General features: G+C 72.6%; 43 protein-coding genes (1 of these 43 running past the window's edge). 31 read left to right on the forward strand and 12 right to left on the reverse strand.

From position 1 onward, the window contains the following. Positions 1–85 precede the first annotated feature (85 nt). A complete protein-coding gene (locus tag ABZZ38_RS22795) occupies positions 86–385 on the reverse strand; it encodes an antitoxin (protein WP_356742869.1) in 300 nt (99 codons plus the stop codon). Between the two features lie 49 nt (positions 386–434). After that, the gene (locus tag ABZZ38_RS22800) at positions 435–719 is read right to left on the reverse strand and encodes a hypothetical protein (protein ID WP_356742871.1); all 285 of its coding nucleotides are present in this window, start codon (positions 717–719) and stop codon (positions 435–437) included. 183 nt (positions 720–902) lie between these two features. On the opposite strand from ABZZ38_RS22800, the gene miaA reads away from it, so the two are divergent. The 6 genes from miaA to hflX all read left to right on the forward strand — a co-directional run bounded on the left by miaA (position 903) and on the right by hflX (position 9,641). Beyond that, complete coding sequence (gene miaA / locus ABZZ38_RS22805; protein ID WP_356742873.1) at positions 903–1,841, forward strand: tRNA (adenosine(37)-N6)-dimethylallyltransferase MiaA; 939 nt, start codon at positions 903–905, stop codon at positions 1,839–1,841. 107 nt (positions 1,842–1,948) lie between these two features. Next, positions 1,949–2,491 carry a hypothetical protein gene (locus ABZZ38_RS22810; protein WP_356742875.1) on the forward strand — a complete coding sequence of 181 codons (543 nt, stop codon included), beginning with the start codon at positions 1,949–1,951 and terminating at the stop codon, positions 2,489–2,491. Positions 2,492–2,946: 455 nt separating this feature from the next. Beyond that, the gene (gene dapF / locus ABZZ38_RS22815) at positions 2,947–3,813 is read left to right on the forward strand and encodes a diaminopimelate epimerase (RefSeq protein WP_356742877.1); all 867 of its coding nucleotides are present in this window, start codon (positions 2,947–2,949) and stop codon (positions 3,811–3,813) included. Between the two features lie 155 nt (positions 3,814–3,968). Beyond that, positions 3,969–6,290 (forward strand): HD domain-containing protein, encoded by a 2,322-nt coding sequence (locus ABZZ38_RS22820; RefSeq protein ID WP_356742880.1) that lies wholly within the window; start codon positions 3,969–3,971, stop codon positions 6,288–6,290. 205 nt (positions 6,291–6,495) lie between these two features. Further along, positions 6,496–7,980, forward strand: coding sequence for a M1 family metallopeptidase (locus ABZZ38_RS22825; protein WP_356742969.1), 1,485 nt, complete (start codon positions 6,496–6,498; stop codon positions 7,978–7,980). A gap of 155 nt (positions 7,981–8,135) precedes the next feature. Then, complete coding sequence (hflX, locus tag ABZZ38_RS22830) at positions 8,136–9,641, forward strand: GTPase HflX (RefSeq protein WP_356742885.1); 1,506 nt, start codon at positions 8,136–8,138, stop codon at positions 9,639–9,641. A gap of 104 nt (positions 9,642–9,745) precedes the next feature. On the opposite strand, the gene ABZZ38_RS22835 is transcribed toward hflX, so the two are convergent. Beyond that, positions 9,746–10,924, reverse strand: coding sequence for a hypothetical protein (locus ABZZ38_RS22835; RefSeq protein WP_356742889.1), 1,179 nt, complete (start codon positions 10,922–10,924; stop codon positions 9,746–9,748). A gap of 205 nt (positions 10,925–11,129) precedes the next feature. Next, on the reverse strand, positions 11,130–12,305 hold the full coding sequence (locus tag ABZZ38_RS22840; RefSeq protein WP_356742893.1) for a hypothetical protein: 1,176 nt from the start codon (positions 12,303–12,305) through the stop codon (positions 11,130–11,132). Positions 12,306–12,586: 281 nt separating this feature from the next. On the opposite strand from ABZZ38_RS22840, the gene ABZZ38_RS22845 reads away from it, so the two are divergent. The 5 genes from ABZZ38_RS22845 (at position 12,587) to ABZZ38_RS22865 (ending at position 20,756) form a co-directional block, all read left to right on the forward strand. Continuing rightward, on the forward strand, positions 12,587–13,972 hold the full coding sequence (locus ABZZ38_RS22845) for a diaminobutyrate--2-oxoglutarate transaminase family protein (protein WP_356742971.1): 1,386 nt from the start codon (positions 12,587–12,589) through the stop codon (positions 13,970–13,972). 31 nt (positions 13,973–14,003) lie between these two features. Beyond that, entirely contained in the window at positions 14,004–16,019 is a 2,016-nt protein-coding gene (locus tag ABZZ38_RS22850; protein ID WP_356742895.1) for an IucA/IucC family protein, read from the forward strand. Between the two features lie 105 nt (positions 16,020–16,124). Beyond that, entirely contained in the window at positions 16,125–16,799 is a 675-nt protein-coding gene (locus ABZZ38_RS22855) for a GNAT family N-acetyltransferase (protein ID WP_356742973.1), read from the forward strand. Between the two features lie 62 nt (positions 16,800–16,861). After that, positions 16,862–18,676: an IucA/IucC family siderophore biosynthesis protein gene (locus ABZZ38_RS22860; protein WP_356742898.1), complete on the forward strand. Its 1,815-nt coding sequence runs from the start codon at positions 16,862–16,864 to the stop codon at positions 18,674–18,676. Positions 18,677–18,785: 109 nt separating this feature from the next. Then, a complete protein-coding gene (locus tag ABZZ38_RS22865) occupies positions 18,786–20,756 on the forward strand; it encodes an ATP-dependent DNA helicase (RefSeq protein WP_356742900.1) in 1,971 nt (656 codons plus the stop codon). A 152-nt stretch (positions 20,757–20,908) separates the two neighbouring features. On the opposite strand, the gene lexA is transcribed toward ABZZ38_RS22865, so the two are convergent. Beyond that, positions 20,909–21,694 carry a transcriptional repressor LexA gene (gene lexA, locus ABZZ38_RS22870; RefSeq protein ID WP_356742902.1) on the reverse strand — a complete coding sequence of 262 codons (786 nt, stop codon included), beginning with the start codon at positions 21,692–21,694 and terminating at the stop codon, positions 20,909–20,911. An 818-nt stretch (positions 21,695–22,512) separates the two neighbouring features. Here lexA and nrdR point away from each other — a divergent pair. Beyond that, positions 22,513–23,025, forward strand: coding sequence for a transcriptional regulator NrdR (gene nrdR, locus ABZZ38_RS22875; RefSeq protein WP_356742904.1), 513 nt, complete (start codon positions 22,513–22,515; stop codon positions 23,023–23,025). Positions 23,026–23,175: 150 nt separating this feature from the next. Continuing rightward, positions 23,176–26,073 carry a vitamin B12-dependent ribonucleotide reductase gene (locus tag ABZZ38_RS22880; protein WP_356742906.1) on the forward strand — a complete coding sequence of 966 codons (2,898 nt, stop codon included), beginning with the start codon at positions 23,176–23,178 and terminating at the stop codon, positions 26,071–26,073. A 145-nt stretch (positions 26,074–26,218) separates the two neighbouring features. On the opposite strand, the gene ABZZ38_RS22885 is transcribed toward ABZZ38_RS22880, so the two are convergent. After that, on the reverse strand, positions 26,219–26,749 hold the full coding sequence (locus tag ABZZ38_RS22885; protein WP_356742908.1) for a TerD family protein: 531 nt from the start codon (positions 26,747–26,749) through the stop codon (positions 26,219–26,221). A 289-nt stretch (positions 26,750–27,038) separates the two neighbouring features. Here ABZZ38_RS22885 and ABZZ38_RS22890 point away from each other — a divergent pair, with 289 nt between their 5' ends. The 6 genes from ABZZ38_RS22890 to ABZZ38_RS22915 all read left to right on the forward strand — a co-directional run bounded on the left by ABZZ38_RS22890 (position 27,039) and on the right by ABZZ38_RS22915 (position 33,346). Continuing rightward, entirely contained in the window at positions 27,039–27,644 is a 606-nt protein-coding gene (locus tag ABZZ38_RS22890) for a YdbC family protein (protein ID WP_356742910.1), read from the forward strand. A gap of 134 nt (positions 27,645–27,778) precedes the next feature. After that, positions 27,779–28,438 (forward strand): histidine phosphatase family protein, encoded by a 660-nt coding sequence (locus ABZZ38_RS22895; RefSeq protein WP_356742912.1) that lies wholly within the window; start codon positions 27,779–27,781, stop codon positions 28,436–28,438. A gap of 12 nt (positions 28,439–28,450) precedes the next feature. Next, positions 28,451–29,380: an ADP-ribosylglycohydrolase family protein gene (locus ABZZ38_RS22900; RefSeq protein WP_356742914.1), complete on the forward strand. Its 930-nt coding sequence runs from the start codon at positions 28,451–28,453 to the stop codon at positions 29,378–29,380. Between the two features lie 511 nt (positions 29,381–29,891). Further along, positions 29,892–31,430, forward strand: a complete 1,539-nt coding sequence (locus tag ABZZ38_RS22905; RefSeq protein ID WP_356742975.1) for a DUF4173 domain-containing protein — start codon at positions 29,892–29,894, stop codon at positions 31,428–31,430. A 439-nt stretch (positions 31,431–31,869) separates the two neighbouring features. Continuing rightward, a complete protein-coding gene (locus ABZZ38_RS22910) occupies positions 31,870–32,580 on the forward strand; it encodes a ribonuclease HII (RefSeq protein WP_356742916.1) in 711 nt (236 codons plus the stop codon). Positions 32,581–32,671: 91 nt separating this feature from the next. Next, positions 32,672–33,346 carry a hypothetical protein gene (locus tag ABZZ38_RS22915; protein WP_356742918.1) on the forward strand — a complete coding sequence of 225 codons (675 nt, stop codon included), beginning with the start codon at positions 32,672–32,674 and terminating at the stop codon, positions 33,344–33,346. Between the two features lie 238 nt (positions 33,347–33,584). Here ABZZ38_RS22915 and ABZZ38_RS22920 read toward each other — a convergent pair whose 3' ends face one another. Both ABZZ38_RS22920 and ABZZ38_RS22925 read right to left on the reverse strand, forming a co-directional pair. Further along, complete coding sequence (locus ABZZ38_RS22920; RefSeq protein WP_356742920.1) at positions 33,585–34,214, reverse strand: hypothetical protein; 630 nt, start codon at positions 34,212–34,214, stop codon at positions 33,585–33,587. A 228-nt stretch (positions 34,215–34,442) separates the two neighbouring features. After that, a complete protein-coding gene (locus ABZZ38_RS22925) occupies positions 34,443–36,623 on the reverse strand; it encodes a RecQ family ATP-dependent DNA helicase (RefSeq protein ID WP_356742922.1) in 2,181 nt (726 codons plus the stop codon). Between the two features lie 311 nt (positions 36,624–36,934). Between ABZZ38_RS22925 and ABZZ38_RS22930 the strand changes: the two genes are divergently transcribed. From ABZZ38_RS22930 to ABZZ38_RS22960, 7 genes are all read left to right on the forward strand, one after another. Next, a complete protein-coding gene (locus ABZZ38_RS22930; protein WP_356742924.1) occupies positions 36,935–38,296 on the forward strand; it encodes a DUF4192 domain-containing protein in 1,362 nt (453 codons plus the stop codon). Between the two features lie 115 nt (positions 38,297–38,411). Next, on the forward strand, positions 38,412–40,532 hold the full coding sequence (locus ABZZ38_RS22935) for a glycogen debranching N-terminal domain-containing protein (protein WP_356742926.1): 2,121 nt from the start codon (positions 38,412–38,414) through the stop codon (positions 40,530–40,532). 72 nt (positions 40,533–40,604) lie between these two features. After that, positions 40,605–41,372 (forward strand): NUDIX domain-containing protein, encoded by a 768-nt coding sequence (locus tag ABZZ38_RS22940; RefSeq protein WP_356742928.1) that lies wholly within the window; start codon positions 40,605–40,607, stop codon positions 41,370–41,372. Positions 41,373–41,480: 108 nt separating this feature from the next. Further along, the gene (locus ABZZ38_RS22945) at positions 41,481–43,340 is read left to right on the forward strand and encodes an ABC transporter ATP-binding protein (protein WP_356742930.1); all 1,860 of its coding nucleotides are present in this window, start codon (positions 41,481–41,483) and stop codon (positions 43,338–43,340) included. 106 nt (positions 43,341–43,446) lie between these two features. Then, positions 43,447–44,388, forward strand: a complete 942-nt coding sequence (locus ABZZ38_RS22950) for a FadR/GntR family transcriptional regulator (protein WP_356742932.1) — start codon at positions 43,447–43,449, stop codon at positions 44,386–44,388. 486 nt (positions 44,389–44,874) lie between these two features. Then, positions 44,875–46,425, forward strand: a complete 1,551-nt coding sequence (locus ABZZ38_RS22955; RefSeq protein WP_356742934.1) for an RNA polymerase sigma factor — start codon at positions 44,875–44,877, stop codon at positions 46,423–46,425. Between the two features lie 196 nt (positions 46,426–46,621). Beyond that, complete coding sequence (locus ABZZ38_RS22960; RefSeq protein ID WP_356742936.1) at positions 46,622–47,407, forward strand: serine protease; 786 nt, start codon at positions 46,622–46,624, stop codon at positions 47,405–47,407. A gap of 369 nt (positions 47,408–47,776) precedes the next feature. On the opposite strand, the gene ABZZ38_RS22965 is transcribed toward ABZZ38_RS22960, so the two are convergent. Then, positions 47,777–48,004, reverse strand: coding sequence for a hypothetical protein (locus ABZZ38_RS22965; protein WP_356742938.1), 228 nt, complete (start codon positions 48,002–48,004; stop codon positions 47,777–47,779). Positions 48,005–48,447: 443 nt separating this feature from the next. Here ABZZ38_RS22965 and ABZZ38_RS22970 point away from each other — a divergent pair, with 443 nt between their 5' ends. From ABZZ38_RS22970 to ABZZ38_RS22980, 3 genes are all read left to right on the forward strand, one after another. Beyond that, positions 48,448–50,565 carry a DNA topoisomerase IV subunit B gene (locus ABZZ38_RS22970; RefSeq protein ID WP_356742940.1) on the forward strand — a complete coding sequence of 706 codons (2,118 nt, stop codon included), beginning with the start codon at positions 48,448–48,450 and terminating at the stop codon, positions 50,563–50,565. Between the two features lie 134 nt (positions 50,566–50,699). Next, positions 50,700–51,161 carry a DUF485 domain-containing protein gene (locus ABZZ38_RS22975; protein WP_356742942.1) on the forward strand — a complete coding sequence of 154 codons (462 nt, stop codon included), beginning with the start codon at positions 50,700–50,702 and terminating at the stop codon, positions 51,159–51,161. After that, positions 51,158–52,783 (forward strand): cation acetate symporter, encoded by a 1,626-nt coding sequence (locus tag ABZZ38_RS22980; protein WP_356742944.1) that lies wholly within the window; start codon positions 51,158–51,160, stop codon positions 52,781–52,783. Before ABZZ38_RS22975 ends, ABZZ38_RS22980 begins: the two co-directional genes overlap by 4 nt. 33 nt (positions 52,784–52,816) lie before the next feature. Here the strand turns inward: ABZZ38_RS22980 and ABZZ38_RS22985 are convergent, their stop codons facing one another. The 3 genes from ABZZ38_RS22985 to ABZZ38_RS22995 form a co-directional block, all read right to left on the reverse strand. Beyond that, positions 52,817–53,023 carry a hypothetical protein gene (locus ABZZ38_RS22985; protein WP_356742946.1) on the reverse strand — a complete coding sequence of 69 codons (207 nt, stop codon included), beginning with the start codon at positions 53,021–53,023 and terminating at the stop codon, positions 52,817–52,819. Between the two features lie 63 nt (positions 53,024–53,086). After that, positions 53,087–53,767, reverse strand: a complete 681-nt coding sequence (locus ABZZ38_RS22990; RefSeq protein ID WP_356742949.1) for a response regulator — start codon at positions 53,765–53,767, stop codon at positions 53,087–53,089. Then, positions 53,764–55,491, reverse strand: a complete 1,728-nt coding sequence (locus ABZZ38_RS22995; protein ID WP_356742953.1) for a sensor histidine kinase — start codon at positions 55,489–55,491, stop codon at positions 53,764–53,766. The genes ABZZ38_RS22990 and ABZZ38_RS22995 overlap by 4 nt, the downstream gene beginning before the upstream one ends. 235 nt (positions 55,492–55,726) lie before the next feature. On the opposite strand from ABZZ38_RS22995, the gene ABZZ38_RS23000 reads away from it, so the two are divergent. Continuing rightward, positions 55,727–56,845, forward strand: a complete 1,119-nt coding sequence (locus ABZZ38_RS23000; protein ID WP_356742956.1) for a GTP-binding protein — start codon at positions 55,727–55,729, stop codon at positions 56,843–56,845. 10 nt (positions 56,846–56,855) lie between these two features. Then, positions 56,856–57,671: the 5' portion of a DUF1266 domain-containing protein gene (locus tag ABZZ38_RS23005; RefSeq protein ID WP_356742960.1), read on the forward strand. The gene runs 342 nt beyond the window's last position; only the first 816 of its 1,158 coding nucleotides appear in the window; the start codon lies at positions 56,856–56,858; the stop codon falls past the right edge of the window.

The following is a 57,671-nucleotide window of genomic DNA, read 5'->3' on the forward strand; positions in this document are numbered from 1 at the left end:
GGCCGCGAAGCCATCATCGTGCTTCGCGGCCGTCCGCCGTTGCGCTCTCTGCGCGGTACCGCGCTTGTGCCGACTGAGGCCGAGGTCAGGAGACCGGCGGGGTCGGCGGGCCGGGCTGGGCCGGTGGGGGGCCCGGTGGGCCCGGCTGGGCAGGCGGCGGCGCGCCGCCACCGTCGTCCTTGTGGGCGATCCGGCCCAGCGCGTCCTTGGCCTTGCCCGTACCGGACTGGATCCTGTCGCTGTACTTGCCCTTGGTCCTCCGGTCGACCATCTGTGCGGCCTTGTCGAGCCCGTGGTCGATCTTCCCCTCGTGCTGCTGCGCGAGACCGGAGACCTTCTCCCTGGCAGGGCCGAGTCTGGCCTTCAACTGATCCAGGAAGCCCATGGGTCACCTTCCCTCGGAGATGCCGTCGTGGATGCCGTCGTAAGCGGGGCTACTTACGCGCGCCTTCACCGGCCTCGTTGTCCGCCGCCTCCTCGGCGGACTGCTGCTTCGGGATCTCCACCTCGGCAGCCCCGGCCTCCGGCCCCTCCGCGGCCTCGGCCGGCTCCGATTCCTTCGCCCCCGAGGCCGCTGCCTCCGGGGTGTCGGTCTGCGGGGTCCCGGTCTCCTCCGCCGCGGGCTCCGCGTCCGCCGTCAGGGGAGAGGCCGACGTCTCCTCGGCCGATGCCGCGGCAGACTCCTTGCCCTTTCGGCGAAACCGTGCAAAAACGCCCATATCTACTCCATAGCGTACTCGTGTGGGCGAAATTCCGCGCCGTCCGGAGCGTCCCATTGCGTCGCCCGGTGGAGCCGGTTCTGCAAACCGGCGGTCGGAACCTCGCAACAGGCAACGACCCCGATCCCGGGTCGTCACGTAACTCGTTCGGGGACGGGCCACCAGGTTTGCGAGACTGGGGCGGTGAGAAGCGCAGCTCCCGCCCCGCGGGTCATCGCCGTCGTCGGTCCCACCGCGGCCGGAAAGTCCGATCTGGGTGTCTTCCTCGCCCGGCAACTCGGCGGCGAGGTCGTCAACGCCGATTCCATGCAGCTCTACCGGGGGATGGACATCGGAACCGCCAAACTGACGCCCGAGGAACGGGGCGGCGTCCCGCACCACCTCCTCGACATCTGGGACGTGACGGAGACGGCCAGCGTCGCCGAGTACCAAAAGCTCGCCCGCGCGGAGATCGACCGGCTGCTCGCCGAAGGCCGTACGCCCGTCCTCGTCGGCGGATCCGGCCTGTACGTGCGCGGCGCCATCGACGCCCTCGAATTCCCCGGCACCGACCCGGCCATCCGCGCCCGCCTCGAAACCGAACTCGAAGAGCACGGCTCCGGAGTCCTGCACGCCCGCCTGGCCGCCGCCGACCCGGACGCCGCGCGCGCCATCCTGCCGAGCAACGGCCGCCGCATCGTCCGCGCCCTGGAGGTCATCGAGATCACGGGCAAGCCCTTCACCGCCAACCTTCCCGGCCCCGACTCGGTCTACGACACCGTCCAGATCGGCGTCGACGTCGAGCGGCCGGAACTCGACGACCGGATCACGGTGCGCGTGGACCGCATGTGGCAGGCCGGGCTCGTCGACGAGGTGCGGGCGCTGGAGGAGCGCGGGCTGCGCGAGGGCCGCACCGCCTCCCGCGCGCTCGGCTACCAGCAGGTGCTGGCCGCCCTCGCGGGGGAGTGCACCGAGGAGGAGGCGCGCGCCGAGACCGTACGCGCCACCAAGCGTTTCGCGCGCCGCCAGGACTCCTGGTTCCGCCGTGATCCGCGCGTCCACTGGCTCAGCGGCGCCGCCGCCAACCGCCCGGAACTGCCGCGGCAGGCGCTGTCGTTGGTCGAACGAGCGGTTACAGCCTGATCACGTGATGGCATCGGGACGCCCTGCCCGTCATTCCGGCGGCCGGGGCCGTGCCATCATCGAGCATCGATCGACCAGTGGAGTCCGAGTTGGGAGGGCGCGTGGCGATGGAGGCCGGCCCTCGCGACAGAGAACAGTACGAAGCACCGGACGACATGGCACCGGATGGCACGGGACCCGGTGGCACGGGACCTGATGGCACGGGGTCGGGTGCGGCCCCGGCGCGGAGCGACGCGCGCGTGGCCGACGTGCCGGGCCTGAGTCCGGACGGCCCCGAGCTGAACGAGGACGGGGTCCAGGAGATCGCCCCGAACGAGGTCGAGGTCGAACTGCGTCCGCAGCGCAAGCTGCGCATCTGGCAGCTCGCCCCCATCGTGGGTCTCGGCGTGATCGGCTCCCTGATGTTCGGCTTCCCCCTCGCCTTCGGCTCGGGTGACGGCGGTGCGGTCCTCGCCATGCTCGGCCTGCTGCTCTGCGGCTGCGCCGCGGGGTGGGGCATGATGGCGGCGCGCCGTGTCGGGTACACCTGGCCGGGCCTGCCGGCCCGCGGCTCCGGCGAACGCCCCGACTGGCGCGTGATCGCCCTGTACGTCGCCGGGGTGGCCGTCCTCGTCGCCCTGGCGGTCTGGCGGGTCGCCCGCCTCCGCTGAGGCCACCGTCCTCCACGTCCGCATCCGCCTTCGCCGCCCAGCCTCGCCGGGGGCCCCGCGCCCCGGGGAGCGCACCCAGGGCCCGAAGTTCCGGCCCCGCGCGCCCCGGAGGGTCCGGCCTCCGCGAGGCCCGGGGCCCGCGCCACCCGTCCCCGGAGGATCCGGCCCCCTGTGCGACCCCGCCGCTCAGGAGGCCAGCCGACCCCCGTGAAGAATCCCGGGACCCAGAGGTCCGGCCCCGCGCGACCCGGCACCCGGAACGTCGGACTCCGCGAGGCCCGGCGCCCGCGCGACCCGGCGCCCGCGCCACCCGGCACCCGCGCCACCCGGCGCCCCGCGCCATCGCTCTCCCTCCCCCCCGGGGCGAGTCGACCCCTGAAAGCGCCCGGGACGCCGGGCGCGCAGGTCGTCCCCGGCCCCGCTCGGTGGCGTACCCCACCCGTACGATTGGTGCCGTGACCACCGCACCGATCGTCTTCCTCAAGGGCCACGGCACCGAGAACGACTTCGTCATCGTGCCCGACCCGGACAACGCCATCGACCTGCCCGCGTCCGCGGTCGCCCGGATCTGCGACCGCCGGGCCGGCATCGGCGGCGACGGGCTGCTGCACGCCGTCCGGTCCGCCGCCCACCCCGAGGCGCGGGACATGGCCTCCGAGGCCGAGTGGTTCATGGACTACCGCAACGCCGACGGCTCGGTCGCCGAGATGTGCGGCAACGGCGTCCGCGTCTTCGCCCGGTACCTCCAGCACGCCGGCCATGTCACGGCCGGTGACGTCGCCGTCGCCACGCGCGACGGCGTCAAGCGCGTCCACCTCGCCAAGAACGGCGACGTCACCGTCGCCATGGGCCGCGCCCGGCTGCCCGAGGAGGGGGTCACGGTCACCGTCGGCGGTCGCAGCTGGCCCGCGCGGAACGTCAACATGGGCAATCCGCACGCCGTGGCCTTCGTCGAGGACCTGGCGCACGCCGGGGACCTGCTGAGCGAGCCGCCGTACGCCCCCGCCGCCGTCTATCCGGAGGGCGTGAACATCGAGTTCGTCGCCGACCGCGGCGTTCGCCACGTGGCCATGCGCGTCCATGAGCGCGGCGCCGCCGAGACCCGCTCGTGCGGCACGGGCGCGTGCGCGGTGGCCGTCGCGGCGGCCCGGCGGGACGGCGCGGACCCGGCGGCGACAGGCACGCCCGTGACGTACACCGTGGACGTCCTCGGCGGCACCCTCGTGATCACCGAGCACCCGGACGGCGAGATCGAGATGACCGGCCCGGCCGTGATCGTCGCCGAGGGACGTATCGACCCGGCATGGGTCGCCGCGGGCTGAAACGGTAACCGGCCGTAGCTTCGCTCGAATGGGTGATTGAGTTCACGCTGAGCGAGAGCTGGTCAGCGCTCCGTGGTGGGGTCGGTAGCATCAAGCACCGGCCCCGCGGGCACACCGTGCCCGTCCACCGCCGGTCGACCGCCGGAGGTGCCCCCATGAGCGCAGAGGCCACCAACCCAGCGCCCAGCCCCCGGCGCGGCCGCCCGAGGATCGATCTCCGGAGGCTCGGCCGCGCCGCACTGCTGGGTCCCGCGACCCGGGACCGGCTGCCCGACGCCATCAGCCACGTCGCCGACGCCCACCGCGCCCACCATCCCGACGCGGACCTGACCGTGCTGCACCGGGCGTACGTACTCGCCGAGGCCTCGCACCGCGGTCAGTTCCGCAAGAGCGGCGAGCCGTACATCACGCACCCGCTCGCCGTCACGCTGATCCTCGCCGAACTGGGCGCCGAGACCACGACCCTGACCGCGTCCCTCCTCCACGACACCGTCGAGGACACGGATGTGACGCTCGATCAGGTCCGGGAGGAGTTCGGTGACGAGGTCTGTTACCTGGTCGACGGCGTGACGAAACTGGAGAAGGTCGACTACGGCGCCGCCGCGGAGCCCGAGACCTTCCGCAAAATGCTCGTCGCCACCGGCAACGACGTGCGCGTCATGTCCATCAAACTCGCCGACCGGCTGCACAACATGCGCACCCTCGGCGTCATGCGCCCGGAGAAACAGGCGCGGATCGCCAAGGTCACCCGCGACGTCCTCATCCCGCTCGCCGAACGGCTCGGCGTGCAGGCGCTCAAGACCGAGCTGGAGGACCTGGTCTTCGCCATCCTCCACCCCGCCGAGTACGAGAACACCCGCGCCCTCATCGCCGATCACGCCGCCGCGGGACAGGACACCCTCGCCGCCATCGCCGACGACGTCCGGGCCGTACTGCGCGAAGCCCGCATCACCGCCGAAGTCCTCATCAGGCCCCGCCACTTCGTCTCCGTGCACCGGGTCAGGCTCAAGCGCGGCGAACTGCGCGGCACCGACTACGGACGGCTGCTCGTGCTGGTCGGCGAGGACGCCGACTGCTACGGGGTGCTTGGCGAGCTGCACACCTGCTTCACGCCCGTGATCTCCGAGTTCAAGGACTTCATCGCGGCGCCCAAGTTCAACCTCTACCAGTCGCTGCACACGGCCGTGGCCGCACCCGACGGCGCGGTCGCCGAAGTCCTCATCCGTACGCACCGGATGCACAAGGTCGCCGAGGCGGGCGTCGTCGCCCTGGGCAACCCGTACGCCTCACCGCCGGAAGGCGCCTCACCGGCCCAGGCCACCTCACCGGCCGATGCCGCCCCACCGCTCAAGTCCGCACCACCGGCCGAGGGCGCCTCACCGGCCGACGGGGAGCCGGGCGCCCCCGCCGAGGACGGCGAGCGCGTCGACCCGACGCGGCCGGGCTGGCTGTCGCGGCTGCTGGAGTGGCAGCAGTCCGCCCCCGACCCCGACACCTTCTGGACCTCGCTCCGCGCCGACCTGGCGCAGGACGGTGAGATCACCGTGTTCCGCTCCGACGGCGGCACCCTCGCGCTGCCGGGCGGGGCGACCTGCGTGGACGCCGCGTACGCGCAGTACGGCGAGGCGGCCCACGCGTGCGTGGGCGCGCGGGTCAACGGCCGCCTGGCCTCGCTCGGTACGGTGCTGAACGACGGCGACACCGTGCAACTGCTGCTCGCCGAGGGCTCCGCCGTCCCGCCGGACGCCTCCCAGGACAGTGCCCAGGACAGCGCCGCGGGCCCCTCGCCCGACTGGCTGGAGCACGCCCGCACCCCGGCCGCGCGGATCGCCATCGCCGGCTGGCTGGCGGCGCACCCGGAGGGCGCGAAGGCCCCGGCCGCCACCTCCGGCCCGCCGTCCGCGGCATCCCGGGCCGGGCGCCGGTCCACGCCCCTCTGCGCACCGCCCGCCGGGGAGGTCCCCCCGCCCGCCACCCGCCGAGCCCCGCGCCCCGCCCCCGACCCCGCGCGGTACGACGACGCCTCGAACGCCTTCGTCGTCGACCTCCCCGACGCGCCCGTCCGCCTGGCCCGCTGCTGCACCCCCGTACCGCCCGACGCGGTCACCGGCTTCGCGGTACGCGGCGGGCACGTCACCGTCCACCGCGTCGAGTGCTCCGCCGTACGCCGCATGCAGGCCCTCGGGCGGGCGCCCGTGACCGTCCGCTGGGGCGGCGCGGCCGAGTGCCGGGTCACCCTGGTCGCCGAGGCGTTCGGGCGGCCCCGGCTGCTCGCCGACCTCACCGAGGCCATCGCCACGGCGGGCGCCGCGATCGTCTCGGCCACCGTCGAACCGCCCAGCGAGCAGCGCGTCCGGCACACCTACACGCTCCAGCTCCCGGACGCGGCCCAGCTCCCCGCCCTGATGCGTGCGATGCGCGACGTGGCGGGCGTGTACGACGTCAGTCGCGCCCAGCGCCCGGCGCGCGCCCGCTGAGCGCAGGCGCGCGACGCCGTTCGGGTGCGTAGGGCGTGCGCCGGGCGCGCGCCGTCGCGGCCCGGGGACGGCGCGCTGGTAGCGGTTGGCCATGGTCCTCACACCTGAAGCGTCCCGATCCTCCGAACCGTCCCGATCCTCCCGCCCGTCCCGATCCTCCCGGCGCCTGCGGGCAGCCCTGGTGACCCTGGCGTCGGCGGGCCTGATGGCCGCCGCCGTGCCCTCGCCCCAGCCGCTCGGCATCGGCGACACGCTCTTCCCCCACCTCGGGAACCCCGGCTACGACGTCCTCGCGTACGACATCTCGTTCACCTACCACGGTGACAACACCAAGCCGCTGGACGCCGTCACCAGGATCGACGCCCGGGTGACCGAGCGACTGGAGCGGGTCAACCTCGACTTCACACACGGCACCGTCCGGGCCGTCCGGGTCAACGGGCTGCCCGCCGAGTTCGCGAGCAGCGGCGAGGACCTCGTCATCGAACCGGCCGAGCCGGTCGACGAGGGAGCCCCGCTGTCCATCTCCGTCGCCCACACCAGTGACCCGAGCGGCCCCGAGGCGGCGGGTGGCTGGGTCCGCACCGCCGACGGACTGGCGATGGCCAACCAGGCCGACGCCGCCCACCGGGTCTTCCCCGGCAACGACCATCCGGCGGACAAGGCGTACTTCACCTTCCGTATCACCGCGCCCAAGGAGCTGACGGCCGTCGCCAACGGGCGCCGGGTCGCACGGGCCACGCTGGGCGAGAACCGGACGTGGCTGTACCGGACCGCCCAGCCCATGGCGACCGAGCTGGCCCAGGTCTCCATCGGCCGCTCCACCGTCGTCGAACGCACCGGCCCGCACGGCCTGCCCCTGCGGGACGTCGTGCCGACCGCCGACGCGCAGCTACTGGAGCCCTGGCTGGAGAGGACACCGGGCCACCTGGAGTGGATGGAACGGCAGGTCGGTCGCTACCCCTTCGAGACGTACGGGCTGCTCCTGGCCGACGCCCACACCGGCTTCGCGCTGGAGACCCAGACACTCTCCCTCTTCGAGCGCTCCATGTTCACCAACGGTGACTTCCCGAAGTGGTACATCGACTCGGTGATGGTCCACGAGCTGGCCCACCACTGGTTCGGCAACAGCGTCTCGCCCCGTACCTGGTCCGACCTCTGGCTCAACGAGGGGCACGCCACCTGGTACGAGGCCCTGTACGCCGAGGAGACCGCCAAGCAGCCGCTGGAGCAGCGGATGCGGAACGCCTACACGGCGTCCGACGGCTGGCGGGCGGCGGGCGGACCTCCGGCGGCCCCGAAGCCGCCGGCGCCCGGTCAGAAGATCAGCCTGTTCCGGCCGGTCGTCTACGACGGCAGCGCCCTGGTGCTGTACGCGCTGCGGCAGGAGATCGGCAAGGACGCCTTCCAGCGGCTGGAACGGCGCTGGGTGACGGAGCACGCGCACGGGACGGCGAGCACGGCGGACTTCGTCGCCCTCGCGTCCGAGGTCGCCGGTCGCGACCTGAGCACCTTCCTGCGCGGCTGGCTGTACGGCGAGAAGACCCCGGCCATGCCGGGCCACCCGGACTGGCGGAGCAAGGCCCCGGCGAAGACCCCCGCGAAGACCCCGGCCGAGGCACGGACGAAGGCACTGACGACGTCCCCGGCCAAGGCCCCGAAGGAGGCCATGGACGCGGCGGTGAAGCGCTGAAATCCACGTGACGGGTCCGGCGGGACCGTGCGACCATCACCATGTCGGCGGCGCTGCCGGGCCTGGCTTGCTTGCCGGGATCCGATCCGGGAATGATCCGGCTGAGTCACGCGTTGTGACTGACGAACCGAGAATCTCAACGACGTAAGGATCCAATGACCTCCTCCTCTTCCCCTTCCCAGGACGCACAGAGCTTCGCGGACACCACCCGCACCGAGAGCCTTCGGGCCGATGCCCTGATGGAAGAGGACGTCGCCTGGAGCCACGAGATCGACGGAGAGCGTGACGGCGACCAGTTCGACCGCTCCGAGCGAGCGGCGCTGCGGCGTGTGGCGGGCCTCTCCACCGAGCTTGAGGACGTCACCGAGGTCGAGTACCGGCAGCTGCGCCTGGAGCGTGTGGTGCTGGTCGGCGTGTGGACCTCGGGGACCGTGCAGGACGCGGAGAACTCCCTCGCGGAGCTGGCGGCCCTCGCCGAGACGGCGGGTGCCCTCGTGCTCGACGGAGTGATCCAGCGCCGCGACAAGCCGGACCCGGCCACCTACATCGGTTCGGGCAAGGCGAACGAGCTCCGTGACATCGTGCTCGAAACCGGAGCCGACACCGTCGTCTGCGACGGTGAGCTCAGCCCCGGCCAGCTGATCCACCTCGAGGACGTCGTCAAGGTCAAGGTGGTCGACCGGACCGCCCTGATCCTCGACATCTTCGCCCAGCACGCCAAGTCCCGAGAGGGCAAGGCGCAGGTCTCCCTGGCGCAGATGCAGTACATGCTCCCTCGGCTGCGCGGCTGGGGTCAGTCGCTGTCCCGGCAGATGGGTGGCGGTGGCTCCGGTTCCTCGGGTGGCGGTATGGCCACGCGTGGTCCCGGTGAGACGAAGATCGAGACGGACCGGCGCCGCATCCGCGAGAAGATGGCGAAGATGCGCCGGGAGATCGCGGAGATGAAGACCGGCCGCGAGATCAAGCGCCAGGAGCGCCGGCGCAACAAGGTCCCGTCCGTCGCCATCGCCGGATACACCAACGCGGGCAAGTCCTCGCTGCTCAACCGTCTGACGGGCGCGGGCGTGCTGGTGGAGAACGCCCTGTTCGCCACCCTCGACCCGACCGTGCGCCGGGCCGAGACGCCGAGCGGCCGCCTGTACACGCTGGCGGACACCGTCGGGTTCGTACGGCACCTGCCGCACCACCTCGTCGAGGCGTTCCGCTCCACCATGGAGGAGGTCGGCGACTCCGACCTGATCCTGCACGTGGTGGACGGTTCGCACCCGGCGCCGGAGGAGCAGCTGGCCGCCGTGCGCGAGGTCATCCGTGACGTCGGCGCGACGGACGTGCCCGAGATCGTGGTGATCAACAAGGCGGACGCCGCCGACCCGGTCGTACTGCAGCGGCTGCTGCGCATCGAGCGCCACTCGATCGCGGTGTCGGCGCGGACCGGCAAGGGCATCGACGAGCTGCTCGCGCTGATCGACGCCGAGCTGCCGCGCCCGCGGGTCGAGATCGAGGCGCTCGTGCCGTACACCGAGGGCGGGCTGGTCTCGCGGGTGCACGCCGAGGGCGAGGTGATCTCCGAGGAGCACACCCCGGAGGGCACGCTCCTCAAGGGGCGGGTGCACGAGGAGCTGGCCTCCTCGCTGGCGCCGTACGTCCCGGCGGCACACTGACCCAGCGGCCGTACCCGCGCGGGAACACGCCGAAGGCCCGCCCCCTCTCCGCGAGGGGGCGGGCCTTCGCCGTTCCGATGGCCGCGCGGTGCGGGCCACCGGCCCTACCGGCCTGCGAACTTGTCGCTCATCATCGTGTAGATGTCCTGCGCGCCCTTGTCGAGGCGCGGACCCGCGAGCCAGCCGGCCGTGACCGGGCCGATGGACGTGTTCGACACGAGCGCCAGCTTGCCGCCCGGCATCTGGCGGAACCAGCCGCCGCCGGAGGAACCTCCGGTCATGGTGCAGCCGATCCGCCACATCGTGGGCGTACCGGGGCTGAGGGAGAGCCGGCCCGGGCGGTCGACGCACTTGTGCATCAGCGCGCCGTCGTACGGGGGAGCGGCCGGGTAGCCCCAGGCGCCCATCGAGGGGACAGCGGCGGCCTGCGGCGCCTGGAAGTCGATGTCGAGGGCGACGCCGACGGTCTCCTCCAGCGACTTGGTGCCGTTCTCGGGCTTCACGTGCATCACGGCGTAGTCGTACGGGGCGCCACCGCCGCCGGTCGGACCGCCCTGCGAGATCCACTCCCCGGAGGTCGCCACCCAGTCCGCCCAGTACACGCCGTACGGGGCGATCTCCCGCGGCTGCGCGTTCCGCAGCCGCGCCGGGGACTTGCCCAGGTCGTTGTAGGCCGGGACGAAGGCGATGTTGCGGTACCAGCCGCCCGCCCGACCGGCGTGGACGCAGTGACCCGCGGTCCACACCAGGTTGGACTTGCCCGGGTTCTTCGGGTCCTTGACCACGGTGGCGGAGCAGACCATCGAGCCCTGGGGGGAGTCGAAGAACACCTTGCCGACCGGCGCGGCGTTCTGGTGGTACGGCTTCTTCTCCGGCTCGGCCCGGACCGGGCGCGGCTCCGGGTCGGTGACGCCCTGGTCGCCCGCGATGTCACCGGCGGCCATCGTCTTCCTCGGGGAGGTGGCGGACCGCATCCGCTCGGGCTTCCACAGCCCCTCGATCACCGGGTTGACGAAGTCCTTCGCCTCACGCAGCCAGGTGTCCTTGTCCCAGTTCTTCCACTCGCCGTTCTTCCACTTCTCCGGGTCGACACCGTGCTCCTTGAGCTTGTCGGCCAGGTCCGCGGGCATCCCGGCCCCGCCCTGCCCGCCCTGCCCCACCGAGGGGCCCGCGTTGGCCGGCTTGTCGACCGGCGCGTCCTGGCCGGGGCCGCAGGCCGTGGCCGACAGCGAGAGGGCCACGGCCAAGCCGGTGAGGGCCAGCGGCGGACGTATGGATCGCATGAGAAAGACTCCCCCTGAAACGCGGCCGAACGCCGCGTATTGCCATGAACGTGTCACGCAAAGGGGCGGTCTTCCGGGACCGCCCGCGTGAGGATGTGCCTTACTTTATGCAGGTGGTGCCGGGGGACCTCGCCACCCGGCACCACCTGCACGGACTCTCCACGAGAGGCACCAGGCGCCTCCCGGCCCGTGCCACGGACACGGCCTAACGGCCGGCGAACTTCTTGCTGACCTCTTCGTACACGCCCTTCGCCTCGGCGCCGAGGCGCGGTCCCGCAAGCCAGCCGGCCGTGACCGGGCCGATGGAGGTGTTGGAGACCAGGGCGGGCTTGCCGTCCCGGCCCTTCGCGACCCAGCCGCCGCCGGACGAACCGCCGGTCATGGTGCAGCCGATGCGGTGCATCGTCGGCTGACCGGCCTCGATGGACAGCCGTCCCGGCCTGTCCTCGCACTGGAACATCTTCTCGCCGTCGAACGGCGGCGCCGCGGGGTAGCCGGTCGCCGTCATGCTCGCGATCTTCTGCGTGGCCGGCGCTTCGAACTCCACCGGCAGCGCCGAACCGACCGTCTCCTCCAGCGACTTGCCGTTGCCGCCCTTCTCCGGGGTCACGTGGATCACCGCGAAGTCGTACGGAGCGCCCTGGCCGCCCGTCGTGGCGCCCTGCGCGATCCACTGCTCCGAGGTCTGCGCCCAGTCGCCCCACCACACACCGTAGGGAGCGATCTCCTCGCGGGACGCCTTCTCCAGCTCGGCGGTCGACTTGGCGCCGTTGTTGTACGACGGCACGAAGGCGATGTTGCGGTACCAGCCGCCGTTCTTGCCGGCGTGGACGCAGTGGCCCGCCGTCCACACCAGGTTGGACTTGCCCGGGTTCGCCGGGTCCTTGACCACGGTCGCCGAGCACACCATCGAGCCCTGGGGGCCGTCGAAGAGGACCTTGCCGGCCTCCGGAGCGCCGGAGTGGTACGGGGCCTTCACAGCCTGCGCGTCGACCGGCTCGGGCGTCGGGTCCGTGACGCCCGCGTCACCGGAGATGTCCCCGTCCTCGACCGGCCGCTGCGGCTCCTCCGCCTCGCGCATCCGGTCCGGGTCCCACAGGTCCTCGATGATCGGGTTGACGAAGTCCTTGGCCTCACGCAGCCAGGTGTCCTTGTCCCAGTTCTTCCACTCGCCGTTCTTCCACTTGTCCAGATCTATCCCGTGCTCCTTGAGCCGGTCCTTGAGGTCGTCCGGGATGGTGATCTTCCCGTCCGAGGCCTGGCCGGCTGAAGCGGTGGGCTCGCCGCCCGCGTTGTCCTCGGTCGGCCCGCAGGCAGTGGCCGTCAGCGCCAGCGCGGCGGCGACGGAGGCTGCGGCGAGCAGCGGACGAATGGGTCGCATGTCGTGATCCCCCTGGGACTTCCTCATCAAGCACTTCTTCAACTGGGCACCGGAGTGCGGCCCCCCACTATGCCGGTGCCGTTGGGGACGGCGCGCGGCAGGTCCACGGTTCCGCCGCGCGAAGGATCTGAGGGAATGACCGTGATCCCGGACAGCGGCCGTCGTTGGTACGGACGGGGGACAGGCAACCATGACAGCCGGGAGGACCCGAAAACGTGTCCGTGACCGAACCAGCCACGGTGGCGCCGCCCACCGCGCACCCCGTGAACCCGGCGCACCCCCTGAACCCCGCCCCGAACCCGGCGAACCCCGCACACGAAGGCATCCTGCGCCGCCAGGCGCTGCGGGAGTCGGCGGCCCGTACCTACGCGCGGTCCCTGCCCATCGTCCCGGTACGGGCCAGGGGGCTGACCATCGAGGGGGCGGACGGGCGGCGCTATCTGGACTGCCTCTCCGGAGCGGGGACGCTGGCACTGGGGCACAACCACCCCGTGGTTCTGGAGGCCATCAAAAAGGTCCTCGACTCCGGAGCGCCGCTGCACGTCCTGGACCTCGCCACCCCGGTCAAGGACGCCTTCACCACCGAGCTGTTCGCGACGCTTCCCCGCGAACTCGCCGACGACGCACGCGTCCAGTTCTGCGGCCCGGCCGGCACGGACGCGGTCGAGGCCGCGCTGAAACTGGTCCGCACGGCGACCGGGCGCGACGGCCTCCTCGCGTTCACCGGCGCCTACCACGGCATGACGGCGGGAGCGCTGGCCGTCTCCGGCGGGGCCACGGACGTGCGGGTCACCCGCCTGCCCTACCCGCACGACTACCGCTGCCCCTTCGGCGTCGGCGGCGAGCGCGGCGCCGAACTGGCCGCCCACTGGACGCGGCACCTGCTGGACGATCCCAAGAGCGGTGTGCCCGCCCCCGCCGGGATGATCCTCGAACCGGTGCAGGGCGAGGGCGGTGTCATCCCCGCCCCCGACGCCTGGCTGCGCCGCATGCGGAAGATCACCGCCGACCGTTCCATTCCGCTCATCGCCGACGAGGTACAGACGGGCGTGGGCCGCACCGGAGCGTTCTGGGCGGTCGACCACAGCGGTGTCGTCCCGGACGTGATGGTGCTGTCCAAGGCCATCGGCGGCTCCCTCCCCCTCGCCGTGATCGTCTACAGGTCGGCGCTCGACGCCTGGCAGCCCGGCGCCCACGCGGGCACCTTCCGCGGCAACCAGCTCGCCATGGCGGCGGGCGCGGCCACCCTCGCCTTCGTACGCGAGAACAGGCTCGCCGAGCGGGCGGCGACCCTCGGCGCCCGCATGCTCTCCCAACTGCGGGGGCTGGCCGCGAGCCACCCCTGCGTCGGCGACGTACGCGGCCGGGGCCTGATGATCGGCGTCGAGCTCGTCGACCCGGACACCACGGCCGACGGCCCCGACAGCCCCGACGACAGCGCCCCTCCGCCCGCCCCGTCCCTCGCCTCCGCCGTCCAGCGGGAGTGCCTCCACCGCGGGCTCATCGTCGAGCTCGGCGGCCGGCACGCCGCCGTCGTACGCCTCCTGCCACCCCTGACCCTCACCGACGAGCAGGCCGCGGCGGTCCTCGACCGCTTCGCCGACGCCCTCACCGCCGCCGAACGCTCCTGGCGGCACCACGGGAACGACACAGGACCGTCCTGCTGACCCCGACCCCCCTCATCAGAAAGCCCCCGCCGTGAACCCCACTCCCGCGCCCGGAACAGCCGACGCCGACGGCAGCCCCACCGCCCCCCACCGAGGACCGCACCCGCCGGACCCCGGTCCCCTCACGGTCGAGCCGACGACGGTGCCGCGCCAGCAGGCGGGGGTGTACGCCGAGCGACACACATCCGCCTCGGCGGGGGGCACCGACCACCTCGACGACCCCGACCCCCACCGCGCGGCGGACGCGGCGACCATGGAGAACCTGCTCCGCTGCTGGGTACGGGAGAAGAACCTGACCGAGCCGGCCGGGCCACTGCTGCGCATCCCGCTCGACGCCAGCGGGACCGCCCTGGTCGTCCCCGTGCACTACTGGTCGTCCACCGGCTGGCACCGCTTCGGACCGCCCGCCCTCGAAACCGCGCCACGCGGCGCCCCACCCGCCGACGCCGTGACGGTCGCCGCGCTTCTCAGCCGCGAAACCGACCGCGCCGGGGCCGAGGCCGGGAACCCGGACCGCGCCCCGGACCGTACCCCGGGCCCCGGGCAGGGCCAGGACCAGGGTCCGCACCGTACCCGCGCGGCCCACACCCCCGACGACCGCGAACCCACCTCCCGCGAAGGCGCCGACCTCGTGGCCAGGGTCGCCGACTCCGCGCGCCGCACGGCCGAGTTCATCGCCCACCGGCGCCGACAGCCCACCCCCGCCCCCGAGGCGGACCTCTTCCTCACCGCCGAACAGTCCCTCCTGCTCGGGCACCCGCTCCACCCGACACCCAAGAGCCGCGAGGGGCTCACCGACGCCGAGGCCCGCCTGTACGCACCCGAGCTGTACGGCTCCTTCCCCCTCCACTGGATGGCCGTCGACCGCTCCGTCCTGGCCACCGACTCCGCCTGGACCGAACAGGGCCGGCCCCTGGCCGCCGAGCAACTCACCGCCCGCCTCGCCGGCGGCCTCCCGCTCCCCGACGGCACGGTCGCGCTGCCCCTGCACCCCTGGCAGGCCCGCGACGTACAGCACCGTCCCCAGGTCATCGAGCTGATGACCGCCGGCCTCGTTCACGACCTCGGCCTGCACGGCGCCCCCTGGCACCCCACCTCCTCCGTCCGCACCGTCCACCGCCCCGGCGTCCCCGCCATGCTCAAGCTGTCCCTCGGCGTCCGCATCACCAACTCCCGCCGCGAGAACCTCCGCAAGGAGCTGCACCGGGGCGTGGAGGTACACCGCCTGCTGCGCACCGGGCTCGCCGGGCAGTGGCGGTCCGCGCACCCCTGTTTCGACATCATCCGGGACCCGGCGTGGCTCGCCGTCGACGACCCCTCCGGCGCACCCGTCCCCGGGCTCGACGTGATGCTGCGGCACAACCCCTTCGGCCCCGGCGACGACGCCGTCTGCATCGCTAGCCTCACCACGCCGCGCCCCTGGCCCGGCAGCACGCGGATGCGGTCCCGCCTCGCCGTCACCGTGTCCCGGCTCGCCGCCCGCACCGGCAGGCCCACGGGCGCCGTCGCCGCCGAGTGGTTCCTGCGCTACCTCGACCACGTCGTCCGCCCCGTGCTCTGGCTGGACGGCACGGCCGGCGTCGCCCTGGAGGCCCACCAGCAGAACACCCTGGTGATCCTCGACCCGGAAGGCTGGCCCGTCGGCGGCCGCTACCGCGACAACCAGGGCTACTACTTCCGCGAGTCCCACCGCGCCGCGCTGGAGCAGCGGCTCCCCGGCATCGGCACGCACAGCGACACCTTCGTCCCGGACGCCGTCACCGACGAGCGGTTCGCCTACTACCTCGGCATCAACAACGTCCTCGGCCTGATCGGGGCCTTCGGCGCCCAGCACCTCGCCGACGAACGCCTCCTCCTCGCCGCCCTGCGCCAATTCCTCTGTTCCGCCACCGCGCTCGGCTCACCCCTGCCGAGCCGGCTCCTCGAGAGCCCGACCCTGCGCTGCAAGGCCAACCTGCTCACCCGGCTGCACGGCCTCGACGAGCTCGTCGGCCCCGTCGACACCCAGTCCGTCTACGTCACCATCACCAACCCCCTGCACCTCTGAAGCACCGCGCCACCCCAACCGCCGAGAGGAGAGCGACCCGTGCCTCCCACCGATGCGAGCACCGGCACCGGAGTCAGCACCCACACCACCCATGCCGGCGCGGGCATGGAGGACACCCTGGACATGCGACTGCGCGACGAGCTCCTCGCCCTGCTGGGCGCCGATGAGCTGACGCCCACGGACCAGCCGCCCGACCCCACCGCCGACGGCGATCTCCTCGACGGGGTCGCCGAATGGGGCGCTGCCACCACTCCGGCCGGCGCCTTCCGGCTCGTCCCGGTACGCCTCGCGCGCGACCTTCCGCTGATCACCCGGTGGATGAACGATCCCGCTGTCGCCGCCTTCTGGGAACTGGACGGCCCCGAAGCCGTCACCGAGGCGCATCTGCGCGCCCAGCTCGACGGCGACGGACGCAGCGTGCCCTGCCTGGGCGTCCTCAACGGCGCGCCCATGAGCTACTTCGAGATCTACCGCGCCGACCTCGACCCGCTGGCCCGGCACTACCCCGCCCGCCCGCACGACACCGGCGTCCATCTCCTCATCGGCGCCGTCGCCGACCGTGGCCGCGGCATCGGCGCCACCCTCCTGCGAGCCGTCGCCGATCTCGTCATCGACCACCGACCCGCCTGCACGCGCGTCATCGCGGAACCCGACCTGCGCAACACCCCGTCCATCTCGGCGTTCATGACCGCCGGCTTCCGCTTCTCCGCGGAACTCGACCTCCCGGACAAACGAGCCGCCCTCATGGTCCGCGACCGAGCCCTGCGACACCTGCTGTGATCACGCACTTCTCCATATCCCCACCACCACGCCCGCATCGGTCCCACCACCGAGGAGTCCCCGTGCCGAAGTCCCCTGCCGCCCCCGACTCCGCGGACCCGCCCGCCCCGTCCTCGACGACCCCGGTCGTCCCGCCCGAGCTGACCGCGCAGGCATGGGACCGGGCCTCACGCCGCCTCCTCGCGAAGATGATCGGCGAGTTCGCGTACGAGGAGATCATCGAACCGATCGCGCGGAGCGGCGCCGACGACGCGTACCGGCTGCGGCTCGACGACGGCTCCACGCTCGCCTTCACCGCGCGGCGCACCGCGTACGGCAGCTGGCGCGTCGCATCCGACTCGGTGACCCGCGACGGACAGCCCTTCACCGACCCCCTCGGCTTTCTCGCCCTCGCCCGCGGCCTGCTCGCCCTCGACGGCGCCACCCTCGGCCACCTGGTCCGCGAGCTGACCACCACGCTCGCCGCCGACACCCGGCTCGACCACACCGCGCTCACCGCGGACCGGCTCGCCGACCTCGGTTACGCGGAACTGGAAGGCCACCAGACCGGCCACCCGTGGATCGTCCTCAACAAAGGGCGCATCGGATTCTCCGCCACCGACGCGGTGCGATGGGCGCCCGAAGCGCGCAGACCGGCCCGCCTGCCCTGGATCGCCGTCAGCACCGAGCTCGCCGCCTACCGCGGAGTCACCGGGCTCCAGCGCCCCGAGCAGCTCTACGCCCGCGAGCTCGACCCCGCCGTACTCGACTCCTTCTCCGCCGCGCTCCGTGCCCGCGGCCTCGACCCCGCCGCGTACCTCCTGCTGCCCGTCCACCCCTGGCAGTGGGACGAAGTACTGCTGCCCCTCTACGCGCCGGCGATCGCCCGCGACCTCATCGTGCCCCTCGGCACGGACCACGATTTGCGGCTGCCGCAGCAGTCCGTCCGCACGTTCCTCAACACCAGCCGCCCCGACCGTCACACGGTCAAGCTGCCGCTCTCCGTCCTCAACACCCTCGTCTGGCGCGGCCTGCCGACCGCGCGCACCCTCGCCGCTCCGGCGGTCACCGCCTGGGTCCACGGGCTGCGCGACACCGACCCGTACCTCCGCGACGAATGCGGTGTGATCCTCCTCGGCGAGGTCGCCTCGATCGCCGTCGAGCACCCCCTCTACGACCACCTCCCGGAGGTCCCGTACCAGTACAAGGAGCTCCTCGGCGCCATCTGGCGCGAACCGCTGCGCCTGCCGCCCGGTGAACGCGCCCGCACCCTGGCGTCCCTGCTGCACATCGACCCCCACGGCCGCGCCTTCACCGCCGAACTGGTGGAGCGCTCCGGGCTCGCGCCCGCCGTCTGGCTCCAGCGGCTCTTCACCGCGCTGCTGCCGCCCCTGCTGCACTTCCTCCACCGCTACGGCACCGTGTTCTCCCCGCACGGCGAGAACGCCGTCGTCGTCTTCGACGACCACGACGTGCCCGTACGGCTCGCGATCAAGGACTTCGTGGACGACATCAACGTCAGCGCGCAACCCCTGCCGGAGCACGACACGATGCCCGACGACGTACGCGCGACCCTCCTCACCGAGGAGCCCGGCTTCCTGACGCAGTTCATCCACTCCGGTCTCTTCGTCGGGGTCTTCCGTTACCTCGCGCCGCTGTGCGAGGAGCAACTGAACGTCCCGGAGCGGGACTTCTGGTCACTCGTCCGGGCGGAAATCCTGCGGTACCAGGGGCGCTTCCCGGAACTCAAGGACCGCTTCGAGCTCTTCGACCTGCTCACGCCGCGCATCGAGAGGCTGTGCCTCAACCGCAACCGGCTGCATCTGGACGGTTACCGAGACCGCCCCGAGCGCCCGCACGCGGCGGTCCACGGCACCGTCCCCAATCCACTGGCGTGATCACCGGGGCCGGGAAGGCCGGGGCGGCCCGGGTGAGGCGGGCGAGCGGTCCATTCGTGATGATCACCGCGGTCGGGTTGTCAGTGCCGCACCGTAGGGTGGACGGGCTATGACGAAGCCATCCCTCCCCGATCTCCTCCACGCCGCCGTCACCGCCGTCGGCGGCGTGGAACGGCCAGGCCAGGTCACCATGGCCGAGGCCGTCGCCCAGGCCATCGACGACGGCTCCCACCTGCTCGTCCAGGCCGGCACCGGCACCGGCAAGTCCCTCGGCTACCTGGTGCCCGCGCTGGCGCACGGGGACCGGGTCGTGGTCGCCACCGCCACCCTGGCGCTCCAGCGGCAGCTGGTCGAGCGCGACCTGCCGCGGACCGTCGACGCGCTGCACCCGCAGCTGCGCCGGCGCCCGGAGTTCGCCATGCTCAAGGGCCGGTCGAACTATCTGTGCCTGCACCGGCTGCACGAAGGCGTCCCGCAGGACGACGAGGACGGCCTCTTCGACGCCTTCGAGAGCGCGGCGCCCAGCAGCAAGCTGGGCAAGGACCTGCTCCGGCTGCGCGACTGGTCCGACGAGACGGAGACCGGCGACCGGGACGACCTGACGCCAGGCGTCTCCGACCGTGCCTGGGCGCAGATCTCGGTCTCGTCCCGGGAGTGCCTGGGCGCGTCGAAGTGCGCGTACGGCGCGGAGTGCTTCGCCGAGGCCGCGCGCGAGCGCGCCAAGCTGGCCGACGTCGTCGTCACCAATCACGCGCTGCTCGCCATCGACGCGATCGAAGGCGCCCCCGTGCTCCCGCAGCACGAGGTGCTGATCGTCGACGAGGCGCACGAACTGGTCTCCCGGGTCACCGGTGTCGCCACCGGCGAGCTCACGCCCGGCCAGGTCAACCGCGCCGTGCGGCGGGCCGCGAAGCTGGTCGACGAAAAGGTCGCCGATCAGCTCCAGACCGCCGCGGAAGGCTTCGAGCGGTTGATGGAGCTCGCGCTGCCGGGGCGTCTGGAGGAGATCCCGGAGGACCTGGGGTACGCCCTGATGGCGCTGCGCGACGCGGCGAGGGCGGTCATCTCGGCGCTGGGCTCGACGCGGGACAAGTCGGTCCAGGACGAGGACGCGGTCCGCAAACAGGCCCTCGCCGCCGTCGAGACCGTCCACGGTGTCGCCGAGCGGATCACCCAGGGCTCGGAGTACGACGTCATCTGGTACGAGCGCCACGACCGCTTCGGCGCGTCCTTGCGCGTGGCCCCGCTCTCCGTCTCCGGGCTGCTGCGCGAGAAGCTGTTCGCCGACCGGTCGGTCGTCCTCACCTCCGCCACCCTCAAGCTGGGCGGCGACTTCAACGGGGTGGGCGCCTCGCTCGGCCTTGCCCCCGAGGGCACCGAGGGCGAGGACGTACCGGTCTGGAAGGGCATCGACGTCGGCTCGCCCTTCGACTACCCCAAGCAGGGCATCCTCTATGTCGCGCGGCATCTATCGCCTCCGGGGCGGGAGGGCAGCCGTACGGACATGATGGACGAGCTCGCCGAGCTGGTGGAGGCCGCCGGCGGCCGTACGCTCGGGCTGTTCTCCTCCATGCGCGCGGCCCAGGCCGCGGCCGAGGAGTTGCGCGGCAGGCTCGACCAGCCGATCCTCCTCCAGGGCGAGGACACGCTCGGCGAGCTGATCAAGAAGTTCGCGGGGGACCCGGAGACCTGTCTTTTCGGCACGCTGTCCCTGTGGCAGGGCGTCGATGTGCCCGGGCCCAACTGTCAGCTGGTGGTCATGGACCGCATTCCGTTCCCGCGCCCGGACGATCCGCTGATGAGCGCCCGCCAGAAGGCGGTGGAGGAAGCCGGGGGCAATGGCTTCATGGCGGTGGCCGCGACCCATGCCGCGCTGCTCATGGCGCAGGGAGCGGGGCGCCTCGTGCGCGCGACGGGGGACCGGGGTGTGGTGGCGGTGCTCGACCCGCGTCTCGCCAACGCCCGGTACGGCAGCTATCTGCGGGCGTCCATGCCGGACTTCTGGTACACCACGGACCGTAATCAGGTGCGGCGCTCGCTCGCGGCGATCGACGCGACGGCGAAGGCGGACGGCTCATAGCGTCCACGCGTGCGGGTGCGCCCGCACCCCGCGCCCGTCGGCGCGACGGCGGCGGGGCGTGCAGGCGTACGGCCCGCTCAGAGCAGGGCATAGCAGGACCCCGGGACCGGCGCAGTGGGTCCCGGGGTCGCCCAGGGAGCGGCGGGGAGGTGTCAGACCCGCCGCAGGACCGCCACCACCTTGCCGAGGATCGTGGCCTCGTCACCGGGGATCGGCTGGTATGCGGCATTGTGCGGGAGCAGCCACACGTGGCCGTCCTCCCGCTTGAAGCGCTTGACGGTGGCCTCGCCGTCCAGCATGGCGGCCACGATGTCGCCGTTCTCCGCGACCGGCTGGCGGCGCACCGTCACCCAGTCGCCGTCGCAGATCGCGGCCTCGATCATCGAGTCACCGACGACCTTCAGGACGAAGAGCTCTCCGTCACCGACGAGCTGGCGGGGGAGGGGGAACACGTCCTCGACCGACTCCTCGGCCAGGATCGGCCCACCGGCCGCGATCCGGCCGACCAGCGGGACGTACGACGCGGCGGGCTTGCCCGTGGTGTCGGTCGGCTGGCTGCTGGGCTGGTCGGATCCCCGGACTTCGTAGGCCCTCGGCCGGTGCGGGTCCCTGCGCAGGAATCCCTTGCGCTCCAGCGCCATCAGCTGATGGGCCACGGAAGAGGTGCTGGACAGTCCGACCGCTTGGCCGATCTCGCGCATCGACGGCGGATAGCCCCGCCGCTGCACCGAGTCGCGGATGACCTCGATGACCCGCCGCTGCCGGTCCGTGAGTCCGGAGCTGTCCGCCCGGATGCCGGGAGGTCGTCCCGGCAGGGAGCGCGCGGGCTTGGGCCCCTCCCCGGTCATGGTTGCTTCATTGATGGCGTGCACCGGCTCGAGGCGGCTCTGGGAGCGGTCCCGGGCTGCGATGGCGGCACTGTCTGCGGTGGTGGTCACGTCGGCCCCTCTCGAATGTTCTCCCTAGCCGGACAACGGTAGTAGCTTTCGAAAGGTTGCGCCAAACACACGTTCGAGTGAAAATTCGCGGAATGGCTTACGTGTACGTGTGACTAGGTGTATGTGCGACCTCTCGGGGACCCCGCCGCGGTGGCGACCGGGGTCTTCACGCTAACCTCCACCGCCGCCGCCCGGTGGGGCGGGGGGTGCGTAGCCCAGTCTGTCACCCGGCGAGTCCGTCACCCGGCGACCCGGGATCGGGAGGAGCTGTGCCCGTCCCGTAGGCTCGGGCCGCCGCCGATACCCCCCTCGTGTCCGGTCCGCCCGGACCGCGTCCCGCGCGGGCCGTAGCGGTCCGCGGCGCTTGCGGTACGGCTCCGTTCCACTGAGCTGTTCCGTGGCGTGTCGCGCCGGCGCCGATCGCACGCCGACCCGGACGGGCGATCCGGTGCGCGCCCCCGTCGGTGCCCGCCCGTACCGGCACCTGTGGAGGCGCCGGCCCGGACACCGTGGGTCCCCCGCGGGCCGCGACGCGGTCCCCGCCGGGTCGGATCCGGACTCCCTCCGCAGGCCGTCCGGCTCCACGCGGGCCCTGTGCCTGCGACGTGTGCGCTGCGTGTCCGAGCCGCGACACGCGCGATGTGCCGAATGGTCGGGCAGACCCCAGATCTAGTGGTTGGATGGCGTCGGCCGCCCAGAAGTTGTGGTCCCCCGGTCCGCCGGGGGTGCGGCCATCGCCTATGCTTGGGGCTGCTTCGAGGGGCCTGACCGGCCCTGGCGAGGCTATTCAGTCGTGCTGTGAAGGAGGGTTGGGAGCCATGCACTGCCCCTTCTGCAGGCACCCCGACAGCCGCGTCGTCGACAGTCGCACCACCGACGACGGGACGTCCATCAGGCGCCGTCGCCAGTGCCCCGACTGCTCCCGCCGTTTCACCACGGTGGAGACCTGCTCGCTCATGGTGATCAAGCGCAGTGGGGTCACGGAACCCTTCAGCCGCACCAAGGTCATCAACGGCGTGCGCAAGGCGTGCCAGGGGCGGCCGGTCACCGAGGACGCCCTCGCCCAGCTCGGCCAGCGGGTCGAGGAGGCGGTGCGTGCCACGGGCAGCGCGGAACTGACCACGCATGACGTCGGACTGGCCATACTCGGCCCGCTGCGGGAGCTCGACCTCGTCGCGTACCTGCGCTTCGCGTCCGTGTACCGGGCGTTCGACTCACTCGAAGACTTCGAGGCCGCCATCGCGGAGCTCCGCGAGCGGCGGCCACACGCGGAGGGGCACGGGCCCGGGGCGTCCCCCGGGGTCCCGGTGCCTGCCGCCGCCGCCGACTGATCGCCCCGACCGGCGATCGGCCGCGAAGCGGCTGGAGCGGCTATGGACCTGTCGCGGGCACTGTGCGTGGTGCTCGTGGCAACAGACAGAGACGGTGCCCCGGGAAGATCTGGGCACTACAGGGTGTTTTGCCCGTATATGGGAGGCGGCATGACAGAGACGACGAGCGGCCCGGCACGAGGGGCCCGCGCCAAGGGGGCCAGGGCGAACAAGGGCCTGCGCATCGAGCGCATCCACACGACCCCGGGCGTGCACCCGTACGACGAGGTCGTCTGGGAGCGTCGTGACGTCGTCATGACGAACTGGCGCGACGGCTCGGTCAACTTCGAGCAGCGTGGCGTCGAGTTCCCCGACTTCTGGTCGGTGAACGCGGTCAACATCGTCACCAGCAAGTACTTCCGCGGAGCCGTCGGCACCCCGCAGCGCGAAACCGGTCTGAGGCAGCTGATCGACCGCATCGTGAAGACGTACCGGAAGGCCGGCGAGGAGTACAACTACTTCGCCTCGCCCGCCGACGCGGAGATCTTCGAGCACGAACTGGCCTACGCCCTCCTGCATCAGATCTTCAGCTTCAACTCGCCGGTGTGGTTCAACGTCGGCACGCCGCAGCCGCAGCAGGTCTCCGCGTGCTTCATCCTGTCCGTCGACGACTCCATGGAGTCGATCCTCGACTGGTACAAGGAAGAGGGAATGATCTTCAAGGGCGGCTCCGGCGCCGGCCTGAACCTCTCCCGCATCCGCTCCTCCAAGGAGCTCCTCTCCTCCGGCGGCAACGCCTCCGGCCCCGTCTCCTTCATGCGCGGCGCCGACGCCTCCGCGGGAACGATCAAGTCCGGTGGCGCCACCCGCCGTGCCGCCAAGATGGTCATCCTCGACGTCGACCACCCCGACATCGAGGACTTCATCCAGACCAAGGTCAAGGAAGAGGAGAAGATCCGCGCCCTGCGCGACGCGGGCTTCGACATGGACCTGGGCGGCGACGACATCACGTCCGTCCAGTACCAGAACGCCAACAACTCGGTCCGCGTGAACGACGAGTTCATGAAGGCCGTGGAGTCGGGCGGCAAGTTCGGCCTGCGCGCCCGTATGACCGGTGAGGTCATCGAGGAGGTCGAGGCCAAGTCGCTCTTCCGCAAGATGGCCGAGGCCGCCTGGGCCTGCGCCGACCCCGGCATCCAGTACGACGACACGATCAACCACTGGCACACGTGCCCGGAGTCCGGCCGCATCAACGGCTCGAACCCGTGCAGCGAGTACATGCACCTGGACAACACCTCGTGCAACCTGGCCTCGCTGAACCTGATGAAGTTCCTCAAGGACGACGGCAAGGGCAACCAGTCCTTCGAGTCCGAGCGCTTCGCCAAGGTCGTCGAGCTCGTCATCACCGCGATGGACATCTCGATCTGCTTCGCGGACTTCCCGACCCAGAAGATCGGCGAGAACACCCGCGCCTTCCGCCAGCTCGGCATCGGTTACGCCAACCTCGGCGCTCTGCTGATGGCCACGGGCCACGCGTACGACTCCGACGGCGGCCGGGCGCTGGCCGGTTCCATCACGTCGCTCATGACGGCCACCTCGTACCGCCGCTCCGCCGAGCTGGCCGCGGTCGTCGGCCCGTACGACGGCTACGCCCTCAACGCCGAGCCGCACAAGCGCGTCATGAGGCAGCACTCCGACGCCAACGCCAAGGCCGTCCGCGTGGACGACCTGGACACGCCGATCTGGGCCGCCGCCACGGAGGCCTGGCAGGACGTGCTCCGGCTCGGCGAGAAGAACGGTTTCCGTAACTCCCAGGCGTCCGTCATCGCCCCGACCGGCACCATCGGTCTCGCGATGTCCTGCGACACCACCGGACTGGAGCCCGACCTCGCCCTGGTCAAGTTCAAGAAGCTGGTCGGCGGCGGCTCGATGCAGATCGTCAACGGCACCGTGCCGCAGGCGCTGCGCCGCCTTGGTTACCAGGAGGAGCAGATCGAGGCGATCGTCGCCCACATCGCCGAGCACGGCAATGTGATCGACGCGCCCGGCCTCAAGCAGGAGCACTACGAGGTCTTCGACTGCGCCATGGGCGAGCGCTCCATCTCCGCGATGGGCCACGTGCGCATGATGGCCGCGATCCAGCCGTGGATCTCCGGCGCCCTGTCCAAGACGGTCAACCTGCCGGAGACGGCGACCGTCGAGGACGTCGAAGAGGTCTACTTCGAGGCGTGGAAGATGGGCGTCAAGGCGCTCGCGATCTACCGCGACAACTGCAAGGTCGGCCAGCCCCTCTCCGCCAAGAAGAAGGAGAAGGAGAAGGCCGAGATCACCGAGAAGGCCGAGGAGACGATCCGTACCGCGGTCGAGAAGGTGGTCGAGTACCGCCCGGTCCGCAAGCGCCTCCCCAAGGGCCGTCCCGGCATCACCACGTCCTTCACGGTGGGTGGCGCCGAGGGGTACATGACCGCCAATTCCTACCCGGACGACGGTCTCGGCGAGGTTTTCCTGAAGATGTCCAAGCAGGGTTCGACGCTCGCGGGCATGATGGACGCCTTCTCCATCGCCGTCTCGGTCGGTCTGCAGTACGGCGTTCCGCTGGAGACGTACGTCTCGAAGTTCACCAACATGCGCTTCGAGCCGGCCGGCATGACGGACGACCCGGACGTGCGGATGGCGCAGTCGATCGTCGACTACATCTTCCGCCGCCTCGCGCTGGACTTCCTCCCCTTCGAGACCCGCTCGGCGCTCGGCATCCACTCGGCCGAGGAGCGTCAGCGCCACCTGGAGACCGGCTCCTACGAGCAGTCCGTCGACGATGTCGACGTGGACGTCGAGGGCCTCGCCCAGTCCGCCCCGCGCCAGCAGGAGACGCCGAAGGCGGTGTCCGCCCCCACCGAGCAGGCGGAGATCCCGGCTCCGAAGCAGGCGCACACCTCGGCGGAGCTCGTCGAGATGCAGCTGGGCATCAGCGCGGACGCGCCGCTGTGCTTCTCCTGCGGCACCAAGATGCAGCGGGCCGGCTCCTGCTACATCTGCGAGGGCTGCGGCTCGACCAGCGGCTGCAGCTGAAACCGGGCGGAAGCGCGGCGGACGCGACATCCGGCGTAGCCCGCACGGGTAGCTGACCACCAGCTCACGAGGAAGGGGACCGGCCGAAGGCCGGTCCCCTTCTTCGTGCCCGCTTCGGCGCGTTTCGCAGGGCGCGTCAAAGGGGTCAGGCCTGTGGGGCGCCCATCAGTTCGGTGAAGGACTGCGGATCGGCGTCGAACCCACGGACGGCCCGGTGGCACTCCCACCCGCCCGTACCGTCGCGGAGGAACTCCACGACGGTCACGGCGGTGGCATCGCCGAGGCCGGTGAAGTCGTAACTCTCCAGCTCCCGGTAGCCCTCCTTCACGACGGCCATCGCGTGGTCGATGTCGGAGAACGTCCTCCGCCCGCCGCCCTGCTGTATGGCCACGCCCACGACCACGCGCGCGTACTCCGGCGCCAGGCGGTTCAGCTCCAGGGTCATGGCCTCGTCCGAGCCGAAGCCCTGGCCGGTGCGGCTCTCCCGGTGGAGGGTGATGGTCCCGTCCGGCGAACGGCTGCCGAAGTGCACCAGGTACACGGGGGTGCCATGGGGGTCGTCGGCTCGGTAGACGGCGGCGATGATGTCGAGATCGTGGTCCGGGGCGCCGGCGGGGCTCGGATCCCACTTGAGTGTCACCTCGACTTTGCCGACCCCCTTGTTGGCACTGCTCACGGGATTCCCCTCTCTCTACGGATATCGCGTACGGCCTCGTACGGATCTCGCGTCGGCTCTCGCGTGCGGAGCTCGGGCGTGGACCTCTCGTGCGTGGCCAACTGCCCGCGGTCCTCGGCTCCTTGCCCATGGTGTCACGCGGACCCGGTGGGGAACGGCTCGTCCCGCACGGCGACCCCGGCGCGGTGATCGAACGCGCGGACGGCACCAGGAGGCGGACGGGCCCCCTGGAGGGGGCGGTGTGCCGGAGCGTGGACCGCGCCGACTCCGGCGCCCTTACGATGGCGCGGTGCTGGTCAAGTGGATTCGCTGCACCGTGGTGGACCGTCGTGGGTTCGAGCGGGGACAGCGGAAGTGGGCGGGGCTGCCGGGCGAGCCCGGATTCCGGGGGCAGGGCGGCGGGTGGAGCCGGACGCGGCCCGGTGTGGCCCATGTCTTCGCCTTCTGGGAGAGCCGTGCCTTCTACGACTCGTTCATGGCGCGCTCGCACGACCGGCTGGCGGCCTCGCAGTCGGGCACGTACAAGGACATGCAGGTCAAGTTGTTCGACCACCGCTTCGATGTGAAGACGGGGTTCGAGCCGCGGTTCACCGACGCCGATGTGGTCCGGGTCGCGCACACCCGGATCCATGAGGAGCGGGTCGAGCATTTCGCCCTGATGCAGGAGAAGGTGTGGAACCCGGCGATGGCCGGGTCGCCCGGGATGCTGCGGGGGCTGTTCGGCGAGGCGCCGGGGCACGAGTTCCTGGTGCTGTCGATGTGGCGGTCGGCGGCGGAGCACGGCAAGTACCGCACGGAGCGGGTCGAACGGCTGGCGCTGCGCGCGCAGATCGAGGCCGACGTGGCGGCACTGACGGGGGACGTCGTGGACCTCGAAGCGGCCTGGACCGTGTGACGGGGCGGGACCGGACCCGCGGGCCGGGGTCGGGGCTCGGGCGGCCCGGCCCGGGGGCGGCCTGGTGCGCCGGATGGCGTTCGGCGGACCCACCCGGCCGAGCCCCGGCACGGCGTCCCCTCTAGGGTCGTGGCATGGCACGACCGCGACGCATCGTCCTCGTACGCCACGGCGAGTCGGAGGGCAATGACGACGACACGGTGTACGAACGCGAGCCCGACCACGCGCTGAGGCTCACCGAAACCGGTCGGCGCCAGGCAGAGGAGACGGGCGAGCGGCTGCGGGCGCTGTTCGGGGACGAGCGGGTCAGCGTCTACGTCTCGCCGTACCGCCGCACCCATGAGACGCTCCGGGCCTTCCGGCTCGACCCCGCCCTGGTCCGGGTCCGGGAGGAGCCCCGGTTGCGCGAGCAGGACTGGGGTAACTGGCAGGACCGGGAGGACGTCCGGCTCCAGAAGGCGTACCGGGACGCGTACGGGCACTTCTTCTACCGGTTCGCGCAGGGGGAGTCCGGGGCCGACGTGTACGACCGGGTCGGGGCCTTCCTGGAGAGCCTGCACCGCAGCTTCGCCTCGCCCGATCACCCGCCGAACGTGCTCCTGGTCACGCACGGCCTGACCATGCGGCTGTTCTGCATGCGCTGGTTCCACTGGACGGTCGCCGACTTCGAGTCGCTCACCAATCCGCGCAACGGCGAGATGCGGACCCTGGAGCTCGGCCCGGACGGCCGCTACACACTGGACCGCCCCTTCGACCGCTGGCGAACCCCCGAGCCGTACGGCACCACCGGATAGAGTGGCAGTGCGATGACCGCTGACTCCTCTCTCGATGCCTTCGACGCTCTCGACCGGCGCTTCGGGCGTGCCCTGGCCAGCCTGCGCGGGCTGTCCGTGGGAGACGCCCTGGGCTCCCAGTTCTTCGTACCCGTCAATTACCCCCTGCTGAAGCGGCGCGAGCTGCCGCCGGAACCCTGGCAGTGGACCGATGACACCGAGATGGCCTGCTCGGTGCTGGCCGTGCTCGCCGAGCACGGCCGCGTCGACCAGGACGCACTCGCCCGCTCCTTCGCCGAGCGACAGGACTTCGACCGTGGCTACGGCCCCGCCGTCAACCGGATGCTCCGGCTGATCAGGGAGGGCGGCGACTGGCGTGAGCTGGCCGCGGCGCTGTTCAACGGCCAGGGCTCCTGGGGAAACGGCGCGGCCATGCGCATCGCCCCGCTCGGCGCCTGGTACGCCTCCGACCCGGAGCAGGCCACACACCAGGCCGAGATCTCCTCGTACACCACGCACCAGCACCGCGAGGCCGTGGTGGGCTGCATGGCGGTGGCCGCCGCTGCCGCGCTCGCCGCCGGCCCGGGCGGGCCGCCCAAGCCCGAGGAGCTCCTCGACGGGGTCATCGCCCTGGTGCCGCGCAGCGCGGTGGGCGCGGGGCTGCGCCGGGCCCGGGACATGCTCGACTACGGCGACCCCGGGACCGTCGCCGCGGTGCTCGGGTGCGGCCGGCGGACGAGCGCGCACGACACGGTGCCGTTCGCGATCTGGTCGGCGGCCCGAGCCCTGGGCGACTTCGAGAAGGCGTTCTGGACGACCGCCCAGGCGGGCGGCGACGTCGACACGACCTGCGCCATCGTCGGCGGTGTGGTGGCCGCGGCGGAGGGCGGGGCACCGCCCGCCGCGTGGGTGGAGCGCACCGAGGAGCTGCCCTGGTGGCTGCCCTCGGGTCCGGCGCGCTGAGCCGGGCCCCAGGCTTCGACTGTCACGGTCCTGCCACAGCGGAGGGCCCGTGAGGAGCGGGTGCCGCCCCCGGGGCTAGCCTTGCGGCCACGCCGCCGCGTTGATCATGACAAGCGCCGCGGGCCGAACAGACACCGGCATCCGTAGGCCCGCCGCACCTCCGATGCGAGGGGCGGCGCGCACGGGCCGGTCGGGAGGGGGTCCCGTGCCCGATACGCCGTCCGCATCGCCGTCACCGTCGTCTTCATCATCATCTTCGTCATCACCGTCACCATCACCGTCACCGTCACCATCGTCGTCCCCGTCCACGGGGTCTTCGGCCCCCGAGTCCCCGTCCACGGGGTCACCGTCCTCGCCGTTGTCCTCGTCCTGCGCGTCGCAGTCGTCGTCGCTTCCCGCCGCGCCGCCTCAGGGAACGGCCTCCGCGACCACCCAGGGCGCCGCCCGTACCCGTGCGACCGGCGCCCCCGGGACCGGCGCGCGCCCCGCGCCGGTCAACCCCTGGCAGCGGATGCCGGCGCAGGCTCCGGAGACCTGGCTGTCCCGCATACGCCCCAAGGCGCCGGGCCCCGTGCCGACGGCCACCCTCTGGTGCGTCCTGGCGACCGCGCTGCTCAGCGCCCTTCTGCTCGGTGACGGCCTCGGGCTGAACCTGCTCGTCGTCGCGATCCCCGCGACGCTCGCCGCCTACGTCGCCGCCCGCGCCGCCGGGCGCCGTATCCGCCCCTGGTCCCTGGTGTGGGGGATCGGCGGTTTCGCGCTGCTGGCCGTGCCGGCACTCCGCGACGCCGGCTGGCCGACCTTCCTCGCCCTCGTCACTGCCCTGGGCCTCGGGTCGCTCGCGCTGCACGGCAGCCGCGAATGGCGGGGCATCCTCCTCGGCCCGCTCGGGCTGTTCGAGTCTCTGGGGCCGGGGCTCGCCTGGGGCTGGCGAGGGCTGCGGGAGCGCGCGGACGGGCCGCGGGGCCGCTTGGGTCCCGCGCTGCGGACGACCGCGGTGGCCGTCGGGCTGCTGGTCGTGTTCGGCGCGCTGTTCGCGGGGGCCGATGCCGCGTTCGCCGACCTGCTCGGCTCGCTGATGCCCGACCTCGACTCGGTGGCCGACGGGCCCTGGCATTTCCTCCTCTTCCTGATCGGTCTCCTCGGAGCGCTCGCCGCTGCCCACACGGCCGCCGCCCCCCTGCGCTGGGACCTCCTGCGGGCGCGGCCCGGCCGTCCTCGCGGCCGTGTGGAGTGGGCGCTTCCTCTCATCGTGCTCAACCTGCTGTTCGCCGCCTTCAACGCCGTCCAACTCGCCGTGCTCTTCGGCGGGTACGGAAAGGTGCTCAGCGAGACGGGCCTGAGTTATGCCCAGTACGCGCGCCAGGGTTTCTGGCAGCTGCTCTGGGCGACTGTCCTCACCCTCGTCGTCATCGGGCTCGCCCTGCGCTGGGCGCCCCGCGGCGGTGCCCGTGACCGCACCCTCGTCCGGGCCGTGCTGGGCACCCTGTGCCTGCTGACGTTGATCGTGGTCGCCTCCGCGCTGCGCCGCATGGACCTCTATGTCGACGCGTACGGGCTGACGCGACTGCGGATCTCGGTGGCCGCGATGGAGCTGTGGCTCGGCGTCGTGATCGTGCTGATCATGGCCGCCGGTGTCCTCGGCGCGCGGCGGCTGCCCCTGCCGCGCGCCGTCGCCGTCAGCGCCGCGGCCGGGGTGCTCGCCTTCGGACTGCTCTCGCCCGACGCGCTGGTCGCGGAGCGCAACGTGCAGCGTTACGAGCGCACCGGCAAGATCGACGTCGGCTATCTGGACGGTCTGTCGGCCGACGCCGTGCCCGCTCTGGACCGGCTGCCCGAACCGCTGCGCTCCTGCGCCCTCAAGGACATCGACGACACCCTGAAGGAGCGGGCGGCGCCTTGGTACGCGACCAGCCGGGGCGAACGCCGTGCCCGCGAACTCCTGGCCCGGCACGGTGTCTCCACGACGGGTTACCAGTGTGTGCCCGAGCGGAACGGCATCCAGGACGAGTACACCGAGTACGACCCGTACGACCCGTACGGCCCCTGACGACAAAACGCGGGCCGCGAGGGCGACCGCCTTTGCCTTCGCGACAGCGACAGTGTGACGGCGGAGAAGTCCCGGAGTGATCGGCTCCCGGCGCGGTCGATCTGTCCTGCCGTCTTCCTCAGGAGCCGTACGCCGCCAATACGGCGGGGTGTTGTCCGGTCGGACGCGACCGACGTCATGGTCGAGGAGGTGGTTCCGGCCATGACGGCGCGCCGGTCAAGGGCGTGTGCGGGAGCGAATGACGTGACGGTGATACCGCCAGGTATGCCGACCGCGTGATGACGCCCCCACCGCGCCCGGCGGCCGGCTGACACGCCCCGGGCCCGGCCCGGCGGGGGACCGGTGGAACCCGCGCGAGGGACGAGCCGGAGCGGGGCGTGGCCGAGAATCTCATCCGGGTGTTGCGGGCGGGGGTGGGCGGCGTAACCTATCTGGCGCCATGCCGTACGAACCACCCACCCACACCGTCGAGCGCTCGATCCGAGCGACAACCGGCGCCAAGATCATTGCCGGAGTCGACGAGGTCGGACGAGGGGCCTGGGCCGGGCCCGTCACGGTCTGCGCGGCGATCACCGGACTGCGTCGGCCGCCCGTCGGCCTCACCGACTCCAAGCTCATCAGCCCCAAGCGCCGCGGTGAGCTGGCCGAGGAGCTGGAGAGGTGGGTGACGTCGTACGCGCTCGGCCACTCCTCCCCGGAGGAGATCGACGAGCTCGGGATGACCGCGGCGCTCCGGCTGGCCGCCGTACGCGCTCTGGACGCCCTGCCGGTGCGCCCCGACGCGGTGATCCTGGACGGCAAGCACGACTACCTCGGGCAGCCCTGGCGGGTCCGTACGGTGATCAAGGGGGACCAGTCCTGCGTCGCGGTGGCGGCCGCCTCGGTGATCGCCAAGGTACGGCGGGACGCGATGATGGCCGAACTCGCGGCCGGGACCGAGCCGTACGCGGCGTTCGAGTTCGCCGCCAACGCCGGCTATCCCTCGCCGGTGCACAAGGCCGCGCTGCGCGAGTGGGGCCCTACGCCGCACCACCGGCTCAGCTGGGCCTATCTGGACGCGCTGCCGCAGTGGCGGCACCTCAAGAAGGTCCGCGTCTCCGCGGAGGCGGCCGCACTGGAAAGCGGGGGCCAACTGGGCTTCGATTTCTGACCTGTCCGGCCGCACCCGGCTGAACAGCACGGTCGCGTGTACACGCCACCCGCCGGTGTCACTCGTACCGGCGTTTGATAGACATCCATCCATGCCTCTCATCCCCGAGGAGCCTCAGATTCACGAGAGTGCCCAGGGTCCCCGCGCCACTCCGGCCGCCGGCCGCCCCGCGCCGACCCCCCGCCCCGTACCCGGTCCGCGTTCCGCGGCCTCGCCGCGCCCCGGCCGTCCGGGTCCCGGTCCGGCCAGGCCCACGCCGCCGGTACCGCGCCCGCACACCGGTGCCGGGCAGTCCCCTTCGACCCCGACCCCTGCCAGGGCTGTGCCGACGGCGCCGTCCGCGTCCCGGCGGGAGAATCGTTCCGCGTCGCGGAACCAGCCGCAGATCCAGCTGATCCCCGCTCCCGAGAACGGCGCGCTGGACGCCGCCGAGGAGGCGGTGGACCTGCTGCTCGAAAGCGGTCGCGCGCCGGGCGACATCCTGGTGCTCACGACCGGCGACCCGCACCCGTGGGCGGCGCACGAGCTGTCCTTCGGCGATGCCTCCTACTGGGCGCAGCACGACGCCCGCGACGACGTGTTCTTCGCGGACGCCGCGGCCGTGGAGCGTGCCTCCGAGCGGCCCGTGGTGGTCGTGGCGGTCAACGGCGGCGACGACGAGGTCACCGGCCGGGCTCTGCCCGCGGCGATGGCACGGGCGGAAGCCCTGCTGATCGTGTGCGGCGAACCGCAGCGGATCAACTCCGTGCTCGGTGCGGGCGTCTGACACCACGCCGTACGCGCCGCCGCCCCGCGCCCACCTCGCGGTGGGGGGCGATCGGACGGCGCGGGGTGCCGGGCACCGGCCCCCGACTGCCGACCCCAGGCCGGGCGGCCGGCACTGGTCGGCAGCCGCCCGGTCGGCGGTCGGCACCGGCGGAAGCGGACGCCCCGTGGCCCGGCCCGGCGGGGAGCATCTGCCCGCACGGCCGGCCGACGCGCGGATCGCGGCGCGGTGTCGTGCCTCAGCGCGCCGCCGTACGGCGCAGGGGCTCCGCCGCCCCGCCGGCCGTGCGCGGGGCGGGAAGCGGCTCATCGGTCATCGTGTCCGCGAGGTCGCCGGGCTGGGAGTGGGAGTGCGGGCGCCGGCCCCCGCGGCCCTCGCCCAGCACCTGCCAGCCGCTCCTCGTGAGCGTGATGTACGCCCCGCAGCGCAGCCCGTGCAGGGTGCACGCGTCACGCAGGCCCCACATCCAGGCGCCGTCCTCCTCCGTCCATCGCCCGTCGCCCTCACGGCAGTACAGCAGGACCGCCGTGCGCACCGGAGTGCGGCGCCTCAGGTCGTGAGGAACGACCCGGCGCAGGTGCGCGAGCAGCGCGTTACGGAACTCCCAGCCGTCCGCCGGGATCGCGCGACGGGCGAACGAGGCGCTGGCGGTGAGCCGTTCCTCATGGTCGAGGACGGCGACGACCGCCGTTGCCGGCGACGGCCGGTGGCGGGCGTGCAGGCCGCTGACGATCTCGCGGGGGTTGCGCAGCAGTGGGATACCCGCCGCGGCCCACTCGGCGGGTTCGAGCATGCGGGCGAGGCGGCTGGCGGAGTCGGCCGGGGTGGTGAGCGAGGTGGCTGCGGACGAAGCGAATCCGAAGGTCACGTTCCTCCCTTCGCATACGCGCCCACAGTGGGGGCAAGGTCGAGTGGGGCGCGCCGCGGCACAGCCCTTCGAGGGCCCTCGCGGACCGTGAACGGGCCGTGCGGGGGGCGGCTTCCAATTCTTGCGGGCGCAACGGTCAGGCGGCAACGAGCAATTGGGGCCGCTGCCTGGTATAGGACGGTATGACACTCATATCCTGCCCAGAAGATCTCCTGATGACGCGTCCGGTCACCCCTGAACGGCCAGGACCAGCGGAAACACCCCCTCCGCTCCCGCCCGGCGCAGCAGCCGCGCCGCCACCGCCAGCGTCCAGCCGCTGTCCGCCAGGTCGTCGACGAGCAGCACCGGCCCGCCGGCCGAGGCCAGCTCCTGGGCGAGCGCGGGCGGCACCGTCAGAGCCCGGTGCAGCCCCAGGACCCGCTGTGCGCTGTTCGTACGCGAGATCCGTGCGTCCACCGCCTCCGGCACGTACTCGACGGAGCCCAGCAGCGGCATCCGGCCCACCTCGGAGATCCGCCGGCCGAGCGAGCCGACCAGCTCGGGCCTGGCCCGGGAGGCGACGGTGACGACCCCGACCGGCCGGGACGGCGCCCCGGGCTCACCGGAGGCCCAACCACCCGGCCCCTTGGCCCAGTCGGCGAGAACGGTCACCACGGCGTTCACCACATCGTCCGGGACAGGACCGTCCGGTGCGCGCTCCGACAGCATCGGCCGCAGCCGGTTGCCCCAGCCGATGTCGGAGAGCCGCCCCAGGGCCCGGCCCGGAGAGGACTGCTCCCCGGCGGGGATACGGCCCTTGAGGTCGACGCCCACCGCCGACAGACCGGTCGGCCACATCTTGCGCGGCTCGACCTCGACCCCCGGCCGGCCCAGCTCACCGCGCGCCGCGTCCAGCGCCGCCGCCGACACCTTGGCGTCGAACCGCGGCCCCGAGCAGTTGTCACAACGCCCGCAGGGCGCGGCCTCCTCGTCGTCCAGCTGTCGCCGCAGGAACTCCATCCGGCAGGTCGTCGCCGACGCGTAGTCGCGCATCGCCTGCTGCTCGGCGGCGCGCTGCCGCGCCACCCACGCGTACCGCTCGGAGTCGTACGACCAGGGCTGCCCCGTGGCTGTCCACCCGCCCTTGACGCGGCGCACCGCACCGTCCACGTCGAGGACCTTGAGCATCGTCTCCAGGCGCGTGCGGCGCAGTTCCACCAGGGGTTCCAGGGCGGGCAGGGACAGCGGCCTGCCCGCCTGCGCCAGCACGTCGAGGGTCCGGCGCACCTGCTCCTCGGGCGGGAAGGCGACCGAGGCGAAGTACTGCCAGATCGCCTCGTCCTCCTTGCCGGGCAGCAACAGCACCTCCGCGTGTTCCACCCCGCGGCCCGCCCGCCCCACCTGCTGGTAGTAGGCGATGGGGGACGAGGGCGAACCGAGATGCACGACGAAGCCCAGGTCGGGCTTGTCGAAACCCATCCCCAGCGCGGACGTGGCGACGAGCGCCTTGACCCGGTTGGCCAGCAGGTCCTCCTCCGCCTGCTGGCGGTCCGCGTTCTCCGTCCGGCCCGTGTACGAGGACACGGTGTGGCCGCACTGGCGCAGATACGCGGTGACCTCCTCGGCCGCCGCGACCGTGAGCGTGTAGATGATCCCGGAGCCGGGCAGCTCCCCGAGATGGTCGGCCAGCCAGGCCAGACGGTGGGCGGCGTCCGGCAGCCCGAGCACCCCGAGGCTGAGGCTCTCCCGGTCGAGCGGTCCACGCAGGACGAGCGCGTCGGTGTCCGCGCCCGTACCCAGCTGCTCGGCGACATCCGCCGTCACGCGCGCGTTGGCCGTGGCGGTGGTGGCCAGCACCGGTACCCCGGACGGCAGCTCCGCCAGCATGGTGCGCAGCCGCCGGTAGTCGGGCCGGAAGTCGTGGCCCCAGTCGGAGATGCAGTGGGCCTCGTCCACGACGAGCAGGCCGGTGGCGGCGGCGAGCCGGGGCAGCACCTGGTCACGGAAGTCCGGATTGTTGAGCCGCTCGGGGCTGACGAGAAGCACGTCCACCGTGCCCGCGGCCACCTCGTCCTGAATGCCGTCCCACTCCTCCGTGTTGGAGGAGTTGATGGTCCGGGCACGGATTCCGGCCCGTGCCGCGGCCTCCACCTGGTTGCGCATCAGTGCGAGGAGGGGTGAGACGATCACGGTCGGTCCGCTGCCCCGCTCCCGCAGCAGCGAGGTGGCGACGAAGTAGACCGCCGACTTCCCCCAACCGGTGCGCTGCACGACGAGTGCGCGCCGCTTGTGCGCGACCAGCGCCTCGATCGCTCGCCACTGATCCTCGCGCAGCCGCGCCGTACCGCTGCCGTCCCCGACGAGACGGGCGAGCACGGCATCGGCGGATGCGCGAAGGGTGCTGGGTCCTGCGTCGCTCGTGTGCTCCATGCCCCCATGCAACAGCACGGGTCCGACAACGGGCGAACCGACGGCCGGGCGGTGAGCCGAACCGACCGCGCCGGGCCCGCGTGCGCACGCCCCCCCGCGCCGGCATGTCGATGTATCTCCTTGTCCCCCCGTGCGACGACTCTGCGCGCCCGGGGCGCGGCAGGTGAGCAGAGGGGTGGCCGGCGGGTGGGCGGTGGGCGGATACGCGTATAGCAGCCGGACAGCGGGAGCGCGAGCGGCTGCCCCGGCCTGTGGACAGGGGTTATCCACAGGGGTCGACGGTCCGCGGCGTTCGCGGGACCGTCGTGACCATGAACAAGCACCACGACATGACCGGACCCACCGACGACCGCCAGCAGATCACCCTGCGCACCCCGGCAGAACTGGCCGACGCGCTGCCGTACGTGCTGGGCTATCACCCCACCGACTCCATCGTCCTCGTGGCGCTCCACGGCAACCGCGGCCGCTTCGGCGGCCGGGTCAGGCTCGGCATTCCGCAGTCGCCCCGGGAGTGGCCACCTGTCGCCGAACAGCTCGCCGAGTGCCTCATCGAGGGGTGCGAGCGGCGCGGCTCCCGCCCCGACGGCATCGTGGTCTTCCTCTGCCAGGACCCGGCCGAGGGGGAGACGGGCCGGCACGTCATGGAGCGCCTCCGCCCCCTCGCCCAGCGACTGCGCACCGCCTGCGGCTCCTTCGACGTGCCGGTGTACGAAGCGCTCTGCATCTCCGACGGGCGCCTCTGGTCCTACTGCTGCCCCGACTCCCGCTGCTGCCCGCCCGAGGGAAGCGTCCTCGCCCTGCCCGGTACGTCGGTGATGGCCGCCGCCGCGGCGTACGCGGGCATCCGGGTGCGCGGCTCGCTGCGCGATCTGGAGGAGCGGCTGCGGCCCTGGCGGTCCGGGGCGGCCGGCGAACAGGGGAGCGCGCTCGACGCGGCGAGCGCGGCGCTGGTGCCCAGGATCCTGGACGCGGAGCACCGCGAGGAGGTGCGTACGGAGACGATCCGGCTGGCCCGCCGGGTCATGCGGCGGCTCCAGGAGAAGCCGGTGGCGCCGGAGCCGGTCACGGCCGATGCCCACGACGACGCCCTGATCGGCCATGAGGAGGCCGCCGCGATGATCGTCGGCCTCCAGGACCGCACCACCAGGGACCGGGCGGCGGAGTGGATGGAGGGGCCCGAGGCCGCGCCCGCGCTCCGGCTCTGGCGAGCACTGGCCCGCCGCTGCGTCGGCGCCTACGGGGAGCACGCCGCGGCGCCGCTGACCCTCGCAGGCTGGGTCGCCTGGTCGACCGGTGACGAGCCGAGCGCGCGGATCGCGCTGGGGATGGCCCTCCAGGCCGACCCCGAGTACGTCTTCGCGAGGCTGCTGCACCAGGCGTGCAACGAGGGCCTGGACCCCGAGTCGCTGCGCGCGTGCCTGCGCGAGGAGCGCGGCGCGCGAGCGGCCTTCGGCGCACGGGCGGCGGCGCGCCGGCCGCGCACCCGGCCTGCCCGCGTACCCGCCGCCGGGAGGAGGTCCCCGGGCAGGCCCGACCAGGGCGCCGCCCCGCGCAGGCCCGACCGGGGCGGGAGTGTGCCCGCCGCGGGGCGCCGCCCGGACGGCGCCACGGTGAGGGCACGTACCCGGGCGGCACGGCGCACCGGGGAGCGTGGCGGCAGGAGCGGGCGATGACGGCCGTGACCGGTGCCCCGGTGGAGCCGTTCACCTCTGTGGCGGAGTCGCCCGACCCGTGCCGCCGTACCTCCAGCGGCTGTCCGGAGCGCACAGAAGGCCCAGCACACCACCCATGGAACGCACCGTCCCCTCCCGCCCCGTCACGCAGTCCCGGCAGCCGCCCGAGTCCCGGCCCGTTACCGGTCGCGCCCCGTCGGGCGCTTCCGGAGCACCCGCGGCTCCGGCTGCTCGCCCACGCCCCGCCGTCCCGGAGGGGCTCGGTCGCGGCCGGCCGGGGCCCGGGCACCCCGGCGACCTGCCGCCCGTCCATCAGGCCCTCATCTGCGTCGCCCTTCCCCGCCTCGCGATGTCGGCCGACCACGGCCAGCTCACCGGGCACGGGCTGGAGGGCGTCTACCAGTCCGGCCGCCGGCTCCTCTCCCGCTGCCTGCTGCGGGTGGCCGGCCGTGAACCCGTCACCGTCCAGGGCAGGCTCGTCGACTCCGACCGCGCCCGGTTCCTCTCCGTGGTGCGCACCCCCGCCGACCCCGGCCCCGACCCCGGCATCGGCGTCGAACGCTCCAGGGACGCCGAGGGAACCGAGCGCATCACCTTCCGCAGCTCCCTGGGGCGCACCACCCGGCTCCCCGTGGAGATCGCCGTCGGCACGGATCTCGCCGACCTCGGCGCGGTGGCGGCAGGCCGGCCCGGACCGGAACTGCGCGCCACCGTCCACGACGCGGGCATGCGCTGGGCCGCACCCGACGGCACCCACGCCGTCCTCACCGCCGACCCGCCCCCCAAGGACGCCCTCGCCTCGGCCGGCCTGCTGCGCTGGGAGCTGGAGCTGCCACCGGGCGCGGCGCGCACCATCGAACTGCGGGTCCGCTCCGGTCGTCCCGTCCGACCGGCGGGCCGGACCGGCGAGCCCGTGCTGCCGGAGGCCCGGGCGGAGAGCGACGATCCGCGGGCGGACCGGCTCCTGCGGACCGCGCTCGGCGACCTGCGGGGGCTGCTGCTGCGCGACCCCTCGCGTCCCGGCGGCCTCTACCCGGCCGCGGGAGTGCCCTGGCGCAGCGGTCTCGCACCGGCCGAGGCGCTGTGGGCCGCCAGGATGGCCCTTCCGCTCGGCACCCGCCTCGCCGCCACCACCCTGCACACCGTCGCCCGCACCCAACGCGGCGGCTCGGGGCCCGACGCCGGGCGGATCCCCGGCCCTCTCCGGGACGCCGGCCCGCACCTTCCCCCCGGTTGCACCGGCGTCGAGGCGACCCTCGCCTTCCCCGTCGTGCTCGCCGAGGCCCGGCGCTGGGGCCTGCCCGACCAGGACCTCGTGGAGCTGCTTCCGGCAGCCGAGCGCTGCCTGGAGTGGCTGCGCGCCGCCGCCGACGGCAGCGGCATGCTGCCGGAGCCGAGCGCCGCCGGGCTCCGGCGTGCCGAGACCCAGGCCCACGCCCACCGGGCCGCGCTGCTCGGCGCCGATCTCCTGGACGCCTGCGGTCGCCCCGGCGCGGACGCCTGGCGGGACTGGGCGGCGCAGCTCCGCCAATGCTTCCGGGAGGACTTCTGGCTCGACGATCCCACCGGAGGCCGCCCCGCCGCCGCCCGTGCGGCGGACGGCAGGCCGCTGCCCCATCTCGGAAGCGGCGCCGCCCACCTGCTGGACACCGGGCTGCTGGGCGGTGGGCGGCTCGCCGAAGGGCTCCTGGACAAGACGCGGACCGAGCAGCTGGCCAGGCTTCTCGGCAGCCCTGCCATGGACTCGGGCTGGGGCCTGCGCAGCCTCGGGTCCAAGGAGCCCGGACACAATCCCTTCGGCCACCGCACCGGGGCGGTGCGGGTGCACGAGACGGCCGTCGCCGTCACGGGACTCGCCGCCGCGGGCCACGACGAGGAGGCGCTGTCGTTACTGCGCGGACTGCTCGACGCCGCCGAGGCGTTCGCGTACCGGCTGCCCGAGATGTACGCGGGGGAGCAGCGCACGGCGGACGCGGCCCCCGCCCCGCACCCCGCCGCCTGCCGTCCCGTCGCCGTGGCCTCGGCCGCCGCCGTGCAGGTGCTGACCGCGCTGGCGGGGATCCGCCCCGACGCGCCGGCCGGCACGGTCGCCCTCCATCCGGTGCGCAGCGCCCCGCTCGGCGAGATCCGGCTCTCCGGGCTGTCCGTCGCGGGAGAGCCCTTCGCGGTGCGGGTGAGCAGGCTGGGTCTCGGCATGGTCGAGGAAGCCGCCCCCGGACTTCAGCTGGGGGTGTGACCCGTGCGGGATCCGGTCACCGCACAGGCCGGGGGACGTGCTTATCGTCAGGAAGACGACTATGATCGCGGCATGTCGCCCTACGACCCGTCGGCTTTTCCGCCCTTCGCCGTGACCGTCGATCTGGTCGTGCTCACCGTGCGCCGCCACGCGCTGTGCGCACTGGTCGTACGGCGCGGAGAGCCGCCCTTCCAGGGGCGCTGGGCCCTGCCCGGAGGCTTCGTGCGGCCCGACGAGGACCTCGGCGCCGCCGCGGCGCGCGAACTCGCCGAGGAGACCGGCCTGTGCGCCCACGACCCCGGCACCCCGCTCCCCGCCGCGGGGAACGGCGCCCACCTGGAACAGCTCGCCACCTACGGCGACCCCAAGCGCGACCCCCGCATGCGGGTGGTCAGTGTCGCCCATCTCGCCCTCGCTCCGGACCTCCCCGCGCCCCGGGCGGGCGGTGACGCCCACAGCGCGCGCTGGGCACCCGTCGAGGAACTGCTCCAGGAGACGGGTTTCGGCCGCGAGGACGAACAGCCGGCCCCGCTCGCCTTCGACCACGCCCGGATCCTGGCCGACGGCGTGGAGCGTGCCCGCTCCAAGATCGAGTACTCGTCGCTGGCCACCGCCTTCTGCCCGCCCGAGTTCACGGTCGGCGAGCTCAGGCGGGTCTACGAAGCGGTGTGGGGCGTCGCCCTCGACCCCCGCAACTTCCATCGCAAGGTGACCGGTACACCGGGCTTCCTGGTCCCGTCCGGCGGCACCACCACCCGGCAGGGCGGCCGGCCTGCCCAGCTCTTCCGGGCCGGTGGAGCGACACTGCTCAATCCGCCGATGTTGCGCCCCGAGGTCTGACACCGGGGCAGCGCACCCCAGCGCTGCGCAAAAAGTCCGAAATGGCGCGTTATGTTGCTGCGGTACCCGACCTGCCGCCGAGCGGTCCCATCTACCGCGGGAGAAGCGATGCTCCAGGCAATCGGACTGACCAGCAGAGCCCGTCGAGGTCTCCCGCCCGTCGTGCGCGACCTCACCTTCGAAGCCCGGCCCGGCGGCGTCACCGCCCTTCTCGGCGCTCCGGGTTCCGGCAAGACCACCGCGCTGCGGCTGATGCTCGAACTCGAACCCGGCCGCGGCATCACCTACTTCCGCGGGCGCCCCCTCCACCGCATCGCGCGCCCCGCCTGCGAGGTCGGCGCCCTCCTCGGCGACGTGCCCGGCCATCCGTCCCGCACCGTACGCGGCCACCTGCGGATGGTCTGCGCGGCTGCCGGAGTCCCCGCCTCGCGCGCCGACGAGCTGCTCGAAGCCGTGGGTCTCGCCGGCCTCCACGACCAGCGCCTGGGCACCCTCTCCCTCTCCATGGAACGCCGACTGAGCCTCGCCGCAGCCCTGTTGGGAGACCCGCACACCGTCCTCCTCGACCAGCCCACCGCCGGGCTGCCCCCCCGGGAAGCCGGCTGGCTGTACGAACTCCTGCGCGCCCACGCCGCCGACGGCGGCACCGTCCTCTACACGACCGACGACCCCAAGGAAGCCGCCCGCACCGCCGACCACGTCGTCACCATCGACAAAGGGCGGCTCATCGCGGACCAGGCGGCGCCCGACTTCGCCCGCACCCGGCTCCGCCCGCGCGTCGCCGTCCGCACCCCTCACGCCGCCCGGCTGGCCGCCCTCGTCAGCCGCGAGGCGCGGTCCGCCCGGCGCTCCGTCGAGGTCGTCCCCGAGAACGGCAACCGCCTGTCCGTCTACGGCAGCAGCTGCGCCGAGGTCGGGGAGACCGCCTTCCGGCACGGCGTCCTCCTCCACCAACTCGCCGACGAGACCGGCGACACAAGCCCGGCCCCCGTCCCGGCCCCCACCCCGCCACCCGAAGCGAACCCCGCTCCCACGCCCTTTGGCGCACCGCGTCCCCCGGCCCCCGCCCCGGTCCCGGAACCCCCAGCCCCCGAGTCCACCGGCTCCGCCCCCGGCCCCGCCGCCCCTGACGCCGCCGCGACCGACACGGACCCCCGCCCTCCACACGTGCCGCCGCCACTCCGCCCCAAGCACCCGCGCACCCCGCTCCACCCCTTCCGCTACGAGCTCCGCCGGCTCGCCGGCGTGCCCGCCACCCCCCTGATCGCCGCCGCGGCCCTGATCACCTCCGCCGTCATCGCCGTGCTGCTCGCCCGCACCGGCCGCACCCCCCTCCCCCACGTGATCGCCGCCTGGCCGGGTCTCTTCCCGCTGCCGCCCGCCGCGCTCGGCGCCGGCCTCCTCGGCGCGTTCTCGTTCGGCGACGAGTACCGCTATCCGGTGCTCTCCGCGGGCCGGGGCACCGTGCCGCGCCGCCTCGGACTCCTGATCGCCAAGCTCGTCGTGACCGCCGCCACCGCCCTGCTCCTCGCGCTCCTCGTCGCGGTCGTCGACCTCGAGGCGCTGCGCCTGGTCTACGGCGGTGACTTGATCCCGGTTCCCGACAACTGGCTCTCACTCTGCGCCAGCTGGGCCGGACTGGCGGTCGGCTGCGCCTGGGCCGGTCTGCTCGGGGCCGGGGTCTTCCGCGTGACGGCGGCCGGCGTGGCCGCCGTGCTGGCCGTGCCGGTCCTCATCACCCCGCTGGTGCAGAAGGCGCTCGTGGGCCCGTCCGTGCGTTCGATCGCCGGACTGCCCGGCCGGGTGCGCGAACTGACTTGGACCCGCTGGCCGTACGAGGCCGACCGCTGGCTCATGGGCCTGGTTCAGGTGGTAGCCCAACCGGTCGGCGCCGCGCTGGTGTTGTCGCTGACCGCCCTGATCTGCGCCTATCTGCTCACCGGCCTGCGCCGCCGCGCCCGTTGGTGACCATGCGGTGACCAAAGCGGTCCGAACGGTCACAACTCCCTTGGAATTTGCCCGCTTCCTTCCGATAAGGCGTCAATTGGCAAGCGAGCGCCGATCACCCTTTCGTGTGCTTTTCACCAAAGACCTCAAGGGCTGTGGAAACGACGCCGACAAAGGATGCGTGAGTACCCTTGCGCACACCATGATGACCGCCGCCCGCCCCGTCGAGACCGGCCTCGCGGCCCCGGGTGGACTGGACCGATACCCCTACGCGGAGGGGCCCGGCGCGGGCCGTGTCGGCCCCCCCGCCTGGGAGACCGGCGACACGGAGTTGGGCCGGGTGGGCCGACGGACGGCGGGCAACCGTGGCCGTGGCCTGCACGGCCAACTCGTCCAGCAGCTCGGCCAGATGATCGTCTCCGGCGACCTCGGCGCCGACCGTCCGCTCGTACCCGAGGAGATCGGCCAGCGCTTCGAGGTCTCCCGCACCGTCGTCCGGGAGTCGCTGCGCGTTCTTGAGGCCAAGGGCCTGGTCAGCGCGCGCCCCAACGTCGGTACCCGGGTCCGGCCGGTCAGCGACTGGAACCTCCTCGATCCGGACATCATCGAGTGGCGGGCCTTCGGCCCCCAGCGCGAGGACCAGCGCCGGGAGCTCGGTGAGCTGCGGTGGACGATCGAGCCGCTGGCCGCGCGTCTGGCCGCCGGACACGGCCGCGAGGACATCCAGCAGCGCCTCGGCGACATGGTCGAGATCATGGGCCACGCCTTTGCCCAGAGTGACACGCTCACGTTCTCCCGGGCGGACGCGGAATTCCACTCCCTGCTGATCCAGGTCGCGGGCAACCGGATGCTCGAGCACCTGTCCGGCATCGTCTCCGCCGCCCTCCAGGTCTCCGGGTCCCCGGCCATCAGCTGCGACCGCCCCAGCGAGACCTGCCTGGCGCACCACGCGCGCATCGTCGACGCCCTGGCCGCGGGGGACGGGCACGCCGCCGAGTCCGCCATGCGTCAACTGCTGACCACCCATCCCGAGGTGGAGCGGGTCGTGCCGGCCCCGCGCGAGCACTGAACCACCGGCGGCAGCGGCGCGCTCGGATGGGCGTGGGTGATGTATGCGGCCGGGCCCCGGTGGGTACGCGACGCTACGTACTCGGCGTACCGACGTAGCGGACTCACCGGGCGCACCGGATGCACCGGATGCACTGGATGCACCGGGTGTTCCGGAGCGGGAAGTTCCGGATGTGGTCCATGTACCGGCGTACTCGGCGTACCTGGGGTCCGGCGGCGTGCGATTACGGAGGCTATCCATCCATTGAGCACCTTTGATCACATATGGGGTGTGACTCGGGCCACGTGGATCGGGCGTAACGCTCTTCGGACCCCTGCGATGACCTAAGAGGTGATAGCCGAGGAGGGAATACAGCCGCCGTTCAGGTCGCTGTGCAGCTCCGAGGTTCAGCCCGCGTCGTCGGCACATTCCCAGCCGGCGGTCGTCGGCTCCGGCCCGATCATGGGCGGGGCCGGAAGCCGTTTCCATCGTTCCGAGAGGTTGTTCGTGTCGGCCAGCACATCCCGTACGCTCCCGCCGGAGATCGCCGAGTCCGAGTCTGTGATGGCGCTCATCGAGCGGGGAAAGGCTGATGGGCAGATCGCCGGCGATGACGTGCGTCGGGCCTTCGAGGCTGACCAGATTCCGCCAACCCAGTGGAAGAATGTTCTGCGCAGCCTCAATCAGATCCTCGAGGAAGAGGGTGTGACGCTGATGGTCAGTGCAGCGGAGTCGCCGAAGCGCGCCCGCAAGAGCGTCGCAGCGAAGAGCCCGGCAAAGCGCACCGCCACCAAGACCGTCACCGCCAAGACGACCGTGACCAAGCCCGTCACGGCCGCCGCGGCCCCGGCGGCCCAGAGCGCGGACGTCCCGGCCGACGAGGCCGGTGCCACCGCCAAGAAGGCGGCAGCGAAGAAGACCGTCGCCAAGAAGACGGCGGTGAAGAAGACCGCCGCCACCAAGAAGACGGCGGCCAAGAAGACCACGGCCAAGAAGGACGCCGACGAGATCCTCGAGGGCGAGGAGCTGCTCGACGAGGTCCAGCCCGTCAAGGGTGAGGACGAGGAGGCCGAGGGCGAGAACAAGGGCTTCGTCCTCTCCGACGAGGACGAGGACGACGCGCCCGCGCAGCAGGTGGCCGTCGCCGGCGCGACCGCCGACCCGGTCAAGGACTACCTGAAGCAGATCGGCAAGGTCCCGCTGCTCAACGCCGAGCAGGAGGTCGAGCTCGCCAAGCGCATCGAGGCCGGCCTGTTCGCCGAGGACAAGCTGGCGAACTCCGACAAGCTGGCGCCGAAGCTCAAGCGTGAGCTGGAGATCATCGCCGAGGACGGGCGCCGCGCCAAGAACCACCTGCTGGAGGCCAACCTCCGCCTCGTGGTCTCGCTGGCCAAGCGCTACACCGGCCGCGGCATGCTCTTCCTGGACCTGATCCAGGAGGGCAACCTGGGTCTGATCCGCGCGGTCGAGAAGTTCGACTACACCAAGGGCTACAAGTTCTCCACGTACGCCACCTGGTGGATCCGTCAGGCGATCACCCGCGCCATGGCCGACCAGGCCCGCACCATCCGTATCCCGGTGCACATGGTCGAGGTCATCAACAAGCTCGCGCGCGTCCAGCGCCAGATGCTCCAGGACCTGGGCCGCGAGCCCACCCCGGAGGAGCTGGCCAAGGAGCTCGACATGACCCCCGAGAAGGTCATCGAGGTCCAGAAGTACGGCCGTGAGCCGATCTCGCTGCACACCCCGCTCGGCGAGGACGGCGACAGCGAGTTCGGTGACCTGATCGAGGACTCCGAGGCGGTCGTTCCGGCCGACGCGGTCAGCTTCACGCTCCTGCAGGAGCAGCTGCACTCGGTGCTCGACACCCTGTCCGAGCGTGAGGCGGGCGTGGTCTCCATGCGCTTCGGTCTCACCGACGGCCAGCCGAAGACGCTGGACGAGATCGGCAAGGTGTACGGCGTGACCCGCGAGCGGATCCGCCAGATCGAGTCCAAGACCATGTCGAAGCTGCGTCACCCGTCGCGCTCGCAGGTCCTCCGGGACTACCTGGACTGACCTGACCCGGCACGACCTATGCCGCGGAGGGCCCGGTTTCCGAAAGGAAGCCGGGCCCTCGCGCATGTGCGCGGGTGCGCTCCCGGCCGCGGTGGCGGACTCTGGGTGAAGGTCGTTCAGCGGAGAGTCAGGAGGCCCTATGCGTCGGGTGCGTCGTTCCCTCAGCCGGACATGGACGGGGAGACGGGCGGGGGTCATGGCCCTGACGGCGGTGGCGGCGGCCGTGCTGCCACTCGCGTGCCCGGCGCCCGTGGCCGCCGACAGCGTGGTGGTCGGCGGGCAGCCCGTACGGGCCTCGGACAGCCCCTGGGCGGTGGCCCTGGCCAGCCGTGAGCGGTTCGGGGGCGCGCGCTCCGGCCAGTTCTGCGGGGGTGTGGTCGTCGCGCCGGCGAAGGTGGTGACCGCCGCCCACTGCCTGGGGTCGGCGGTGCTCGGCACGGACGCGGGCGCGGTGACCGATCTGACGGTCATCGCCGGGCGGACGGAGCTGCGCGGGACGGGCGGCCAGGAGATCGCGGTGACCCGGGCGGAGGTGAGCCCGGTGTACGACCCGAAGACCCAGTCGGGTGACCTCGCCGTGCTGACACTGGCACGCGCGCTGCCGGACTCGTACGTGATCAAGGTCGCGGGCCCGGGCGACCCGGCGTACCAGCCCGGTACGAGCGCCGACGTCTACGGCTGGGGCGACACGACGGGCGGCGGTGCGTACGCGTACGGGCTGCACGCGGCCCGGGTCAGAGTGCTACCGGACGAGGTCTGCGCGCGGGCCTACGCGGCCGAGACGGGCGGGGCGTACGTCCCGACGACCATGCTGTGCGCCGGGGAACCGGCCGGCGGGCGGGACGCGTGCCAGGGGGACAGCGGCGGGCCGCTGGTCGCACGGGGCCGGCTCATCGGCCTGGTGTCCTGGGGCAGCGGCTGCGGACAGCCGGACAGCCCGGGCGTCTACACCCGGGTCTCAGCGGTGATGCCGCGCCTGTGACGCCTTGAGCTCCTCGGGCCCGGTGGGCTGTGGCCGGATGGGAACCGCCCGCCGCGGGCACGGGTACCACCTCCGGACCCCGGCGCCGGGCCCCGGGGTCCGGAGTGGCGCCCAGGGACGTGGGCGCCCCACCGGCGGCCGGTCGGCGGGGCGGCGAGGGGCGCGGGCGCCACGAGGCGCCCGGCAGGCCTGGTGGCCGCCCCAGGGGGCGCCACGGGCCCTTCCCCCGGCGAGACGTAAGGGGGCCGGGCGGTTCCGCGCCGGCCCGGGTGGTGCGGGTACGAGAACGGGCGGCCGGTCCCCTGGGTGTGGGGGCGGCCGCCCGTCGACCGGTCCTGGACCGGCCCCTGGCTCGTCGGGATGTGAGTGTCAGCGATCCTCTTCAGCGCTGGCCGGCACGGTGGTGAGCCGGTCCGTCTCATCCTGTATTTCCGCGGCGATCTTCTTGAGTTCCGGCTCGAACTTACGCCCGTGGTGGGCACAGAAGAGCAGTTCGCCACCGCTGGTCAGCACGACGCGCAGATATGCCTGGGCGCCGCAGCGGTCGCAGCGGTCGGCGGCCGTCAGCGGGCTCGCGGGGGTCAGAACAGTAGTCACGTCGCCTCTTCTCTAGCTCGACGAGCTGTCGTACCAGGGTCAACATCCAACCAGGCCGAAAACGTTCCCGCTCGTGGCTTTTCCTTGAAACTTTTTCCAAGGTGGCTGTCTGCTGCCGGTTGGCGGCGAATGAGCCGTATCGCGGTGCTCTACGGGTTTCGCGGTCGCTTGCGTTGCATTGTGTGGTTCGGTCCCCCCGGCTGGGTTGCCGGTTGTTCATGAGGACGTGCCCGGAGCCTAAATGGTTCATGCCTGGAAGGGAACGTGATGTGCACGTCACCCCATCGAGGGATCGAACACCTATGCGACCCTCGACTAGCATAAGTTGTCGCGAGGGTGGCGTGACAACGGCTCTACCAGGCCTGGGTACCCTCTGACCCGGCAACAGAAGCCGGGCCTTACCCCCATGGGCCACATCCCAAATTCAGCGAGGAGCGAACCGCGTGACCGCCGAGACGTCCGTGCCGTCCAGTGCGCTGCTGACCGCAGACCGTGACGGTTCCAACTACACCGCTCGGCACCTGCTCGTACTCGAGGGGCTGGAGGCGGTTCGCAAGCGCCCGGGTATGTACATCGGGTCGACCGACAGTCGCGGCCTGATGCACTGCCTCTGGGAGATCATCGACAACTCGGTCGACGAGGCCCTCGGCGGGTACTGCGACCACATCGAGGTCATCCTCCACGAGGACGGCTCGGTGGAGGTCCGGGACAACGGCCGCGGCATCCCCGTCGACGTCGAGCCCAAGACCGGGCTGTCCGGTATCGAGGTCGTCATGACCAAGCTGCACGCCGGCGGCAAGTTCGGCGGCGGCTCCTACGCCGCCTCCGGCGGTCTGCACGGCGTGGGCGCCTCGGTCGTGAACGCCCTCTCCGCCCGCCTCGACGTCGAGGTCGACCGGAACAGCTCCACCCACGCCATCAGCTTCCGGCGCGGTGTTCCGGGCATCTTCACCGAGTCCGGCCCCGACGCGCCCTTCGATCCCGCGAACGGGCTGCGCAAGATCAAGCGCGTGCCGAAGACCCGCACCGGCACCCGCGTGCGGTACTGGGCGGACCGCCAGATCTTCCTCAAGGACGCCAAGCTCTCCCTGGAGAACCTGCACCAGCGCGCCCGCCAGACCGCCTTCCTGGTCCCCGGCCTGACCATCGTCGTACGGGACGAGCGCGACATCGAGGGCGGGGGCAAGAGCGAGGAGACGTTCCGTTTCGACGGCGGCATCAGCGAGTTCTGCGAGTACCTCGCCCAGGACAAGGCCGTCTGCGACGTCCTCCGCCTGACCGGCCAGGGCACCTTCAAGGAGACCGTGCCGGTCCTCGACGAGCGTGGCCACATGACGCCCACCGAGGTCACCCGCGAGCTCGGTGTCGACGTGGCGCTGCGCTGGGGCACCGGGTACGACACCACGGTCAAGTCCTTCGTGAACATCATCGCCACCCCCAAGGGCGGCACCCATGTCTCCGGCTTCGAGCGCGCCGTCACCAAGACCATGAACGAGGTGCTGCGCTCCGCCAAGATGCTGCGCGTCGCCGAGGACGACATCGTCAAGGACGACGCCCTGGAGGGCCTCACGGCCGTCGTGACCGTGCGGCTGGCCGAGCCGCAGTTCGAGGGCCAGACCAAGGAGGTCCTCGGTACGTCCGCGGCGAACCGCATCGTCGCCAATGTGATCGCCAAGGAGCTCAAGGCGTTCCTGACCTCCACCAAGCGCGATGCCAAGGCGCAGGCCCGCGCGGTGCTGGAGAAGGCCGTCGCCGCCGCCCGGACCCGCATCGCGGCCCGTCAGCACAAGGAGGCCCAGCGTCGCAAGACCGCGCTGGAGTCGTCCTCCCTGCCCGCCAAGCTGGCCGACTGCCGCAGTGACGACGTGGAGCGCAGCGAGCTCTTCATCGTCGAGGGGGACTCCGCGCTCGGCACGGCCAAGCTCGCCCGGAACAGCGAGTTCCAGGCGCTGCTGCCCATCCGCGGCAAGATCCTCAACGTCCAGAAGTCGTCCGTATCGGACATGCTGAAGAACGCCGAGTGCGGAGCGATCATCCAGGTCATAGGAGCCGGGTCCGGCCGGACCTTCGACCTCGACGCCGCGCGGTACGGCAAGATCGTCCTCCTCGTGGACGCCGACGTCGACGGTGCCCACATCCGCTGCCTGCTGCTGACGCTCTTCCAGCGCTACATGCGGCCGATGGTCGAGGCGGGCAGGGTCTTCGCCGCCGTACCGCCGCTGCACCGCATCGAGCTGGTGCAGCCGAAGAAGGGCCAGGACAAGTACGTCTACACGTACTCGGACAACGAGCTGCGGCAGACGCTGCTGGAGTTCCAGCGCAAGGGCATTCGGTACAAGGACTCGATCCAGCGCTACAAGGGTCTCGGCGAGATGGACGCCGACCAGCTCGCGGAGACCACCATGGACCCGAGGCACCGCACGCTGCGCCGGATCAACATCGGCGACCTGGAGGCGGCGGAGCAGGTCTTCGACCTCCTCATGGGCAATGAGGTCGCCCCGCGCAAGGAGTTCATCACCAGCTCCGCGGCGACGCTGGACCGCTCGCGTATCGACGCCTGAGCTCCTCACCCGGGAGTTCGCCCGCTCTTCACCCAATGGGGTGAAGAGCGGGGAGAGAAGAGTCCGGGATGTTCCCGGTCTGCCCATCCTTGGGCACGCGGCCGAAACGGTTCGCTGACAAGGAGAGTTGACCGGTGATCGATGACCCCTGGTATGACGCCCTTGCTTCCGGCTGGGGAGAGCCGGCCGGGCCGGTGGAGCCGGCCGCCGCGGGGCGGCCGGGCGCTCAGGCGCCGCAGCGGCCCCCCGGAGCGGCCGACATCTACCGGGAAGTGCAGCGCAGCGCCGCCTTCCAGGAGGTGCGCGGCCGCTACCGGCGGTTCGTGGTGCCCGCCGCCCTCGCCTTCCTCGCCTGGTACCTGGCGTACGTCGTCGCCGCCACCGCCGCCCCGGGGCTGATGGCCCGGCCGGTGGCCGGCGCGGTGAATGTGGCGATGGTCGCGGGGCTCGGCCAGTTCCTCACCACCTTCGCCCTGACCTGGGCGTACACACGCCATGCCCGGCGGCACCGGGACCGCGCCGCCCTCGATCTCCGGTGGGCCGTGTTCGACCACGAGCGCGGCCGGGAGAGGACGCGAGAGGCGGCCGAGCGTTGAGCGGGGACCACCAGACCCTGGCACTGCTCCTGTTCAGCGCCTTCGTCGCGGCGACCCTGGCGATCACCACGTGGGTCAGCCGCACCCGGCGCGGATCAGCCGAGGAGTTCTACGCAGGCGGGCGCCTGTTCTCCCCCCTGGAGAACGGTCTCGCCATCGCCGGTGACTACATGTCCGCCGCCTCCTTCCTCGGCATCTCCGGTCTGATCGCGCTCTTCGGATACGACGGAATGCTGTACTCCGTCGGGTTCCTGGTGGCCTGGCTGGTCGTTCTGCTGCTCGTCGCCGAACTCGTCCGCAACTGCGGCCGGTACACGCTCGCCGACGTCATCGCCGCGCGCATGCGCGAGCGGCCGGTCCGTATCGCGGCGGGAACGTCCTCCGTCACCGTGTCCGTGCTCTACCTGGTGGCGCAGATGGTGGGAGCCGGCAGCCTCGTCGCCCTCCTGCTCGGCGGGACGGGCCAGGCCGCGCGGACCTGGACCGTGATCGGCGTCGGCGCGCTGATGGTCGTCTACGTAACCCTGGGCGGCATGCGGGCGACCACCTGGATCCAGATCGTCAAGGCCGTGCTGCTGATGGCGGGCACGATCGCGCTCACCGTGCTGGTGCTGCTGCGCTTCCACGGCGACATCGACCAACTGCTCACCACCGCGGCCGAACGCAGTGGTCATGGCCGCGACTTCCTCGCGCCCGGCCTGAAGTACGGCGGGGACTGGACCGCGCGCCTGGACTTCATCAGCCTCGGCCTGGCGCTCGTCCTCGGCACGGCCGGGCTGCCGCACATCCTCTCCCGCTTCTACACGGTGCCGACCGCGCGGGCCACCCGCCGCTCGGTCGTCTGGGCCATCGGCCTCATCGGCGGCTTCTACCTGATGACGATCGTCCTCGGCTTCGGCGCGGCGGCGATCGTCGGCACCGACGAGGTCCGGGCGTCGAACGCCGCCGGCAACACCGCCGTACCGCTCCTCGCCCTGGACCTGGGCGGCGGAGCGGGCTCGACCGGCGGCGCGGTGCTCTTCGCGGTCGTCGCGGCGATCGCCTTCGCGACGATCCTGGCCGTCGTCGCCGGCATCACCCTGGCCTCCTCCGCGTCGGTCGCGCACGACCTGTACGCCTCACTGAGGCGGCGACGGGGGCAGGGACAGGGGCTGGAACCGGGGTCGGAGGGCAAGGAGTACAGCGAGGTCGCGGTGGCACGGGTCGCCGCCGCCGGCATCGGCGCGGTCGCCATCGGCCTCGGCCTGCTCGCCCGCGACCTGAACGTGGCGTTCCTGGTCGGACTGGCCTTCGCGGTCGCCGCCTCCGCGAATCTGCCCGTCCTGCTCTACTCGCTGTTCTGGCGGAACTTCACCACCCGCGGCGCCGTCTGGTCGGTGTACGGGGGGTTGATTCCGGCCGTCCTGCTCGTCCTGCTCTCGCCCGTCGTCTCCGGCGAACCGGAATCACTCTTCCCGGGCCTGGACTTCCAGCTCTTCCCGCTCCAGAACCCGGGCCTGGTCTCCATCCCGCTGGGCTTCCTGGCCGGTTGGCTCGGTACGGTCACCTCACCCGAGCAACCGGACGCGGCGAAGCACGCCGAGACGGAGGTCCGGGCGCTGACGGGCGCGGGCGCGGTCTAGCAGTCCGGCGGGCCCGGCAGTCCGGCGGGCCCCTCAGGTCTGCGCCGGCCGGGTCTGGTGGACTCGCCCGGCGACGGCGATCTCGGCGGCCGAGGAGGCGGGGCGCGCGCCCATGTGGTCCAGCCGGGGGACACTGGCCGGGCCGGTGCCGACGACCACGACCTCCGCGGCGGCTCGCGGGGCCCCACGCAGGCCGGGGCGGCCCTCGCCGCCGTCAAGGTCGGGATCGCGCCGAACCACGGCGGCCGTCTCACAGATGCGCCGGCCGGGTCGCGAGTTGACGGTGCCCGGCGTGGTGCGCCTTCAGGCGGCGGCCCATACGTAGCGGTGCTCCGGGCGGCCGGTCTCGCCGTACTTCAGGGAGAGCCGGACCCGGCCCGCCCGCTCCAGCAGCTTCAGATAGCGCTGGGCGGTCTGCCGGCTCACGCCCGCCCGCTCCGCGATCTCCTGCGCGGAGAGCGGCCCGTCGGCGGTGAGCAGCACCTGCCGTATCAGCTCCGCGGTGGTGGGGGAGTGGCCCTTGGGAAGGTCCGGGGCGCCCGAGCCCACCGACAGCGCGCCGAAGATGCGGTCCACCTGCGCCTGTTCGGCCTCACCGCCGCCCTCCAGGGTGCGGCGGAGCGCCGCGTACGCCTCCAGCTTCGGGCGCAGGCCGGCGAAGTTGAACGGCTTCACCAGGTACTGGAGCGCGCCGTGGCGCTGCGCCGCCTGGACGGTGGCGACATCGCGGGCCGCCGTCACCATGATCACGTCGGTCTGGTGGCCGCGCCGGCGCAGCTCACGCACCACCGCGAGCCCGTTCTCGTCGGGCAGGTAGTGGTCGAGCAGGATGAGGTCGAGGTCGGGGAACTCCTCGACCCGGGCGAGCGCCTCGGCCGCCGTATGCGCCAGCGCGACGACGTCGAAGCCGGGCACCTTGGCGACGTACGCCGCGTTGATCCCGGCGACCCGGACGTCGTCGTCCACGACCAGTACGCGGATCATCGCGCCTCCGTCACGGGAGCACGCTCCGGCCCGGTCGCCGCGGCGTCAGGGGCGGCTTCGGCGCGCGTCACCGCCGCGTCGGTCAGCGCCTCCGGGAGGACGACGGTGAACTCGGCGCCGCCCGTCCCGCTGCCGGCGGGTTCCCTCACGCGCGCGCTTCCGCCCTGCCGCTCCGCCAGCCTGCGCACCATGGCCAGGCCCAGGCCCCGCTTCCCGCCGTGCGCCGGAAGGTCCTTGGTGGACCACCCCTCCGTGAAGACCAGCTCCCGCCGCTCGGGTGGGACGCCCGGCCCGCTGTCCGTGACCCGCAGCACCGCCGTACGCCCTTCGGCACGCAGCTCGACCTCGACGAGCGGCTCGTCCGAACCGGCCGCCGCGTCGACGGCGTTGTCGACCAGGTTGCCCACGATCGTCACCAGCTCGCGCGGCTCGACCAGCCGGTCCGGCAGGAGCGTGCCGGGCGCCAGGCGCAGCGACACGCCACGCTCCGCCGCCACCGTGGCCTTGCCCACGAGCAGCGCCGCGAGCAGCGGATCGTGCACTTTCTCGGTGACCTGCTCGGCGGTCGCCCGGTGCACCCCCACCACGTCGGTCACGAACTCCACGGCCTCCTCGTGCATCTCCAGCTCCAGCAGCCCCAGGAGCGTGTGCATCCGGTTGGCGTGCTCATGATCCTGCGCCCGCAGCGCGTCGATCAGCCCGCGCGTCGAGTCCAGCTCGCGCCCCAGCCGTTCCAGCTCGGTGCGGTCGCGCAGGGTCGCGACGGCGCCCCCGTCGTCCGTGGGCATGCGGTTGGCGATCAGCACCCGGTGGCCGCGTACGGTCACCAGGTCCTCGCCCGTGACCCGGCCGGCCAGCACATCCGCCGTCCGGCCCTCCCCGAGCACCTCGTCCAGCGGCCGACCGGTGGCCTCGGGCCCCACGCCCAGCAGCCGCTGCGCCTCGTCGTTCAGCAGCCGGATCCGCCCGGCCCCGTCCAGCGCGACGACGCCCTCCCGGATGCCGTGCAGCATCGCCTCACGCTCCGCGAGCAGCGCCGAGATGTCGGAGAAGGCGAGGTCGTGCGTACGGCGCTGCAGGCGGCGCGAGATCAGGTACGCGGCCAGCGCCCCGGCGGCAAGGGCCCCGCCCGCGTACGCGAGCAGCCCCGGGATCGCCGCGAGCAGCCGTGCGCGGACGCTGTCGTACTCGATGCCGACGGACACGGCGCCGACGATGTCGCCGTCCGCCTCACGCAGCGGGACCTTGCCCCGGGCCGAGCGCCCGAGGGTGCCGCTGTCGATCTCCATGACGTCCTGGCCCGCGAGGACCTCGCTGGGGTCGGTGGAGACGACCTTGCCGATCTGGGCGGGGTCGGTGTGCGACCACCGCACGCCGCGCCTGTCCATGATCACCACGTACTCGGCGCCGGTCGCCGTCCGGATCCGCTCCGCCTCGGCCTGCACGGGCCCGGCGGCGGCGGGCGGGAAGGCCAACAGCTCCGCGGCCACCTCGGGTGAGGCGGTGGTCCCGGCGATGGCGAGCGCGCGCCGCATCGCCTGGTCGTCGAGCTGGTCGCTGAGCGGCGCGAGGAACAGGCCGGTGGCCAGCACCGTGACACCGGTGGCGATGGCCAGCTGCATCAGCAGGACCTGCGAGAAGACCCGCTGCGGCCAGCCGAACCGCCGCCGCCGCGCGGAGGCGCGCACGGCGGCGGCAGGGGTGGGCGTCGGTGCGGGGCTCATGCCAGGAACGGTAAAGGGCGCACCCGCCTCGGGGGAATGTCCGGCGGCCCGCTGCGTGGCCAACCTCTCACCACGGTCCGTGGCCCTGCCGGGTGGTGGCACGGCCGTGCGCCCGACGGCCGCGCCTATCCTGGGGGCCGCGGGAGCCGCAGCCGCCGAACGCCGCTGACGGCCCCAGCCGCAGCCGCGTCGCAGCCGTAGCGGCCGGAGCGGAGCCGACCGAGAAAGGTGCCCCTTGAGCAGCGTGCAGGAGCAGATCCCCGTCGTCGTCCTCTCGGGTTTCCTCGGGTCGGGCAAGACAACCTTGCTCAACCACCTTCTGCGCAGCGCCAGAGGCACCCGCATCGGGGTCATGGTCAACGACTTCGGCTCGATCGAGATCGACGCCATGACGGTCGCCGGCCAGGTCGGCTCCACCGTCTCCCTCGGCAACGGATGCCTGTGCTGCGCCGTCGACGCGAGCGAGCTCGACACCTACCTGGAGACCCTCACCAGGCCCGCCGCCCGCCTCGACGTCATCGTCATCGAGGCCAGCGGCCTCGCCGAACCGCAGGAGCTGGTGCGGATGATCCTCGCCAGCGACAACGAGCGGATCGTGTACGGCGGACTCGTCCAGGTCGTCGACGCCGCCGAGTTCGACGCGACCCGCACCCGCCACCCCGAGACCGACCGTCACCTCGGCATCGCCGACCTCGTCGTCGTCAACAAGGCCGACCGCGTGGACCCCGGCGAGCTCCGCCGCGTCCACGCCGCCGTCGCCGAGCTCGCCGGCCGGGCCGCGGTGATCGACGCCGCGTACGGCCGGATCGACCCCGAGCTCCTCTTCGACCGGGCCGCCCGCGCCGACGACGGCGGCCCGCGTCAGCTCACCTTCGAGGACCTGGACGAGCTCCACGTCATCGAGGACCACCACCCGCACGCGGCGTACGACACGGTCTCCTTCACCGCCGACACGCCCCTGCACCCGCGCCGGCTGCTGGACTTCCTCGACTCCCGCCCCGAGGGCGTGTACCGCGCCAAGGGGTACGTCGACTTCGGCACCGCCGACCCCGCCAACCGCTACACCCTCCACACCGTGGGCCGCTTCCTGCGCTTCCACCCCGAGCCCTGGCCGCCCGGCGAACAGCGGCTCACCCAGCTCGTCCTCATCGGCTCCGGCACCGACGGCGAGGCGCTCCGCAAGGCCCTGGACGGCTGCCGGGTGACGGGTCCGGAGGACGTCCCGGAGGAACACAGCATGTGGGGCGTCCTGCGCTACGTACGCGAGCCGGAGCCCGAGCCGGAACCAGCGGCGGTCGCGGAGCCGGAGCGTGATCCGGAGCCTGACGACGAGCCGGCCGACATCGATTCATAAGATCATCCCCGTGATACCGGGGACGACGCGGTGGATACCGCCGACGGAGACAGAGCGGCTGCTGTACGAGGCCGCAGAGGGCGGGGACCGCGACGCGCAGCTGGCCGCGGTCTCCCGCGCCACGCTGTACCTGCCCGTCGGCCGGCTGCACGCGGACGCGCCGGGCGCCGGTCTCCCCCTCGTCCCCGTCAAGGACCCGCTGACCGGCAGGTGGAGCATCGCGGTCCACACGGTGGGCATGCTCGCGCCCTGGCACCCGGAGTGGGTCCACCGGTCCACCACGCTCGCCGAGTTGGCGCGGAGCTGGCCCGACCGGGGGAAGTTGCTGCTGACGGTGAACCCCGGGACGCCGTGCGCGATCAGCGCCGAGGCGAAAGCGCACCACCGCGCGGCGTGGCTGACCATGACCGCCCGGACCGGCGGACCGCAGCGCGGGCAGCTCCTCACGCACGCCGCCGGGCCGACACACGGAGCCCTCGCCCACGGCCTGGCCTGTGGCGCCCACCTGTCGGTGCACAACAGCGTCCCCTGGAACCAGCTCGGCACGACCTTCTTCGACTACCGCGCGGACGCCGCCACCCTGCGCGGCACCTGGAGCGTGACCAACCGCGCCCAGTTCCGCGACAAGCTGGCAGCCCTCCACCGGGCCCGGCTCGCCGGGCGGGAGGAGGCGATCGCCCTGCGCGTCCGGACCCTGCTCGCCGGACGGCTGGGCCGGACACCCTCGACGGGGGAGTGGCTGGACGCGGTCCTGCGCGACCTCACCGAGCGCGGCGCGGGCGCGACGACCCTCAAGGAGTTCACGGACACCGTGACCCGGTTCAGC

This window comes from Streptomyces sp. NPDC006368 (genome assembly GCF_040612535.1).
Lineage (GTDB): Bacteria > Actinomycetota > Actinomycetes > Streptomycetales > Streptomycetaceae > Streptomyces.

Bases quoted from the DNA above. Each gene is read 5' to 3' on its own strand.
- ABZZ38_RS22795 (WP_356742869.1), bottom strand. From the start codon at position 385: ATGGGCTTCCTGGATCAGTTGAAGGCCAGACTCGGCCCTGCCAGGGAG.
- ABZZ38_RS22800 (WP_356742871.1), bottom strand. From the start codon at position 719: ATGGGCGTTTTTGCACGGTTTCGCCGAAAGGGCAAGGAGTCTGCCGCG.
- ABZZ38_RS22810 (WP_356742875.1), top strand. From the start codon at position 1,949: ATGGAGGCCGGCCCTCGCGACAGAGAACAGTACGAAGCACCGGACGAC.
- ABZZ38_RS22820 (WP_356742880.1), top strand. From the start codon at position 3,969: ATGAGCGCAGAGGCCACCAACCCAGCGCCCAGCCCCCGGCGCGGCCGC.
- ABZZ38_RS22825 (WP_356742969.1), top strand. From the start codon at position 6,496: ATGGCCGCCGCCGTGCCCTCGCCCCAGCCGCTCGGCATCGGCGACACG.
- hflX (WP_356742885.1), top strand. From the start codon at position 8,136: ATGACCTCCTCCTCTTCCCCTTCCCAGGACGCACAGAGCTTCGCGGAC.
- ABZZ38_RS22835 (WP_356742889.1), bottom strand. From the start codon at position 10,924: ATGCGATCCATACGTCCGCCGCTGGCCCTCACCGGCTTGGCCGTGGCC.
- ABZZ38_RS22840 (WP_356742893.1), bottom strand. From the start codon at position 12,305: ATGCGACCCATTCGTCCGCTGCTCGCCGCAGCCTCCGTCGCCGCCGCG.
- ABZZ38_RS22855 (WP_356742973.1), top strand. From the start codon at position 16,125: ATGGAGGACACCCTGGACATGCGACTGCGCGACGAGCTCCTCGCCCTG.
- ABZZ38_RS22865 (WP_356742900.1), top strand. From the start codon at position 18,786: ATGACGAAGCCATCCCTCCCCGATCTCCTCCACGCCGCCGTCACCGCC.
- nrdR (WP_356742904.1), top strand. From the start codon at position 22,513: ATGCACTGCCCCTTCTGCAGGCACCCCGACAGCCGCGTCGTCGACAGT.
- ABZZ38_RS22880 (WP_356742906.1), top strand. From the start codon at position 23,176: ATGACAGAGACGACGAGCGGCCCGGCACGAGGGGCCCGCGCCAAGGGG.
- ABZZ38_RS22895 (WP_356742912.1), top strand. From the start codon at position 27,779: ATGGCACGACCGCGACGCATCGTCCTCGTACGCCACGGCGAGTCGGAG.
- ABZZ38_RS22900 (WP_356742914.1), top strand. From the start codon at position 28,451: ATGACCGCTGACTCCTCTCTCGATGCCTTCGACGCTCTCGACCGGCGC.
- ABZZ38_RS22905 (WP_356742975.1), top strand. From the start codon at position 29,892: ATGCCGGCGCAGGCTCCGGAGACCTGGCTGTCCCGCATACGCCCCAAG.
- ABZZ38_RS22910 (WP_356742916.1), top strand. From the start codon at position 31,870: ATGCCGTACGAACCACCCACCCACACCGTCGAGCGCTCGATCCGAGCG.
- ABZZ38_RS22915 (WP_356742918.1), top strand. From the start codon at position 32,672: ATGCCTCTCATCCCCGAGGAGCCTCAGATTCACGAGAGTGCCCAGGGT.
- ABZZ38_RS22925 (WP_356742922.1), bottom strand. From the start codon at position 36,623: ATGGAGCACACGAGCGACGCAGGACCCAGCACCCTTCGCGCATCCGCC.
- ABZZ38_RS22930 (WP_356742924.1), top strand. From the start codon at position 36,935: ATGAACAAGCACCACGACATGACCGGACCCACCGACGACCGCCAGCAG.
- ABZZ38_RS22935 (WP_356742926.1), top strand. From the start codon at position 38,412: ATGGAACGCACCGTCCCCTCCCGCCCCGTCACGCAGTCCCGGCAGCCG.
- ABZZ38_RS22940 (WP_356742928.1), top strand. From the start codon at position 40,605: ATGTCGCCCTACGACCCGTCGGCTTTTCCGCCCTTCGCCGTGACCGTC.
- ABZZ38_RS22945 (WP_356742930.1), top strand. From the start codon at position 41,481: ATGCTCCAGGCAATCGGACTGACCAGCAGAGCCCGTCGAGGTCTCCCG.
- ABZZ38_RS22960 (WP_356742936.1), top strand. From the start codon at position 46,622: ATGGCCCTGACGGCGGTGGCGGCGGCCGTGCTGCCACTCGCGTGCCCG.
- ABZZ38_RS22990 (WP_356742949.1), bottom strand. From the start codon at position 53,767: ATGATCCGCGTACTGGTCGTGGACGACGACGTCCGGGTCGCCGGGATC.
- ABZZ38_RS22995 (WP_356742953.1), bottom strand. From the start codon at position 55,491: ATGAGCCCCGCACCGACGCCCACCCCTGCCGCCGCCGTGCGCGCCTCC.